The sequence below is a fragment of the Paucibacter sp. PLA-PC-4 genome (assembly GCF_026241155.1).
Lineage (GTDB): Bacteria > Pseudomonadota > Gammaproteobacteria > Burkholderiales > Burkholderiaceae_C > Roseateles_E.
Genome location: NZ_JAPFGP010000021.1, coordinates 1 through 57671, shown reverse-complemented (window position 1 = coordinate 57671; position 57671 = coordinate 1). Strand labels below are relative to the sequence as shown.

44 protein-coding genes and 2 pseudogenes (1 of these 46 running past the window's edge) are annotated in these 57671 nt (G+C 66.5%); 36 read left to right on the top strand and 10 right to left on the bottom strand.

What is annotated here, in order from left to right; translation table 11 throughout:
* Nucleotides 1–1446: the 3' portion of an electron transfer flavoprotein-ubiquinone oxidoreductase gene (locus tag OOZ63_RS24950; RefSeq protein WP_266008364.1), read on the top strand. 240 nt of this gene lie to the left of the window's left edge; only the last 1446 of its 1686 coding nucleotides appear in the window; the start codon falls outside the window, past its left edge; it ends in the stop codon at nucleotides 1444–1446.
* A 74-nt stretch (nucleotides 1447–1520) separates the two neighbouring features.
* On the top strand, nucleotides 1521–3503 hold the full coding sequence (locus OOZ63_RS24945; RefSeq protein ID WP_266008363.1) for an alpha/beta hydrolase family protein: 1983 nt from the start codon (nucleotides 1521–1523) through the stop codon (nucleotides 3501–3503).
* Between the two features lie 5 nt (nucleotides 3504–3508).
* Here the strand turns inward: OOZ63_RS24945 and OOZ63_RS24940 are convergent, their stop codons facing one another.
* Nucleotides 3509–3961, bottom strand: coding sequence for a GNAT family N-acetyltransferase (locus tag OOZ63_RS24940; RefSeq protein ID WP_266008362.1), 453 nt, complete (start codon nucleotides 3959–3961; stop codon nucleotides 3509–3511).
* On the bottom strand, nucleotides 3958–4578 hold the full coding sequence (locus tag OOZ63_RS24935; RefSeq protein ID WP_266008361.1) for an FMN-binding negative transcriptional regulator: 621 nt from the start codon (nucleotides 4576–4578) through the stop codon (nucleotides 3958–3960). Before OOZ63_RS24935 ends, OOZ63_RS24940 begins: the two co-directional genes overlap by 4 nt.
* 57 nt (nucleotides 4579–4635) lie before the next feature.
* On the opposite strand from OOZ63_RS24935, the gene OOZ63_RS24930 reads away from it, so the two are divergent.
* The 8 genes from OOZ63_RS24930 to OOZ63_RS24895 all read left to right on the top strand — a co-directional run bounded on the left by OOZ63_RS24930 (nucleotide 4636) and on the right by OOZ63_RS24895 (nucleotide 18757).
* Nucleotides 4636–6093 carry a PLP-dependent aminotransferase family protein gene (locus OOZ63_RS24930; RefSeq protein WP_266008360.1) on the top strand — a complete coding sequence of 486 codons (1458 nt, stop codon included), beginning with the start codon at nucleotides 4636–4638 and terminating at the stop codon, nucleotides 6091–6093.
* 314 nt (nucleotides 6094–6407) lie between these two features.
* Nucleotides 6408–10265: a beta-galactosidase gene (locus OOZ63_RS24925; protein ID WP_266008359.1), complete on the top strand. Its 3858-nt coding sequence runs from the start codon at nucleotides 6408–6410 to the stop codon at nucleotides 10263–10265.
* A 6-nt stretch (nucleotides 10266–10271) separates the two neighbouring features.
* Nucleotides 10272–11438, top strand: coding sequence for a glycoside hydrolase family 88/105 protein (locus OOZ63_RS24920; RefSeq protein ID WP_266008358.1), 1167 nt, complete (start codon nucleotides 10272–10274; stop codon nucleotides 11436–11438).
* 75 nt (nucleotides 11439–11513) lie between these two features.
* Nucleotides 11514–13169, top strand: a complete 1656-nt coding sequence (locus tag OOZ63_RS24915) for an MFS transporter (protein ID WP_266008357.1) — start codon at nucleotides 11514–11516, stop codon at nucleotides 13167–13169.
* A gap of 6 nt (nucleotides 13170–13175) precedes the next feature.
* On the top strand, nucleotides 13176–15953 hold the full coding sequence (locus OOZ63_RS24910; protein ID WP_266008356.1) for a Tat pathway signal sequence domain protein: 2778 nt from the start codon (nucleotides 13176–13178) through the stop codon (nucleotides 15951–15953).
* Complete coding sequence (locus tag OOZ63_RS24905; protein ID WP_266008355.1) at nucleotides 15950–17224, top strand: rhamnogalacturonan acetylesterase; 1275 nt, start codon at nucleotides 15950–15952, stop codon at nucleotides 17222–17224. The genes OOZ63_RS24910 and OOZ63_RS24905 overlap by 4 nt, the downstream gene beginning before the upstream one ends.
* Nucleotides 17224–18516, top strand: coding sequence for a serine hydrolase domain-containing protein (locus tag OOZ63_RS24900; RefSeq protein ID WP_266008354.1), 1293 nt, complete (start codon nucleotides 17224–17226; stop codon nucleotides 18514–18516). Before OOZ63_RS24905 ends, OOZ63_RS24900 begins: the two co-directional genes overlap by 1 nt.
* Before the next feature lie 40 nt (nucleotides 18517–18556).
* On the top strand, nucleotides 18557–18757 hold the full coding sequence (locus tag OOZ63_RS24895) for an oxidoreductase-like domain-containing protein (protein WP_266008353.1): 201 nt from the start codon (nucleotides 18557–18559) through the stop codon (nucleotides 18755–18757).
* Here the strand turns inward: OOZ63_RS24895 and OOZ63_RS24890 are convergent.
* Both OOZ63_RS24890 and OOZ63_RS24885 read right to left on the bottom strand, forming a co-directional pair.
* Nucleotides 18740–20116, bottom strand: a complete 1377-nt coding sequence (locus OOZ63_RS24890; RefSeq protein ID WP_266008352.1) for an FGGY-family carbohydrate kinase — start codon at nucleotides 20114–20116, stop codon at nucleotides 18740–18742. The genes OOZ63_RS24895 and OOZ63_RS24890 overlap by 18 nt on opposite strands.
* A gap of 104 nt (nucleotides 20117–20220) precedes the next feature.
* Nucleotides 20221–21273 (bottom strand): DeoR/GlpR family DNA-binding transcription regulator, encoded by a 1053-nt coding sequence (locus OOZ63_RS24885; protein ID WP_266008351.1) that lies wholly within the window; start codon nucleotides 21271–21273, stop codon nucleotides 20221–20223.
* Nucleotides 21274–21640: 367 nt separating this feature from the next.
* Here OOZ63_RS24885 and OOZ63_RS24880 point away from each other — a divergent pair, with 367 nt between their 5' ends.
* The 8 genes and pseudogenes from OOZ63_RS24880 (at nucleotide 21641) to OOZ63_RS24845 (ending at nucleotide 29212) form a co-directional block, all read left to right on the top strand.
* Nucleotides 21641–23749, top strand: a complete 2109-nt coding sequence (locus OOZ63_RS24880) for a bifunctional rhamnulose-1-phosphate aldolase/short-chain dehydrogenase (protein ID WP_266008350.1) — start codon at nucleotides 21641–21643, stop codon at nucleotides 23747–23749.
* Between the two features lie 34 nt (nucleotides 23750–23783).
* On the top strand, nucleotides 23784–25079 hold the full coding sequence (rhaI, locus tag OOZ63_RS24875; protein WP_266008349.1) for an L-rhamnose catabolism isomerase: 1296 nt from the start codon (nucleotides 23784–23786) through the stop codon (nucleotides 25077–25079).
* Complete coding sequence (locus OOZ63_RS24870; RefSeq protein WP_266008348.1) at nucleotides 25079–26455, top strand: glycoside hydrolase family 28 protein; 1377 nt, start codon at nucleotides 25079–25081, stop codon at nucleotides 26453–26455. Before rhaI ends, OOZ63_RS24870 begins: the two co-directional genes overlap by 1 nt.
* A gap of 18 nt (nucleotides 26456–26473) precedes the next feature.
* The gene (locus OOZ63_RS24865) at nucleotides 26474–26800 is read left to right on the top strand and encodes an L-rhamnose mutarotase (protein ID WP_266008347.1); all 327 of its coding nucleotides are present in this window, start codon (nucleotides 26474–26476) and stop codon (nucleotides 26798–26800) included.
* A gap of 1 nt (nucleotide 26801) precedes the next feature.
* Nucleotides 26802–27554, top strand: coding sequence for a DUF6250 domain-containing protein (locus OOZ63_RS24860; protein ID WP_266008346.1), 753 nt, complete (start codon nucleotides 26802–26804; stop codon nucleotides 27552–27554).
* Nucleotides 27551–28381 (top strand): alpha/beta hydrolase, encoded by an 831-nt coding sequence (locus tag OOZ63_RS24855; protein WP_266008345.1) that lies wholly within the window; start codon nucleotides 27551–27553, stop codon nucleotides 28379–28381. The genes OOZ63_RS24860 and OOZ63_RS24855 overlap by 4 nt, the downstream gene beginning before the upstream one ends.
* Before the next feature lie 64 nt (nucleotides 28382–28445).
* On the top strand, nucleotides 28446–28718 hold the full coding sequence (locus OOZ63_RS24850; protein ID WP_266008344.1) for a DUF1778 domain-containing protein: 273 nt from the start codon (nucleotides 28446–28448) through the stop codon (nucleotides 28716–28718).
* Nucleotides 28715–29212 (top strand): annotated as a pseudogene (locus OOZ63_RS24845) (GNAT family N-acetyltransferase). The gene OOZ63_RS24850 and the pseudogene OOZ63_RS24845 overlap by 4 nt, the downstream one beginning before the upstream one ends.
* A gap of 36 nt (nucleotides 29213–29248) precedes the next feature.
* On the opposite strand, the gene OOZ63_RS24840 reads toward OOZ63_RS24845, so the two are convergent.
* Complete coding sequence (locus tag OOZ63_RS24840) at nucleotides 29249–31198, bottom strand: rhamnogalacturonan lyase (protein ID WP_266008343.1); 1950 nt, start codon at nucleotides 31196–31198, stop codon at nucleotides 29249–29251.
* A gap of 179 nt (nucleotides 31199–31377) precedes the next feature.
* Nucleotides 31378–34521: a TonB-dependent receptor gene (locus OOZ63_RS24835; protein ID WP_266008342.1), complete on the bottom strand. Its 3144-nt coding sequence runs from the start codon at nucleotides 34519–34521 to the stop codon at nucleotides 31378–31380.
* 18 nt (nucleotides 34522–34539) lie between these two features.
* Between OOZ63_RS24835 and OOZ63_RS24830 the strand changes: the two genes are divergently transcribed.
* On the top strand, nucleotides 34540–34854 hold the full coding sequence (locus OOZ63_RS24830) for a hypothetical protein (protein WP_266008341.1): 315 nt from the start codon (nucleotides 34540–34542) through the stop codon (nucleotides 34852–34854).
* On the opposite strand, the gene OOZ63_RS24825 is transcribed toward OOZ63_RS24830, so the two are convergent.
* Complete coding sequence (locus tag OOZ63_RS24825; RefSeq protein ID WP_266008340.1) at nucleotides 34851–36194, bottom strand: hypothetical protein; 1344 nt, start codon at nucleotides 36192–36194, stop codon at nucleotides 34851–34853. The two genes, OOZ63_RS24830 and OOZ63_RS24825, sit on opposite strands and share 4 nt — an antisense overlap.
* Before the next feature lie 157 nt (nucleotides 36195–36351).
* On the opposite strand from OOZ63_RS24825, the gene OOZ63_RS24820 reads away from it, so the two are divergent.
* The 5 genes from OOZ63_RS24820 (at nucleotide 36352) to OOZ63_RS24800 (ending at nucleotide 42973) form a co-directional block, all read left to right on the top strand.
* Nucleotides 36352–37995 carry a rhamnogalacturonan acetylesterase gene (locus tag OOZ63_RS24820; RefSeq protein ID WP_266008339.1) on the top strand — a complete coding sequence of 548 codons (1644 nt, stop codon included), beginning with the start codon at nucleotides 36352–36354 and terminating at the stop codon, nucleotides 37993–37995.
* A 112-nt stretch (nucleotides 37996–38107) separates the two neighbouring features.
* Nucleotides 38108–39925, top strand: a complete 1818-nt coding sequence (locus OOZ63_RS24815) for a rhamnogalacturonan lyase B N-terminal domain-containing protein (RefSeq protein ID WP_266008338.1) — start codon at nucleotides 38108–38110, stop codon at nucleotides 39923–39925.
* A gap of 34 nt (nucleotides 39926–39959) precedes the next feature.
* Nucleotides 39960–40634 (top strand): PEP-CTERM sorting domain-containing protein, encoded by a 675-nt coding sequence (locus OOZ63_RS24810; protein WP_266008337.1) that lies wholly within the window; start codon nucleotides 39960–39962, stop codon nucleotides 40632–40634.
* Nucleotides 40627–42282: a rhamnogalacturonan lyase B N-terminal domain-containing protein gene (locus OOZ63_RS24805; protein WP_266008336.1), complete on the top strand. Its 1656-nt coding sequence runs from the start codon at nucleotides 40627–40629 to the stop codon at nucleotides 42280–42282. Before OOZ63_RS24810 ends, OOZ63_RS24805 begins: the two co-directional genes overlap by 8 nt.
* A gap of 163 nt (nucleotides 42283–42445) precedes the next feature.
* Entirely contained in the window at nucleotides 42446–42973 is a 528-nt protein-coding gene (locus OOZ63_RS24800) for a hypothetical protein (protein ID WP_266008335.1), read from the top strand.
* Between the two features lie 28 nt (nucleotides 42974–43001).
* Here the strand turns inward: OOZ63_RS24800 and OOZ63_RS24795 are convergent, their stop codons facing one another.
* Nucleotides 43002–43199: a hypothetical protein gene (locus OOZ63_RS24795; protein ID WP_266008334.1), complete on the bottom strand. Its 198-nt coding sequence runs from the start codon at nucleotides 43197–43199 to the stop codon at nucleotides 43002–43004.
* A gap of 72 nt (nucleotides 43200–43271) precedes the next feature.
* Here OOZ63_RS24795 and OOZ63_RS24790 point away from each other — a divergent pair, with 72 nt between their 5' ends.
* Both OOZ63_RS24790 and OOZ63_RS24785 read left to right on the top strand, forming a co-directional pair.
* Nucleotides 43272–44159 (top strand): LysR family transcriptional regulator, encoded by an 888-nt coding sequence (locus OOZ63_RS24790; RefSeq protein ID WP_266008333.1) that lies wholly within the window; start codon nucleotides 43272–43274, stop codon nucleotides 44157–44159.
* Between the two features lie 376 nt (nucleotides 44160–44535).
* Nucleotides 44536–45270 (top strand): hypothetical protein, encoded by a 735-nt coding sequence (locus OOZ63_RS24785; protein ID WP_266008332.1) that lies wholly within the window; start codon nucleotides 44536–44538, stop codon nucleotides 45268–45270.
* A gap of 14 nt (nucleotides 45271–45284) precedes the next feature.
* Here the strand turns inward: OOZ63_RS24785 and OOZ63_RS24780 are convergent, their stop codons facing one another.
* Nucleotides 45285–47510: a TonB-dependent receptor plug domain-containing protein gene (locus OOZ63_RS24780; protein WP_266008331.1), complete on the bottom strand. Its 2226-nt coding sequence runs from the start codon at nucleotides 47508–47510 to the stop codon at nucleotides 45285–45287.
* Between the two features lie 158 nt (nucleotides 47511–47668).
* Here OOZ63_RS24780 and dgoD point away from each other — a divergent pair, with 158 nt between their 5' ends.
* The 9 genes from dgoD (at nucleotide 47669) to OOZ63_RS24735 (ending at nucleotide 56500) form a co-directional block, all read left to right on the top strand.
* Nucleotides 47669–48847 carry a galactonate dehydratase gene (dgoD, locus tag OOZ63_RS24775; RefSeq protein WP_323055786.1) on the top strand — a complete coding sequence of 393 codons (1179 nt, stop codon included), beginning with the start codon at nucleotides 47669–47671 and terminating at the stop codon, nucleotides 48845–48847.
* 11 nt (nucleotides 48848–48858) lie between these two features.
* On the top strand, nucleotides 48859–49800 hold the full coding sequence (locus OOZ63_RS24770; protein WP_266008329.1) for a 2-dehydro-3-deoxygalactonokinase: 942 nt from the start codon (nucleotides 48859–48861) through the stop codon (nucleotides 49798–49800).
* Nucleotides 49801–49818: 18 nt separating this feature from the next.
* The gene (locus OOZ63_RS24765; RefSeq protein WP_266008328.1) at nucleotides 49819–50451 is read left to right on the top strand and encodes a 2-dehydro-3-deoxy-6-phosphogalactonate aldolase; all 633 of its coding nucleotides are present in this window, start codon (nucleotides 49819–49821) and stop codon (nucleotides 50449–50451) included.
* Nucleotides 50452–50460: 9 nt separating this feature from the next.
* Nucleotides 50461–51402 carry an SMP-30/gluconolactonase/LRE family protein gene (locus OOZ63_RS24760; RefSeq protein WP_266008327.1) on the top strand — a complete coding sequence of 314 codons (942 nt, stop codon included), beginning with the start codon at nucleotides 50461–50463 and terminating at the stop codon, nucleotides 51400–51402.
* A gap of 11 nt (nucleotides 51403–51413) precedes the next feature.
* Nucleotides 51414–52391 carry an arabinose ABC transporter substrate-binding protein gene (locus OOZ63_RS24755; protein WP_266008377.1) on the top strand — a complete coding sequence of 326 codons (978 nt, stop codon included), beginning with the start codon at nucleotides 51414–51416 and terminating at the stop codon, nucleotides 52389–52391.
* A gap of 8 nt (nucleotides 52392–52399) precedes the next feature.
* Nucleotides 52400–53905, top strand: coding sequence for an L-arabinose ABC transporter ATP-binding protein AraG (gene araG / locus OOZ63_RS24750; protein WP_266008326.1), 1506 nt, complete (start codon nucleotides 52400–52402; stop codon nucleotides 53903–53905).
* A gap of 30 nt (nucleotides 53906–53935) precedes the next feature.
* Entirely contained in the window at nucleotides 53936–54925 is a 990-nt protein-coding gene (gene araH / locus OOZ63_RS24745; RefSeq protein ID WP_416234782.1) for an L-arabinose ABC transporter permease AraH, read from the top strand.
* Between the two features lie 19 nt (nucleotides 54926–54944).
* Nucleotides 54945–55718 carry an SDR family oxidoreductase gene (locus tag OOZ63_RS24740; RefSeq protein WP_266008325.1) on the top strand — a complete coding sequence of 258 codons (774 nt, stop codon included), beginning with the start codon at nucleotides 54945–54947 and terminating at the stop codon, nucleotides 55716–55718.
* An 80-nt stretch (nucleotides 55719–55798) separates the two neighbouring features.
* The gene (locus tag OOZ63_RS24735) at nucleotides 55799–56500 is read left to right on the top strand and encodes a substrate-binding domain-containing protein (protein WP_266008324.1); all 702 of its coding nucleotides are present in this window, start codon (nucleotides 55799–55801) and stop codon (nucleotides 56498–56500) included.
* 16 nt (nucleotides 56501–56516) lie between these two features.
* On the opposite strand, the gene OOZ63_RS24730 is transcribed toward OOZ63_RS24735, so the two are convergent.
* A complete protein-coding gene (locus OOZ63_RS24730) occupies nucleotides 56517–57407 on the bottom strand; it encodes a LysR family transcriptional regulator (RefSeq protein ID WP_266008323.1) in 891 nt (296 codons plus the stop codon).
* Between the two features lie 122 nt (nucleotides 57408–57529).
* Here OOZ63_RS24730 and OOZ63_RS24725 point away from each other — a divergent pair.
* A pseudogene (locus tag OOZ63_RS24725) lies at nucleotides 57530–57671 on the top strand (amidohydrolase); the annotation flags it as partial.

Genomic DNA, 57671 nt, shown 5'->3' with positions numbered 1-57671 from the left:
CAGGAGCTTGGCGCCCCGCTGAAACAGGCGGTGACCGGCGACGAGGTGCTGTTCCTCAGCGAAGGCGGCGCCACCAGCACACCGCAGTGGCTGATTCCCGAGTGCTTCCACAACCACGGCAATTATGTGATCTCGCTGGGCGCGGTCACCAAATGGTTGGGCGAGCAAGCCGAGGCGCTAGGCGTTGAGATCTTCCCGGGCTTCACCGCCGCCGAGATCATCTACGGCGAGCAGGGCGAGGTTCGCGGCATCGCCACTGGCAATATGGGCGTTGGCAAGGACGGAGAGCCCACCGGCGAGTTCCAGCTGGGCATGGAGCTGCTGGGCAAATACACCATCTTTGCCGAGGGCTCGCGCGGCCATCTAGGCAAGCAGCTGATCGCCAAATACCAGCTCGACGCCGGCCGTGATCCGCAGAGCTACGCGATAGGCATCAAGGAGCTGTGGGAAGTGCCCGCCGACAAGGCCAAGCCCGGCCTGGTCGTGCACACCGCAGGCTGGCCGATGGACAACGAGACCTATGGCGGCGGCTTCCTCTACCACCTGGAGGGCAACAAGATCACGCTGGGCTTTGTCGTCGGCCTCGACTACAAGAATCCCTGGCTCTCGCCCTTCGAGGAAATGCAGCGCTGGAAAACCCATCCCAGTATCCGCGCCCATCTGGAAGGCGGCAAGCGCATCAGCTACGGCGCACGTGCAATTACCGCCGGCGGTCTGCTGAGTTTGCCCAAGACTGTGTTCCCCGGCGGCGCCCTGGTAGGCTGCGACGCCGGCTATCTGAATGCGGCCCGCATCAAGGGCAGCCATGCGGCCATCAAGACGGGCATGCTGGCGGCCGAAGCCGCCTTTGAGGCCCTGGGCGCCGGCCGCTCGCACGATGAGCTGGCGGCCTACCCGGCTGCCTTCGAGCAGAGCTGGTTGCACGCCGAGCTGAGCCAGTCACGCAACTTCAAGCAGTGGTTCAAGAAGGGCAACACGGTCGGTGCGCTGATGACCGGCATCGAGCAGTGGTTCTTGCCCAAGCTGGGCATCAAGAGCCCACCCTGGACCATCCATCGCACCCTGCCGGACCATGTCTATCTGCGCCCAGCCGCCGAATCGAACAAGATTGCCTACCCCAAGCCCGATGGCAAGCTGACCTTCGACCGGCTCTCCTCGGTCTTTGTCTCCAACACCAATCATGCGGAAGACCAGCCGGCGCACCTGACGCTCAAAGACGCCTCGGTGCCGGTGGCCATCAATCTGGCCAAATTCGCGGGCCCTGAGAGCCGCTACTGCCCCGCCGGGGTCTACGAGTTCGTCAAAACCGATGCCTCGGAGGATCGCTTGCAGATCAACGCGCAGAACTGCGTGCACTGCAAGACCTGCGATATCAAGGACCCGACCCAGAATATCGTCTGGGTCACCCCCGAAGGTGGGGGCGGGCCGAACTACGCGGGCATGTAAAGTCCGACGTAGCGCTTAGCCTTCTGCCAAAGCCCGCCCTCACCGGCGGGCTTTCTTGTTTTGATTGCCCGCCCATGCCGCTTCTGACCAGAGCCCTGCTCCTGGCCATCGTCAGCCTCGCCCTGACGGCCGCCCGGGCCCAGCCCTTGAGCCGAGACGAGGTGTTTGGCCAGCCCACTTACGCCGATGCCCAACTCTCGCCCAGCGGCCGCTACCTGGCCGTGCTGGTGCCCGATGAGCAGCGGCGGCGCAATCTGGCCATTCTCGACCTGGACAGCCGCCGCTTCAGCGCCCGTATCGGTGTTCCCGGAGCCGATGTAGGCACGCTCATGTGGCTGGGCGACGAGCGCATGGTGTTCTCGTTGACGCAACTCGGCCAGAGCGCCAAGACCCGCAGCCATGTCGGCGGCCTGTATGTGGTCGGGCGCGATGGCAAGGAGCAGCGCCGCTTGTTCCAGAGCGTGGGCGAGTGGGCCAACAGCGGTGCGCGCCGCATGGTGCAGATGTGGCCGCTGCAGCGGGTCCCCGGTAGCGACGAGGAGCTGATCGTCGCCGGCAACGATATCGACGAGCACAGCATCGACCTCTACCGCCTCAATGTGCTCAGCGGCAAGCGTCGTCTGCTGACTGAGGGGCGTCCGCCACGCATCAACCACTGGTTGCTGGACAGACAGTTGCAGCCGCGTGCGGCGGTGGGCGGCGATACCGATTCACCCGACCAGATCAGCCACTACCGCGACGCCGACGGGCGCTGGCGCGAGCTTTGGCGGACTCGCGGCCCGCGCGACGATGTCAACGTGCCCCTGAGCGTCGAGGCCGACGGCACGCTGCTGGTGGCCAGCAATGTGGGCCGCGACACCACGGCCGTGCGCGAGTACGACCCGCAGCGCCGGCAATGGGGCGAGACCCTGGTCGAGCATCCGCGCCATGATGTGGGCGTCGACGCGCTGGGCGGTCCGATCGGCGTTACCCTGCATGACGAGGCTAGCCACGAACTGCTGGGCTTCGAGGTATCGGCCGAGCGCCCGCTGCGGTTGTGGATGGACGAACGTCGCCGGGCGCTTCAGGCGCTGGTCGATGGGGCCCTACCCGGGCGCAGCAACCGTCTGCAGTTCAGCGCCGGCCCGCGCGTGTTGGTGGCCTCCTCCTCGGACACCGAGGCGACGAGCTGGTATCTGATGGACAGCAGCCAAGGCCGGCTGAGCCTGCTGCTGAACAGCCGCCCCGCGCTGGACCCGGCGCGCGTGCCAGCCACCGAAGTCGTGCAGCCACGCTCCCGGGATGGCCAGGCGCTGCTGGCCTATGTGCTGAAGCCGCCCCGGGCAGCGGCCGATCAGGCCTTGCCCGTCGTGATACTGGTCCATGGCGGCCCCTGGCATCGCGGTGCCGTCTGGGGCGATGAGTACGGCGACATGGCCACGGCCCGCTGGCTGGCCTCGCGGGGGTATCTGGTCGTGCTGCCCAGCTTCCGCGGCAGCTTGGGCTTCGGCAAGCAGTTCCTACGTTCCTCGCGCGGCCAGTTTGGCCTTGCCATGCAGGACGATCTGGACGATGTGCTGGCCGCCGTGCTCAAGCGCGCCGACGCCGACCCGAAGCGCCTGTGCATCATGGGCGCCAGCTACGGCGGCTATGCCAGCCTGATGGCGGCGGCGCGCGCCCCCGAGCGCTACCGCTGCGTCGTGGCCGGTCTACCGCTCAGCGATCTGGCGGCCCTGCTGGACTCGGGCTGGAGTGATATCTCCAGCAACGAGCGGGCGCGCGAGTTCTGGGTCGAGATGGTGGGCGATCCCAAGCAGCAGCGCGCCGCGCTCCAGGCCGTATCACCTGCCCATCTGGCCGACAGAATCAAATCCAAGGTGATGATCTACGCTGGTGTCGATGACCGGCGCACGCCGCTAGAGCAGGCCGAGAGCCTACGCAGCGCATTGCGGCGCGCCGGCAATGAGCCACTCTGGCTGGCCAAGTACGGCGAGGGCCACGGCTACCGACTCGCCGACAACCACAACGAAATGCTGGACCAGCTAGAGCGCTTTCTGGCCGAGCAGTTGCGGCCCTGATCGAGTCAGCCCAGCGGATAGTCGTAGCGCAAGAAGCCGCGATGCAGGGCTACGCGGTCATAGAGCGCGCGGGCCCTGGCGTTGTGGGCCTGGGTCAGCCAGTAGTAGCGTGTTGCACCCTGCGCGGCGGCGCACTTGGCCACCGCCTCAATCAAGGCCGCGGCCACGCCCCGACCGCGCATTTCCGGATCGACGAAAAGATCCTGCAGATAGCAGCTCAAACCGGTCCAGACGCTGGTGTGAAACAGGTAGTGCGCCAGTCCCATTAGCTGGCCGTTCGGATCGACCGCCGCCAGCCCTTGGACCTCCTGCCCGACCAGCAGGCGTTGCCAGGTCCGCTCGTAGGTCGCGGCGTCATGCTCGGTCACGTAGAAGGCCTTGTAAGCGCGTGCCAGCGGCTCCCAGCCGGCACGATCCGAGGCCTGCAGGGGCCGGACTGTCCAGGCCGGCCGGCTCATGCGCCCAGCCCCAGTCGGTGCATCCACTGTGCCAGTTCGCGCTCCTTGGCCGTGCCGGCCTCGCTGTGAGCAATGATGCGCTCGCGCTCGAGCGTCGAGCGGTTCTGGCTCAACTTGGCCTTGGCCTCCCAGCGCTGGACCCGGATGCGAAAGCCAACGATCGCGCCCAGCAGCTTGTGCTGATAGTCCTCGGGCAAGTCGCGCCACTGCTCGGCATAGCCGGGCTCATGGCGGGCGATCAGACGCTTGAGCAGCGCGTCCTTGGCGACGGTCTCATCCAGTGTCTGCAAAGCTCCGCGCACATGCACGGCCAGGTAGTTCCAGGTCGGCACATTGAGGTGAGATTCGTAGTGCGTGGGCGAGATATAACCGTCCGGCCCACTGAATACCGCCAGTACCTGGCTTTGAGCGGCCAACCAGCCCCAGTGCGGGTTGGCGCGCGCCATATGGCCCTCCAGCCACCAGCCATGTTCATCAGCACCCCAGGACAGCGGCAGATGGGTGACGAAACTCTGCCCCTGCACATCGGGGCAGACCAGCATCGCAAAGGGCCGCTCATCGATCAACCGGCGCGCTAGATCCAGATCGCTCAGTGCAAAGTGTTTGGGTGTGTACATGGCGGCCACTCTAGGTCATCGCTTGGTACGATAAAAGATCCAATATCCGGAATTTTCATGGCACCAATTCTGGCGCTCGATCCAGCTGGCATGCGGCTGCAGCCGGGGCAGCCGCTAGCCCGGCAAATCCATGCGCAGTTGAAGACTCGAATTCTGCAAGGTCAGCTACCAGCCGCGCTGCGCCTACCCACCACGCGCGAGCTGGCGGCCGCGCTCGGGGTGTCGCGCAACACCGTGGTGCGGGCCTACGAGCAACTGCTGGCCGAGGGATTTCTGCAGACCCGCGTCGGCGATGGTAGCTATGTGACGGGGCTGCCGGGCGGCGCCATCAAACACCCCCCCGGGTCCGCTGCGCAGCAGGCCGTGCCGAGTACCGCGCTCTGGCAGCATCTGCAGCGCTACAGCCAGCCCCGCGTGATCGAAGGACCGCCGCACGCTTTCCGCTATGGCGTGCCGGCGCTGGACCTGTTTCCGGCCGACATCTGGGCCCGGCTGCAGGCGCGCTTTTGGCGCCGGGCAGGCCAGCAGTCGCTGGGCTACTCGGATCCCGCCGGCCTGCCACGCCTGCGCGAGATGGTGGCCCGCTACCTGAGCCATTCGCGCGGCCTGCGCTGCACGGGCGAGCAGGTGGTGATCACCGCGGGCTCACAGCAGGCCATTGCGCTGGCCGCGCTGGCCCTGCTGAGGCAGGGTGAGCCCGCCGCGATCGAATCGCCTGGCTACCGCGCCGCCGCTGCGGCGCTGGCCCTGCAAGGGGGTCGGGTGTTGCCAGTGCCGGTCGACGCCCACGGCCTGCAGGTCGCCGCGCTGGAGGCGCTGGGACCTTGCAGGCTTGCCTATGTCTCACCCTCGCACCAGTTTCCCAGCGGCTCGGTGATGAGCTTGCAACGGCGTCTGGACCTGCTGGCCTGGGCACAACGCCATGACGCCTACATCCTGGAGGACGACTACGACGGCGAGTACCGCTATGCCGGCGTGCCGCTTGCACCGCTGGCCAGCCTGGATCACAGCGGCCGCACGCTCTATGTAGGTACCTTCTCCAAGCTGCTGTTCCCGGGCCTGCGCCTGGGCTACCTGGTGGCGCCGCCGGCCTGGGCGCCGAATCTGGCCAAGCTGCGCGCGCTGCTGGACAGGCATGCCCCAATCGCGGACCAGAGCGTGATGGCCGACTTCATCGAGCAGGGCCACTTCCTGCGCCATGTGCGCCGGGTGCGGCGCGCTGCCGAGCGCCGGCGCGATGCCCTGCTCGACAGCTGGCTGCAGCACTTCGGCACCGCATTGCCGCTGGCGCCGGTCGATGCAGGCCTGCACGCGCTGCTACCGCTGGACAGCGCGGCACAGGAGCAGCGCCTGCATGCTCTGGCCGAGGCCCGGGGCGTCGAATTGGGCCCGCTGCGCCACGTCGGAGCAGTGCTGCCAGCCAGCGCGCGCGCCGGCCTGCTGCTGGGCTTTGCCGGCGTGACCGAAGCGCAGATCCGGACCGCTGTAGCAACGCTGGCCCACGCATGGCGATAGGACCCGCCGATGGGCTGCACGAGTCAAGCGGTCCAGCCTCCGCACCAGACATCAGCAATGCCTTTCTCGCAAGGACTTGATTTTTTGGGCAAAGAATTGAGGCGACACTGGGGCCGACAGGGGCGTATTCCCGCAACTTCGCCGCCACCCGGGCCACGCGAATTACGCCCCGATCGGATCGGGCCTGATGCTGCTGTACGGGTCATCTGTCGCTTGTGCCTTCAATCGCTTGTCAGTGCTGCCCGCCTATGTCCTCTTTTGCCCGAATAGCAACTTTAGGTATCGCCAGGGTTCATCGGGCGGTCGGCATCGGCATGCTGTCGCTGCTGCAAACCGCTACGCTGGCCCAGGATCTGCCCGGGCAGACCGTCAACCCCGAGGCCGTATCCCGCCCCATCGTGAAGTCGGTCCCCAAGGGTGAACGCACCTTCCTGATGTCGGCCTTCACAGCGACATCGCAGAACACCCTGAGCCTGTTCAGCTCGACCGACGGCATCAGCTTCACCTCGCTGGGCTCTGAGGTCTACACGCCTCCCAAGGGCCTGCTGCGCGACCCCTCCATCATGCGGGCCGCCGACGGGTTCTACTACATCGTCTACACCACCGGTTGGTCGGGCACGAGCTTTGGCGTCTCCAGGTCCGCCGACCTGCGCCGCTGGCAGCATGTGGCCGATATCGGGTTGGCGCTGCCGGGGCTGAGCAATGTCTGGGCGCCCGAGTGGTTTCGCGACAAGGACGGTAGCCTGAAAGTCGTGCTCTCTCTGTCCAAGGGTGGCGCCGCCGGTCCCTTCGCCGCCTACTATCTAGAGCCGCTGAGCGCCGATTTCAGCAAGTTCTCCGCGCCGCAGCTGATGCGCGGCCTGGAAAACAACACCATCGACACCTTCGTTGTCCTGCACCAGGGCCAGTACACCGCCTTCACGAAAAACGAGTCCAGCAAGCTCATCGAGCTGGCCACCGCACCGGCACTGAGCGGTCCCTGGACGCTGCGCAAGACCGGCGACTGGGCAGGTTGGGGCGGCCCGTCCGAGGGGCAGTCGCTGGTGCCGATCACAAGCGCCGACGGCCGTTCGGGCTGGCGCATCTACTTCGACGACTACACCGCCAAACGCTACTGGTACTCGGACAGCTTCGACGGATTCGAAAGCTGGACGCCGAAGCAAGAGCTTGGCGGCGTCTCGGGCGCTGTACGACACTTTACCGTGATCGCCGAGGAGACGGCCGCGCTGGAGCGCGCCGCCGCGCCCAAGGGCAAGCCCAAGACCATCGCCTGGGACCGGTACTCGCTGATCATCGATGGCCGACGCGAGATGATTTTCGGCGGCGAATTTCATCCCTTCCGCCTGCCCTCGCCCAGCTTGTGGCGCGATGTGCTGCAAAAGATCAAGGCGTCGGGGCTCAATACCGTGGCCCTGTACTTCGCCTGGGGCTACCACTCGGCCAAGCCGGGGCACTATGACTTCTCGACGGTGCGAAACATCGAGCGCGCGCTGCAGATGGCGGCCGAAGAAGGGCTTTATGTGATCGTTCGGCCAGGACCTTATGTCAACGCCGAACTCAGCGCCGGCGGCTTCCCGGGCTGGCTGCTGCGCCAACGGGTCGAGGCCCGTACCGATGCCCCCGCCTACCAGGAGGCCGCCGACGAGTGGCTCAGCCAGATCAACGCCATCGTCGCGCGCCATCAGATCACCAATGGCGGCGGCACCGTGATCGCCTACCAGTTGGAGAACGAGCTCTTCTCGGTTCAGCCCAAGAACATCCGCCATATGCAGCATCTGGCGGACAAGGCACGCGCCGACGGCATCACCGTTCCGCTGTTCCACAACGCCGCCTCGCGCCTGCCCGACTGGACGCCAAAAAACTCCAGCGCGCCCTTTGCGAATCCCGGTCCCACCGATATCTACGCCTTCGACGGCTATCCCGGCGGCGTCTGCGGCGTCGATGGCCGGCCAGGACCGCCCTCGGTGGCGCCCGACTGGGGCATCTACGGCACGACCGCGCCGCGCATCGGCTCGCTGGCCTCGCCCAACACCCCCGGCTTCGTCGCCGAGATTGGCGGCGGCTGGTTCGACTACTGGGGCTCCAACGGCACTTATGAGTGCACGGCCCAGCGCCAGGGCCCCGGCTACCAGCGCGTGTTCTATGGCACCAGCCTGATCAACTCGCTGACCATCCACTCGATCTACATGGCTTTCGGTGGCACCAGTTGGGGCTGGCTGGGCGGACCGGTGGTCTACACCTCCTACGACTACGGTGCTGCGATCACCGAGGCCCGCAGCCTGCGCGACAAGGCCAAGGTACTCAAGCAGATGGGCAGCTTCGTCCAAGCAGCCACGCCGGTGCTGGCGCAGATGGACAAGGCCGAGCCGATCACGCCCAGCAACCCCGGCATCAAGCTCTATCACAACATCAACAAGCCGATGGGCACCCACGTACTGTTCGCGGTGCAGAATCCGTCCAGCAAGACCGGCACCGAGGACTTCTCGTTCAGGCTGCAGACCAAGGACGGCAGCTACCAAGTACCGCAGGCCGGCCGCTTGCAGCTCTCGGGCCAGGACGCCAAGATGTGGCTGGCTTCCTATGCGATGGAGCGTCAGCACCTGGTCTACACGACCTCGGAGATCCAGACCCATCTGCAGCAAGGACCACGCGACCTGGTTTTGCTCTACGGCCGCGCCGGCGAGGACGGCGAGACCGTGCTGCGCTTTGCCCGCAAACCCAAAGTCGAGCTAGTGGCTGGTCATGTTGATGTGGTCTTTGATGGCAAGGACCTGCGGCTGAACTATCAGCATCGTGGCCTGATCGAACTGCGAATCAGCGAAGGAGATCGCGCACCACTGACCCTGCTGATCGCCGACGAGCAAACCGGCTGGCAGTTCTGGCGAGATGGTCAGGTGCTGGTGCAGGGCACCTCGATGATTCGCAGCGCCCGCTTGAAAGGGCAAGAGACAGGGCAAGACCTGGCCCTCATCGGCGACACCATGTCCGCGAGCCCGCTGCGTATCTGGGCCCCGGGCACGGTCAAGACCCTTAGCTTCAACGGCGCTGCCCTGACCTTCACGGGGCAAGCCGACAGCCTGCGCAGCCGCCAGCCGCTGCCCGGCCCGTCCGCCGTGCAGCTGCCCGACCTGATGCACCAAACCTGGACACGGCGTTACGACTCGCTGGAGGCCGACCCCAGCTTCGACGACAGTGCCTGGCGCCACGCAGACGCCCCTGTCTCCGCCGCGCATGTCTACAGCGGCGCCGACAAGGGTCAGCCGGTGCTGGCGATGAGCGACTACGGCTTTCACCGCGGCGACGTCTGGTATCGCGGCCGTTTCAAGATCACCGAGCGGGGCCCGCAGCAGCTCGAGCTGTTCTACGGAGCCGGCGGGGCCGGCCTGATCCAGGTCTGGCTGGACGGAAAGTACCTCGGCCAGCAGGAGCTCGACACCGGCCGCCCCTTCCCCGAGACCACGGACAGCTTCAAGCTGCGGCTGGATACGCTGGTGCCGGGCGAGCACCAGATCTCGGTGCTGGTGCGCAACAACTCCCACAATTGGGACCTGTTCGCCGATGACGAGCACAAGGAAGCCCGCGGCCTGATCGCCGCCTCGCTAGCGCCCCGGGGCGGCCAGCGCTTCGCCACGCCTATCAGCTGGAAGATCCAAGGCAACAAGGGCGGCGAGGACATTGCCGACCTGGTGCGCGGCCCCATGAACAACGGCGGCCTGTACGGCGAGCGTATGGGCTGGCATCTGCCTCCAGCACCCGACCGCGACTTCAAGACCGGCTGGGACCGCAGCTCCCCAACCGCCGCACCGCCGGCAGCTGGCAGCTACTGGCTGCGCACCCACTTCACGCTGGACCTGCCTCGGGGCCATGATGTACAGCTGGGCTTGGCCTTCGGCGACACCACGAAGCCGCGCTCTGCGCCTCAGAACCGTGCGCTGATCTTCGTCAACGGTTGGCATATGGGCCAGTTCATCTCGCACATCGGCCCGCAGCGCGTCTTCGTGATCCCCCCCGGCATCCTTAACCCGAACGGCGAGAACACCCTGGCCCTGGTCGTCACCACCGACGGCCAGCCCGAGAACGCGCTGGAGCCCATCAAGCTCGTGCCGATGCATATCGCACGCGGCGGCGTCACACTCGAGCCCGTTCCGCAATCGCCCTATCTACAGCGATAAGAAATCATGAGCAGTCAACAAATCCTCAAGCCCATCGATTCCTCCAAGATCCACCCGCTGCTGGCCCACCACACGGCCAGCCTGGGTGCCGATCGTGAGGACTATCGCGATGCGATCAATCGGTTGATCCACAACCTGGTGAACATCAAGGACGAAGACGGCAAGTTCCTCCTTCGCCTGGCCGACGGCCGCGTCATCGACACCAAGGGCTGGAACGGCTTCGAGTGGACCCACGGAGTGGGTCTGTACGGCATCTACAAGGTCTGGGAGATGAGCGGCGATGCCCAAGCCTGGGACATCATGACGTCCTGGTTCGAGGCGCGCTTCGCCGAGGGCATGCCCTCGCGCAATATCAACACCGTCGCGCCATTTCTGACCCTGGCCCATCTGTTCGAGCGCAACGGCGAGCGCCGCTACCTGCCTTATCTCGAAACCTGGGGCGAATGGGTCTACAGCGGCCTGCCGCGCACCGAGGAAGGCGGCTTCCAGCACATCGTCTACAACAGCGTCAACCACCAGCAACTGTGGGACGACACCTTGATGATGTCGGTGCTGCCGCTGGCCAAGATCGGCCTGCTCTTGAACCGACCGCACTACGTCGAGGAGGCCAAACGCCAGTTCTTGGTCCACATCAAGTACCTGGCCGACCGCAAGACCGGCCTGTGGTTTCACGGCTGGACATTCGAGGGCCGGCACAACTTCGCCAATGCGCTGTGGGCGCGCGGCAACTCCTGGGTCACCATCGTGATCCCCGAGTTCATCGAGCTGCTGAACCTGCCCAAGGACGACGCGCTGCGCCAGTTTCTGATTGACACACTTGAAGCTCAGGTCAAGGCCTTGGCCGCCTGCCAGGCGCCCTCGGGCCTGTGGCGCACACTGCTCGACGACGAGAGCTCCTATGAGGAAGCGGCGGCCTCGGCAGGCTTTGCATACGGCATTCTGAAGGCCGTGCGCAAGGGCTATCTGAGTCGCGACTACGAGGCCGTCGGCGTGCGTGCGGCCAAGGCTGTGCGAGCGCACATCAACGAGGCCGGCGAACTGACCCAGGTCTCCTTCGGCACGCCGGTATTCAACAGCCTGCAGGAGTACAAGAACATCCCCTTGACCTCGATGCCCTTCGGCCAGGCCATGGCACTGCTGGCGATGGGCGAGTTCATGTATCGCTTCATCTGAGCAACACAGACTGGCACGACAAGTCGACTGCGGCCCACCGCAGCGTCCACATCCAAGATTGAGGAAGACAAGACGATGGCTGGCATCAATGCGCTTCGCAAGCCCACCTGGATCAACTACTGGGGTTGGGGCTCCGGCGACATGCTGGGCGCCGGCGCCCAGGCCGTGATCACAGGCTGGCTGTTCTATTTCTTCACCACCTTCTGCGGGCTCACTGCCGTCGAGGCCGGTTTGATACTGGGCTTGCCGCGTCTGCTGGAGGCCATCACCTGTCCGCTGATCGGCTATGTCTCGGACAATCTGCGGCACACCTGGGTGGGGCGAAAAATCGGCCGGCGCAAGCTCTTCCTGATCATCACGATCCCGCTGCTGCCCAGCTTCGCGCTGATATTTCAGACCGGCCACACCTTCACCTACTACCTCGTTACCTTCATCTTCTTCGAGCTGCTCTACACGATGTTCCTAATCCCCTGGGAGACATTGGCCGCCGAGATGACCAAGGACTACAAGGAGAAGGCCAAGTTCGCCGGCGCGCGCATGATCGTCGCGCAGAGCTCGGCCATCCTGGCTTCTTACCTGCCGACACTCTTGATCAACGAGTTCGGTGGCAAAGACTCGCCTGACACCTTCTTCATGATGGCAGCCATCTTTGGCGGCCTTTTCTCGCTGGTCGTGCTGATCGTCGTGCTGACCAGCTGGGAGCGTCCTTACGGGCCCAAGGAGCTGTCGGTGATGTCGCAGACCTATGGCGGTGTCAGCCTCAAGACCGCGCTGAACCTGCCGGTCAAAATGTTCCGTGACCTGTTCTCGACCCTGAAGATCCGCGCCTTCCGCCAGCATCTAAGCCTCTACCTGGGCGGCTATCTGTCGCAGGACATCTTCAACACCGCCTTCCCGATCTTCGTCGCCACCGTGATGATGGGCGCGACGCTGGTGATCTCGCAGCTGATGACGGCAATGTATGTGGCCCAACTGATCTCAGTGATGATCGCGATCCGCATCGTCATCCGCACCGGGCCCACGCTGGCCTACCGGCTGGCCATCAGCTGCTTCTCGGGCGCGCTGCTGCTCTATCTTTTCTTCTTCCTGCTGCGCCCCGAGGGCTTCGATGCCGGCCTGCAGGCATTGGGCGGTAGCATCTTCAGCGCCTTCAATCCGGCCAACGAGAGTTTCGGCGTCGGCCTTGTGTTCTGGCTGTTCGCGCCCATCGTGCTGGCCGGCCTGGGCCGCGGCACCCTGAACTTCGTACCCTGGTCGGTCTACAACTACCTGCCCGATATCGACGAGGCCGTCACCGGCGAGCGCCGCGAAGGCATCTTCGCCGGCGTGATGACCTTGGTGCGCAAGCTAGCGCAGTCGCTGGCCATCATCGCGACCGGCTGGATCATCGATATGGGCGGGTATATCTCGCCGAAGTCTGTCCCCGGCCAAATCGTCACGCAGACGCCCGAGGCCATCAACACTATCGCCTGGCTGATGGTGTTCGGCCCCATCGCGGTGATGCTGTTGGGCCTGATCGCGGCTTGGAACTTTCGCCTCAATGCCCGCACCCATGCAGTGCTGGTGCACGAGGTCGAGCGCCTGCGCGCCGGTGCCACCCAGGCCGAGAGCGAGGAAAACCGCCGCATCGTCGAAGACCTTACCGGCTGGCGCTACGACAGCCTGTGGGGTCGTGGCAAGGTTTCCGCCGGCCGCCGCCCCGGCGCGCCGCGCACCAGCCATATCGGATAAGCACGCATGTCTGACTACACACGTCGCCGCTTCTTCAAGACCGGCGCCGCCGCGCTGCCGCTGGCAGGCATCGCGGCCGCCGCCCTGCCCGGCCAGGCCCAGCCGATGCCGTCGGCGAGCACAGGCAAAAGCGATACCGACAGCACCGTCAAAGGCGCGGTCGACCTGTTGGCCTTGCGCTGGCTGGACGGTCAGGCCCCGGCGCTCGCCATGGGCCAGACCCTGGGCCTGCCCTGGCCGCGCGGCCAGCAGCCACGCGCTCAGCAGTTCCACGCGCTCGACGACCGGGGCCAGCCCTTACCGCTGCAGAGCTGGCCGCTGGCTTTCTGGCCCGACGGCTCGCTGAAGTGGACCGCCCATGCCCTGCCTGCTGGCGCGGCGGCGGGCGCGCAGCCGCGCATCAATCCCGGGGTTGCGGCGAGCGCTGCTGCCGGCCCGCAGATCCAGTTGCAGCAAGACGCAGATTTGGTGACCATAGACACTGGCCTGATCCGCTGCCAGCTGCCGCGCAAGGGCGGGCTGCTGATCAGCAACATCGAGCGGCAGGGCCGCCAGATCCTGCGTAACTGCAGCCTGGTGGCCCAGGCAGACAACAAGCCCGATGCTACGGCCGGCGCCGTGACCCAGACCCAGTTCAACAGCGAGACCCAGTCACTGACAGTCGAGCAGAGCGGCCCGGTGCGCGCGGTCGTCAAGATCGAGGGCAGGCACAAAAGCAAGGCGCGCAGCTGGCTGCCCTTCACGGTGCGCCTGTACTTCTACGCCGGCGCCGAGTCTGTGCGGGTGATGCACACCTTCATCTTCGATGGCGACGAGCACAAGGACTTCCTGCGTGGCATCGGCCTGCGCTTTGAGGTGCCACTGCGCGACGCGCCGCACGACCGCCATGTGCGCTTTGCCGGCGAGGACAGCGGCGAGGGCCGCGGCCTCTGGGCCGAGGGCGTGCGCAATCTCACTGGCCTGCGCCGCGATCCCGGCGCGGCCGTGCGTGCGGCGCAAGTCGCAGGCCGGGCCTGCCCCCCGATAGAGACCTGGGGCGCACCGGTGCGTCAGCATTTGCAGCGCATCCCGGCCTGGGGCGACTACTCGCTAAGCCAGCTCAGCGCCGATGGCTTCCAGATCAGGAAGCGCACCAAGGCCGGCCATGGCTGGATCCCGGCCGCCTTTGGTCGGCGCGCACCGGGCAGCGGCTATATCGGCGGCGCCAGCGGCGGCGTGGTCTTCGGCTTGCGCGATTTCTGGCAGCGCCATCCGACCCAGCTGGACATTCGGCAAGCCCACACCGACGCAGCTGAGGTCAGCGTCTGGATGCATGCGCCCGATGCGCCGGCGATGGACATGCGCTTTTATCACGACGGCCTGGGCATGCAGACCCACGCGCAGGAGCTCGAAGGCCTGGAAATCACCTACGAGGACTACCAGAAAGGCTATGGCTCGCCGCATGGCGTTGCTCGCAGCAGCGAGATCACGCTGTGGGCGCTGGCCGCCACGCCTAGCCGCGAGGCCATGGTGCAGATGGCCGCCGCAGTACAAACGCCGCCGCAGCTGATGGCCGGTCCCGAGCGCCTCTTGGCCAGCGGCGTGTTCGGCGGACTGTGGAGCCTGCCGGACCGCAGTCAGCCAGCCAAGGCTGCGATCGAAGAACGACTGGACTTCCTGTTCAGTTTCTACAAGCAAGAAGTCGAGCAGCGGCGCTGGTACGGTTTCTGGGACTATGGCGATATCCGCCACACCTACGACGCCGACCGCCACGAGTGGCGCTACGACGTCGGCGGCTATGCCTGGGACAACTCCGAGCTCTCGCCCGATCTGTGGCTCTGGTATGCATTTTTGCGCAGCGGCCGGGCCGACATTTTCCGCATGGCCGAGGCCATGGTGCGCCATACCAGCGAGGTCGACATCTACCATCTGGGCCGCTTCCAGGGCCTGGGTACCCGCCACAACGTCCAGCACTGGGGCTGCAGCGCCAAGCAGGTGCGCATCAGCACATCGGCCTACCGGCGCTTCTACTACTACCTTACCGCCGACGAGCGCGTCGGCGACGTGATGCACTCGCTGCTGGACGTGGACCGCAAGCTCGCCGCCGTGGACCCGATCCGCAAGCTAGCCCGCCAACCGGCCAAAGGCCCCTACCCCTCGCGCATCGGCTTCGGCACCGACTGGTGTTCGCTGGTGGCCAACTGGCTCACTGCGTGGGAACGTACCGGCAACACCCGCTGGCGCAACAAGATCCTGCGCGGCATGGAGGGCATAGCCGGCATGCCGCATGGCTTCTTCAGCGCCGGCCCGGCCGGCTACGAGCCCGACGGCGCCAACGAGGGCGCACTACACAACATCAACGGCGAGCGGGTCGGCGCCAGCCACCTCAGCGCGGTGTTCGGAGCGGTCGAGATTCTGGCCGAGCTGATCGAGCTGACCGATCTGCCCGGTTTTGAGCGCGCTTGGTTGCAGTATTGCCGGCTCTACAACGCGCCGCGTGACGAGCAGTCCCGCGAGCTGGGCGCGCCGCATGGCGGCGGCACCGTGCTGTCGGTGGGCCATTCACGCCTGAGCGCCTATGCCGCCTGGAAACTGCGTGATGCTGCGCTGGCCCAGCGTGCCTGGCGCGAGTTCCAGGGCGATGCGCGCTTTGGAGCCAAGACGCTGCAAACCCGGCGCATCAGCGGCCCGGCAGTTCTGAACCCGGTCGACGAAGCGCCCTGGGTCAGCACCAACGACACGGCGCAGTGGGGCCTGGCCGCGATCCAGAACCTGGCGCTGATCGGCGAGCACCTGCCGCGATGAAGCGCCACACGCTTGCATTGGCACTCGGGATGCTGATGACGACCCTGCCGGCCGCTGCAGCCGAGCGCTTGAGCTTCAGTTTCGGCGCGACCGCGACCGCCGGAGACACTGTGGTGACGCCCGAGATGGCCTACAGCCGCCAGCGCGGCTTTGGCTTCGAGGGCGATGCCAAGGCCCAGGTCCGCTACTTTTCGGTGGCGGTGCCCGAGGGAAATTACCGGGTCAGCATCCGCTTTGGCGGCGGTGCCACCGCCTCCGACAACACCGTCAGGTCCGAGCTGCGGCGGCTCTCGCTGGACGGCGTGCGCAGCGCGCCAGGCGAGAGTGTCGAGCACAGCTTCATCGTCAATGTGCGCACCGCCCAGATTCGGCCGGTGGCCGGCATCGCCGCCGGTGCGGTGCAGCTGAAAGCGCCGCGCGAGACGGTCGAAGAGGCCTGGGCCTGGGATGGCCGGCTGAGCCTGGAGCTCAATGGGGGCGCGCCGGTGGTGCAGCGCCTCGTGATCACGCCGGTCACGGTGCCGACCGTGTTCTTGCTGGGCGATTCCACAGTGGCCGACCAATCGCAGGAGCCCTATGCGAGCTGGGGTCAGATCTTGCCCCGCTTCTTCAAGGGTGCGGCCGTGGCCAACCATGCCGAGTCGGGCGAGACCTACCGCGACTCGATCGCACGGCGCCGCCTGGACAAGGTCGCCAGCCAGCTGCGGCCCGGCGACACGGTGCTGCTGCAGTTCGGCCACAACGACCAGAAGCAGCAGAAGGACGGTAGCGGCGATACACAAAGCTATCAGGCAGAGATCCGCACCCATGTGCAGGCAATCCGTGCGCGCGGCGGCCTGCCAGTGATCGTCTCGTCGATGGAGCGCCGCGGCTTCGACGAACAGGGGCGCATCCGTCCCAGCCTGATCGAGTATGCGCAAGCCGCACGCCAGGTGGCCGAGGCGATGAAAGTGCCCTACGTCGACCTGAACAGCCAGAGCAAGCGCTTCTACGAGGCCCTGGGGCCTGAGCGATCCCAGCTGGCTTTTGCCTCGCCCGCGCCTGGCAAGATCGACAACACCCACCACAACAGCTACGGCGCCTACCAGCTGGCCAGGCTGGTGGCCGCCGGCCTGCGCGACTTGAAACTGCCGGTGGCAGCATTGCTGGATGAGGCGGCGCTGGGCCCAGTAAACGCGGCCCGGCCACAGCCGATGCCGGAGGATTTCTACCTAAGGCCCAGTCCCAACTTCAGCCATCAGCGCCCGCTGGGCGATGAAGACAATCCGTGATGATCATGCTGCCCACCCCCACCTTATTGCTGGCGCTGTGCCTGTGTGTCGGCAGCGCGTCAGCCGCCGAACTGCCACCTGCAGCACCAAGCCGCGACGACATCCTGCAGGCCGGCTTCGCGCCCGAGCGTCTGCAGCGCCTGGACGCCGCGATCGAAGCCGAGATCGGCCGCCAGCAGTTGGCCGGCGCGGTGGTGTTGATCGCCCGCGACGGCCGGCCAGTGCACTTCAAGGCCTATGGCCTGGCCGACCGCGAGAACGCCCGACCCATGCAGCGCGACGCGATCTTTCGCATCGCGTCGATGAGCAAGGCCATCACCAGCGTGGCTGCGATGATGTTGTACGAGCAAGGCCTCTTCCTCCTGAAGGATCCGGTGGCCAAGTACCTCCCCGAGTTTGCCAAGGTTCAGGTGGCGCTGCCTGCGCAGGCTGGCTCAGCATTGCCATTCGCGACCGAGAAGCCGCGACGGCCGCTGCTGATCCGCGATCTGCTGCGCCACACGGCCGGGATGACTTACGGCGCCGGCCCGGCCGCAGCCGCCTATCAACAAGGCGGCTTCAGCGACTGGTACATCCTCGGCAACAAGGAAACGCTGGCGCAATGGGTCCAGCGTTTTGCCGCGCTGCCACTGCAGGGCCAGCCCGGCGAGGTCTGGCAATACGGTTATGCAACCGATGTGCTGGGCCGGCTGATCGAGGTGGTGTCGGGCCAGCCGCTGGACCGCTTCATCGCCGAGCGCATCACCGGCCCGCTGGCCATGGTGGACACCAGCTTCTGGCTACCGCCGCAGAAGGCTCATCGACTGGCCAATGTCTATGGCATCGAGGGCGGCCGCCTGGTGCTGAAGGAAACCGCCGCCAGCAGCGACTTCGTCCACGGCCCGCGCCAGCTGCTGTCCGGCGGCGCCGGCCTACTGTCCACCACGACCGACTACGCCCGCTTTCTGCAGATGCTGCTCAACGGTGGAGAGCTCGATGGCCGGCGTCTGCTCTCCCCCAAGACCGTCGAGCTGATGCGCGCCGATCATGTGGGCGCGCTCTACCGCTCCAGCGGCGCCACCGACGCCGACGGCTTCGGCCTGGGATTCTGGGTCACTTCCCGGCTCGGCGGTGCCGCCGGCGAGCTCGGCAGCGAAGGCGCCTACGGCTGGGGCAGCGCCTACTTCCCACAATACGCGGTCGACCCCAAGGAGCGAATGATCATCGTCTTCATGGCCCAGCACCGGCCCGCCGGCGGCTCCAATCTGCATCTGCGGGTCAAGGCACTGGCGTATCAGGCCTTGATCAAGTGAAGGCCTCTCTCTTACTCAGGATGCCGGACAATCGCGTCCAATGACGTCCCTCACCGATCCCGACCCCGATCTCGATCCCATGCCCTGCCCGCCGGTGCCACCCGACCTCGACGCCTGCTGCGGCAACGGCTGTGAGCCGTGCATCTTCGACCTGCATGACCTGGCGATGGATCAGTACCGGCAAGATTTGCGGGCGTGGCGGGCGCGGCATCCTGAAGCCGTCTCAAGCGAGCTGCGCTAGCCACTCGTCTCGGTAGGCTTGCCAGCCCTCGGGCCTGAAGGCCGCCACTGCCAGGGCTGCAGCGGCTAACGTGTGCCGCGTTTGCCAGCCTTGCAACAACCAGGCGCCACAGGTTGTGCCGCTGCTGTCGTCCGACACCATCACCTCGCGCCCCTCACGCAGCCCTGCCAGCAGCGGGCCGAAGAAGGGGTTCGCGGTGAACGCGCCCTCCACCACGACGGGCGCCGCCTCGGCGCCCAGAGCCTGCAGGCAGTAGTCGCTCATCAGCACCACGTAGAGCGTGGCCAGAGCGGCCTGCTCGGCCGGCGACTGCGGCGCCGGGCCTACGATGTGTCCGCTGCGCCCCTTGCCAGCAAACGGGCCGCCGGCCTCGGCAAAGCATGGCAAGGCCCAGGTGCGCTGAGCGATCAGCTGCTGCAGCTCGGCCGCACCAAAGGGGGCGGGTGTTGCCCCGGCGATCACGCCGAACTCGCGCCCGCCCATGAAGCGCATGCAGGGCACCGGGCGACCCAGCACATCAGAGTTGGCCAGCATGTCCTGGGCCTCGATCAGCGCCTTCGTCGCCGCACCGTCCAAGGCAGCAGCGATCACCCAGGTGCCAGTGGACAGCACGGTGCGCGGGCCGCCGGCCTCCAGCAGATGACGCAGCAGCGAGGCATTGCTGTCGTGGACGCCGCAGACGACCTGGCAATCGGCCGGCAGCCCGGTGACTGCGGCAAGCTCGGGCAGGATGGAGCCGAGCCGGGCCCAGGCCTCGCGGCGGGGCGGGAACAGCGCGCGCCAGCCCTGGCGCTCGACCAAGCTGGAATAGTCGCCGGCCGCCGGATTCCATAGATCGGTATGGCAGCCCAGCGAGCTCACCTCGCTGGCGGCCACTCCGCACAGCCGCCAGGCCCAGTATTGCGGGTACAGCAGGATGGAGTGCGTGCGGGCGAACTGGGTCGGGAAACGCCGCGCCAACCAGGACAGCTGTCGACCCAGATTCAGCCCGGCTGGCAGCGCCGGCGAGCAGGTCTCGGCAAAGGGCGGGCGCGGCACGGCGGCCGCCTCGGCCAGCGGGTACTCGTAGTCGAGGATGGGCAGGACCAGCGCACCGGCCTCATCGACCAGCGCGGCCGTGGCGCCATGGGTCACCGGCACGATAGCGCCGATCCGCGCCGCTCGGGCGAACTCGCCCAGCACCTCCAGCATCCACTGCCAGATGCCTTCGCAGTCGTGATGCGGGTAGCCGCCGTCCTGGGGTAGCAGCACCCGGTTCGGCCGGCGCCGCTCAGCCAGAGTCAGGCCTTGCCCATCAATCAGGGTCAGCTTGCAGTTGGTCTTGCCGATGTCAAGAACGAGGGTGGCATCCGTGGTCATGAGGCGCGAAACAGTGGAGGGGTTGCAAGAGAGGGGCTCACGAACGCACGCCGCCCCGGCACGGCCCGTGCCGGGGCGGCGGCATTCATCAGCGCGGGGCGGCTTCAGCCGACTTCGGCGAGCTCGGCGCGCAGCTCCGGCCGACACTCGAAATAGGCGCCCAGATTGAGGGTCGGCTCCATCTCATGGGCGCACAAGCGCTCAGGCTCGACGGTAATGACTTTGACGCCGTACTGCTCCAGCAGTTGCACCGCGCCATCGGACACGCCGGTATCGGTGATCACGGTCGATACGCGGTTCAGGCCGCACAGGACCAGGCCGGCTTTGCGCGCAAACTTGCTGCTGTCCACCAGCACGATCAGCTCCTCGGCCTGGCTGATCAAGCGCTTCTCAGCTTGGATCAGCAGCGGGTCTGCCTCCATCAGCCCGAGGATGGACAAACCGTAGACGCCCATGAACATCTTGGCAGCGTAATGGTGCTGGGCGATATCGTTCTCGAAGGGGCTCAGGATCACGTTCTGCTCCCGATAGACCTTGCCGCCCGGCAGAATGATTTCGTTGTCGCTGGTCAGCAGCAGGCGCTCCGCCATCAGGAATGAATTGGTCAGAATCTTCAGCTGCTTGTCTACCAGAAACTCCACCATGCCAAATGTCGTGGTCCCGCCATTGATGATGATGGTTTCACCGTTTTTGCACATCGAACTCGCATAGCGGGCAATGGCTCGTTTCTCGGCCGCGTGATTCTGGATATTGTTCTGAAAGGTTTCGCTGGAGAGCGTAAACGAGCGTTTCTTTTGCTGCGGCTGGAGTTTTTGTGCACCACCGCGGGTCCGGGTGAGCTGATTCTTGGCGGCCAGCCAGGCAATATCGCGACGCACCGTCGCGGCCGAGGCCGACAGCCAGTCCATCAGTTGCTGAACCGTCGCATGCTCGTGCTCGGAGAGCAGCTTTAGCATGCGCTTGTGACGTTTGTGATTGACCATCTGATCACCTCTTGATCGCAAGCCGCCGATCTGCCGCTGAGCACGTGCGGGGCCTGTTGTCTCTTCTCTTATGGTCCGGGGCTGCCGTGGCACTGGGGCCGGCCGGCCGCTTCCGGAGACGGTACCGCCCCATGGACAAGGCATCTGTGCTGCCTGCCGCCGGGCCGGTGGCACTGTCGCAGCTCTGGTAGTCGGCAGCGATCAGAACCGATCACGCCAGTCGATGAACCAGCGTTTCAAAATCAAGAATACGCCGTCCCGAAGATCAGGTCAATCACGAAACGCTCACGGCCGTGATTGCTTGGGATGAGCGCTGCGGCCGCCAGCCGGAAAACCAATCATCCTTTTGATTTAACGCGCAGGCCCCGAACACGCGCCGGCATTTGCGCAGACACTGGCCGCCGGCTCGCCAACCGGGCCACCGCCGAGCGCCTTCAACACCGCTGGGTCCGCTGAATCCGAGACCGCAACAGCTGGCTCGGACACAGTATGTCGAGAGGGTATTCCGGTGGCGGACAAAGAAATCAACACAGGTGAATCCATGACTGCCAATTCCAATACCTCCGCCCGGGAGCCGATCAATTCGCTGTGGGACGATGCGCTGGCCGCCAAGATGAGCGAGCCTGAGCTGCTGTTGTATCGCTCCAATCTGCTGGGTTCGGATTTGCGCGTGACCAATTTTGGCGGCGGCAATACCTCGGCCAAGGTGCTGATGAAGGATTACCTGAGCGGCGCCGACGTGGAGGTGCTATGGGTCAAGGGCTCGGGCGGCGATCTCGGCAGTATCAAGCTCGACGGCTTCTCCACCCTATATATGGACAAGCTGCGCGCGCTGAAGAGCCGCTATCGCGGCCTCGAACACGAGGACGAGATGGTGGACTACCTGCCGCACTGCACCTTTAATCTGAACCCGCGCGCGGCCAGCATCGACACGCCGCTGCACGCCTACATCAACCAGGCCCATGTCGACCATATGCACCCGGACGCCATCATCGCAATCGCGGCCTGCGCCAACAGCCAGGCCCTGACCCGCGCGGTGTTCGAGGGCGAGCTGGGCTGGCTGCCCTGGCAGCGCCCCGGCTATGACCTGGGCCTGAAGCTGGAGAATCTCTCGACCGAGCAGCCTCAGCTCAAGGGCATCATCCTTGAGGGCCATGGTCTGTTCACTTGGGGTGACACGGCCAAGAGCTGCTATGAGAACACCCTGGCGATGATTCGCCGCGCCGAGGACTGGCTGGCCGAGAACAGCCGACAACCGGCCTTCGGCGGCGCCAAGTCCGTTGCACTGGCGCCAGGCGCGCGCGCAGAGCTGGCCGCCAAACTGATGCCGCTGCTGCGCGGCAAGATCAGCGAGACCGAGTTCAAGCTGGGCCATTTCGACGACAGCGCCACAGTGCTGGAGTTCGTCTGCAGCCAGGACCTGGCAGGGCTGGCGGCGCTGGGCACGTCCTGCCCTGATCACTTCCTGCGCACCAAGATCCGCCCGCTGGTGCTGGACCTGGACCCGGCCGCGCCCGATGTCGAACGCCTGACGGCCAGCCTGGACGACGCACTGGCCGCCTACCGGGCCGACTACATCGCTTACTACGAGCGTTGCAAGCGCCCGAGCAGCCCGACGGTGCGTGACGCCAACCCGATCATCTACCTGATACCCGGCGTCGGCATGCTGTCCTTCGCCAAGGACAAGGCCACCGCCCGCATCGCCGCCGAGTTCTACATCAACGCGATCAATGTGATGCGCGGCGCCAATGGCGTGGACAAGTACGTCGGCCTGGCCGAGCAGGAGGCCTTTGACATTGAGTATTGGCTGCTCGAAGAGGCCAAGCTGCAGCGCATGCCCAAGCCCAAGAGCCTGGCCGGCCGCGTGGCCCTGGTAACAGGCGGCGCAGGCGGTATCGGCCAGGCGGTGGCCCGCCAGCTGCTGGCCGAGGGCGCCTGCGTGATGTTGACGGATATCGATGCCGAGGCCCTGGACGGCGCCAGGCAGAATCTGCTCAAGGGCAGCAGCCGCGACAACATCGATGTGGTGCGCGCCGACATCACCTCGGAGTCCGAGGTCGAGACCATCCTACGCAGCACCGCGCTGCGCTTCGGCGGAATCGACATCCTGGTGTCCAACGCAGGCATCGCCTCCGCCGCGCCGCTGGAAGACACGTCGCTGGAGATTTGGCAGCGCAACCAGAGCATTCTCGTCACCGGCTACTTCCTGGTCAGTCGCGCCGCCTTCCGCCTGATGAAGGCGCAGAAGACCGGCGGGTCCATGGTCTTCGTCGCCAGCAAGAACGGCCTGGTGGCCTCAGCCGGGGCCTCGGCCTACTGCACCGCCAAGGCCGCCGAGATCCATCTGGCACGCTGCGTGGCGCTGGAGGGCGCGGCGCTGGGCATCCGAGTCAACGTCGTCAACCCCGACGCGGTGATACGCGGTTCGCGCATCTGGGACGGCAAGTGGAAGGAAGAGCGCGCCGCCTCGAACAAAATTGGCTCGGACGATATCGAGGAGTTCTACCGCCAGCGCAGCATGCTCAAGCTCAGCGTGCTGCCCGAGGACATCGCCGAGGCCGTGTACTTCCTGGCCAGCGACAAGGCGGGAAAGAGCACCGGCAACATCATCAATGTGGACGCCGGCAATGCCGCCGCGTTCACCCGCTGAGCGCGCCGCAGACTCAGCACAGGAGACAGACAAGATGGACATACTGATCGACGCGGGCCTGGTGGCCCAGCACAACGCCGGCCTGCAGGCCGATCTCGCCGCAGACTACGACGCGCTGGCCGGCGTGCTGGCCCGGCGTGGCCAGGACATCGAGCGGCTGACCGTGCTGGCCCAGGGCTTTGCGGTGGCGGTGCCGAGCTGGGGCGTGGGCACCGGCGGCACCCGCTTCGCGCGTTTTCCGGGTCTTGGCGAGCCCCGCCATGTGATGGAGAAGCTGGAAGACTGCGCAGTCATCCATCAGCTGACCCGCGCCACGCCGGCCGTCTCCCTGCACTTTCCCTGGGACAAGCCCAGCGATGTGGCGGCGCTGCGCGAGCAAGCGCTGCGCTTCGGCCTTGGCTTTGACGCGGTCAACTCCAATACCTTCCAGGACCAGCCCGGACAAGCCCACAGCTACAAGTACGGCAGCCTGACCGCGCAGAGCGCGGCCGCGCGCGAACAAGCCGTCGCGCACAATATCGAGTGCATCGAACTCGGCCGCGCTCTGGGTTCGACCGGCCTGACCGTCTGGGTCGGCGATGGCGCCAACTTCCCCGGCCAGCACAATCTGCGCGGCGCGCTGGAGCGCTATCTGGACAGCATGCGCGGCATCTACGCGGCGCTGCCGGCCGACTGGCTCATGTATATCGAGCACAAGCTCTTCGAGCCGGCCTTCTATGCCTCGACGATCGCCGACTGGGGCACCAGCTTTGCCTGCGCCCAGGCGCTGGGCGACAAAGCCAAGTGCCTGGTGGACTTGGGTCACCACGCGCCAAACACCAACATCGAGATGATCGTCGCGCGCCTGGCCCAGTTCGGCAAGCTAGGCGGCTTCCACTTCAACGATAGCAAGTACGGCGACGACGATCTGGACTCGGGCAGCATCAACCCCTTCCAGCTCTTCTTGGTCTTCAACGAGCTGGCCGATGCCGCTGCCCGTGATGGCGCCGCCTTCAAGCCGGCCTACATGCTGGACCAGTCGCACAACGTCACCGACCCGATCGAGAGTCTGATGAGCAGCGCGGTCGAAGTGCAGCGCGCTTTTGTGCAGGCTGCAATGGTGGACCGCGCCGCCCTGGCCGAACACCAGGCGGCCAATGACGCCTTGCAGTCGGCCCAGGCGCTGAAGAAGGCCTTCCGCACCGATGTCGGCCCGATTCTGGCGATGGCCCGGCTGCGCAGCGGCGGCGCCGCCGACCCGGTGGCCTGCTATCGCGCCAGCGGCTACCGCGCCAACGCCGCGGCGGCCCGTCCACCGAAGGCGGGCGCCAGCGGCAGCGGCATCGTTTGATGAGCAGAACGCTGCAGGCGCACGACTTCGGCGCCCGTGGCGATGGGCTTGGCCTGGAGACCGCCGCGCTGCAGCAGGCCATCGACGCCGCCGCAGCCAGCGGCGCCACTGTGCTGCTGGGCCCAGGCCGCTACCGCAGCGGCGCGCTGTTCCTGAAATCAGGCATGCGGCTGCGGCTGGAGGTCGGGGCCTGCCTGCTGGGCTCGCAAGACCTGGCCGACTACCCGCTGCTGCCCACCCGCGTGGCCGGCATCGAGATGGTCTGGCCGGCCGCGCTGCTCAATGTGATCGGGCAGCAGGATGTGGAGATCGGCGGCGCCGGCACCATCGATGGCGACGGTCAGACCTTCTGGGACAGCTATTGGACCTTGCGCCGCGCCTACGAGCCGCGTGGCCTGCGCTGGGCTGCCGACTATGACGCGCAGCGCCCGCGCCTGATCCAGATCTTCGAGTCGAGCCGGGTGCGTGTGGGCGATGGCCTACTGCTGCGCCGCTCGGGCTTCTGGACCCTGCACATCTGCTATTCACAGCAGGTCACAGTGGACGGCCTCACCATACGTAACAACGACGAGGCACGCGGCCCCTCGACCGACGGCATCGACATCGACTCCTCGCGCCAGGTGCTGATCCAGCATGTCGATATCGCCGTCAACGATGACGCCCTGTGCATCAAGGCCGGCCGCGATGCCGACGGGCTGCGCGTGGCACGCTGCTGCGAGGACGTGCTGATCCAGGACTGCATCGTGCGCGAGGGCGCCGCCGGCATCACCTTTGGCAGCGAAACCTCTGGCGGCTTTCGCGATGTCGAGGTGCGGCGCCTGACCGTTCTGGCGCCGGTGCCGGTGGGCATTCTGTTCAAGTCGGCCCCAAGCCGGGGCGGCGGCGGCCAGGGCCTGCGCCTGCGCGAGATCGGCCTGCTTGATGTGCCGGTGGTGCTGCGCGTGACGATGAATTGGAACCCGGCCTACAGCCTGGCCCGGCTGCCCGAAGCCATCGACGAGCCGCCCGCACACTGGCAGGTGCTGAGCACCCCGGTGCCGCCCGAGCAGGGCATGGCGCGGCTGCGCGAGGTGCACATCGAAGACCTGCGCGCACGCGGGGCACTGACGGCCTTCGAGGTCGATGCCTTCGACGCGGCACCGCTGCAGGACTTTGCCTTCAGCCGGCTCGACATCGAGGCCAGGCGCGGCGGCCATATCCGCGATACGCAGGGCTGGCGCTTCGAGCACTGTCGCCTGCAGTTCGCCGACGCGCCCATCGCCGTCGCCGACTCCGCCAGCCTGCACGGCCTGCCTGCGGGCAGTTGGGCGGCCGCCCCCGCACTGGCTCGGCGCGATGTGTCCGCGCTGGGCTATGACGATCAAGACACTCAATAAGCGACGGAGAGACAGGCCATGCAAGACCAGATCCTTGCCTTCAAGATGCAGCTCAAGCCCGGCCATGTGGCCGAGTACAAGAAGCGCCACGACGAACTCTGGCCCGAGCTCGCCGCCGCGCTGCGCGAGGCCGGCATCCACGACTACTCGATCTTTCTGGACGAGCAGACGCTGAGCCTCTTCGCCGTGCTCAAGCGCCGGCCCGGCGCCGAGGCCAGCTTCGACGCCCTGCCCCAGCAGCCGGTGATGCGGCGCTGGTGGGACCATATGGCCGAGTTGATGGAGGTCGAGCCCGGCAACCAGCCGCGCCAATGGCCGCTGCGGCCAATGTTCCACTTCGCCTGATATGCGCGCTGCCTTGCTGTGGCTGCTCGCGCTGCCGATGACAGCGCTGGCCGGCGACTGGTGCGAGCTGCCAGGGCGGCTGGCGCAGACGGCCGGCGACGAGTTCCGCTCGGGCCTGGCCCACTGGCGGCTCGAAGCCGAGGACGCCCGGGCCCAGGTGCGGGCCAGCGAGGGTTGGCTGGACATTCAGACGCCGGCAGGCCTGAGCCTGTGGTGGCGCGAGCCACTGGCCGGCGACTATGCGATCCGCTTCAGCGCGCTGGCGCTGCCCGCGCCGGCTAGCGCCGGCATGCACGCCGGCCGCCTGTCCGACCTGAATATGTTCTGGAACGCCGCCGAGGCCGACGGGAGCGCACCGCGCCCGCGCAGCGGCGCCTTCGCAGGCTACGACGACCTGGAGCTGGACTATGTCGGATTCGGCGCCAATGCCAACACCAGCACGCGGCTGCGCGCCTATCGCGGCGGCCAGCGCCGGCTGATCGCCGGCTATGCCGACCAGGCCACGGCCGAGCCGGGCGAGCAGGCCATGCGCGAGGGCACGCGGCTGCATCCGGGCCGAGCCGTGCATGTCGAGATCGTCTCGCGCCGGCCGACGATCGACGATCCGGTGCATCTGCGCTGGTCGGTCGACGGTAAGTTGCTCTTCAGCAGTACTGCGGCCCAAGCCCGCCTGCGGGGCTTCTTCGCACTGCGCAGCACCGCCAGCCATTTGCAGATCCGAGAATTCCGCATCCTCCGTTGCCTGCAGCCATGACATCGCAAGCGCCCTACCCGGCCGGCCATGCGCCGGATCGCCTGATCGTGCTCAGCGAGGGGGCCGCCAACCGACTCGACGGCCAATGGCCGGACCGCATCTGCCGGCACCCGACGCGCTGCGAACTCCATGCCTACCTGGCGGCAGCGCCCGCCCGTGGCCGCGCCCTGGTCTATGCCGGCGGTGGCTATCTACAGCTGATGCATGACAAGGAAGGCGTGGAGATCGCGCAGTGGCTCAACAGCCTGGGCCTGGATGCCTATGTGCTGCTGCACCGCCTGCCGGGGCAGGACGGCGGCCAGGGCAAGACCTGGCCCTTCGACATCGCGCTGCAGGACGGCCTGCGGGCGCTGGCGCATCTGGCCTCGCTGCCACCGCTGCCCTTGCTGCATGTGGGGCTCTCCTCCGGCGGCCATCTGGCCGGCGTGATGGCCTGCCAGTCCGAATCGGCCGGCGCCGTCATTGCCTACGCGCCGATCAACGCCAACCACCGAGATCACAAGGCCCCGGCCGGCAAGGCGGACTTCGCGCCGCCCGAGAAGCAGGCCTTCTACGACGCCTGGCCCATCGGCATCGCCAGCGAGCCCCATGGTCTGCCGCCCTGCCCGGTATTCCTGGCTTATGCGCTGCACGACCCCATCGTGCCTATTGAGCATGCGCTGAACCTGATCAAGGCCGCCCAACTGCATGGCCTGGATGTTGACGCCCATGTCTTTGCGCAGGCCGAACATGGCTTTGCCCTGCGGGCGCTGGCGGGCACGCAGGCGCAGTGGCCGGTGCTGGCCGCCCAGTGGATGGAGGCCCGACTCGGCGCCGCAACGTACTGAAAACAGATACACGCCACGCCAAAATCGTGTATCTGTTGTACACCAGCGAGCAAGGGAAAAGGCCATGCGTGACGCCGTCATCAATCTGCGCACCTTGCCCGAGCAGCGGGACTTGATCGACCAGGCCGCCAGCCTGCTGGGCAAGAACCGCTCCGACTTCATGCTGGAGGCCGCTTGCGAGCGGGCACAGGCGGCGGTGCTCAATCAGGTGTTCTTCAGCCTCGATGCGGACAAGCTCCGGCAGTTCACCGCGCTGCTGGACGCCCCTCCCAGCCCCAACCCCGGGCTTGAACGTCTGATGGCCGTCAAGGCGCCGTGGAACGCCGATCCGGCATGAGTCTGTACCTTGGCCCGCCGCAGCCGCTAGCTGCCGCCCATGGGCTGGATGAATTCTCATGCGGTGAGCCGGCGCTCGATGACTGGCTCAAACGCCGCGCCATGGGCAATCACCTCAGCGGTGCGAGTCGCTGCTTTGTTGTGCTTGATGCGCAGCAACGCCTGCTGGCCTATTACGCGCTGGCCGCCGGTGCGGTATCGCACCACACGTCCACCCCCGCCATACGCCGCAATATGCCCGACCCTGTTCCTGCGATGGTGCTGGCCCGCTTGGCCGTCGACCAACGCAGCCAGGGTCTCAAGCTGGGTGCGGCCTTGCTACAGGACGCGGTGCAGCGGGCGCTCAGCGTTTAACAGAACGTCGGTGTGCGTGCCCTGCTGGTTCACGCCTTGCACGAGCGCGCCAGGCAGTTCTACGAGCACTACGGTTTTCAGCAATCGCCGCTGCATCCAATGACCCTGATGCTGCGCCTGAGTGCCGTCAGGGCCGAGTGAGGGGGCGGCGCCAGCCGGCGCTTGCCGGGTTCAGCGCTATCGATCAAGGCCGGCCTTGGGCGGGGTGCGCACGATAATCTTGGGCACCGGCGGCGGCTTCATGCCCTCGCCCAAAAAGAAACTGGGGTGGGGCGGCTGGTTGTAGGCCGTGTTCTGCCAGGCGATGGCAAGGCGGTACTGCGCGTCGTGCATCAGCGTCACTAGGCGCCGCTCGGTGGGGTGAGGCGTCGTGTAGATGCGCAGGAATTTCTCGTCCGGTGTGTGCCAGATGACTTCCTCGCGCCAGTCGCCGAACAGATCAGCCGAGAGAACGGGTACGTTCTTTGTGCCGCTGGTGTGGATCGCGCCGCTGGCCTCCAGCAGGGTGTGAGATTTGCCGGTGCGCCAGTCCCATTTATTGATGCGGCTCTTGTCGAACAGCTCGCGCAGATCGTCGCCGTCCCACCAGACCAGAAAGCTCAGCTCCCTGGGTCGCTGGACACCCTCGATGGCCTTGCCCTGGGCCGTGTAGAGCACATCCCCATTGCTGGCCCAGACCTCCGCGCCCGGGAACCGCGGGTCGATGTCGGCAGCAACACCTCGGCCGGTGTCCTTGTCGGCCGGCGTGCTCCACAAGACCTGGCCGGTGCGCGCATCCAGCATCGCGGAGCCAATGCCGCCGTTGCGGCGCACATCCTCATAGACGCCGAACTTCTCCAGGCCCGCTCGCATGGGGTCGAGGTCGCCAACGGCCATCGCATCACCATGCTTGAGCCCCGAGCTCCACAGGCCTTTGCCGTCATCGTCCAGCGCCATGGCGCCGTAGACGATCTCGTCCTTGCCGTCCTCATCGACGTCGGCCACACTGAGCTGGTGATTGCCCTGCCCGCCGAAAGCCTCGTTTCCGGGCGAGGCACTATCGAACACCCAGCGCTGGCTCAGCTTGCCATCGCGCCAGTCCCAGGCAGCCACAGTGGTCCGCCCGTAGTAGCCGCGGGCCATGATGATGCTGGGGCGCTGGCCGTCGAGATAGGCGGTACCGGCCAGGAAGCGATCGGATCGGTTGCCGTAGCCGTCGCCCCAGACTTCCTTCATCTGCGCCGCCGTCGGCGCGTCCGTGCGGGGATCGCGCACCGGCCAGTAGGGCGCGCTGGCCAGGGCCTTGCCGGTCAAGCCATCGAAAAGGGTCAAGAACTCGGGGCCTTTCAGGATGCGGCCCTGCAATGGCGCGACCATGCGGCCGTCGGATGTCAGGCGACCGCCGGTGCGATCGGTGGACGGCGTCTCGCCACCGGCCTCGCGCCAGTCTGCGTTCGGGTCACCGAGGACATCGCCGGTGCCGTCCACCGTGCCGTCGCTGGTGCGCACCGCCAGCTCCGCACGACCGTCGCCGTCGTAGTCGAAGACCTGGAACTGCGTGTAGTGCGCGCCTGCGCGGATATTGCGCCCCAGGTTGACACGCCACAGGCGCTTGCCTTGCAAGGTGTAGGCGTCGAGATAGACCTCGCCTGTATAGCCATCGAAGGCATTGTCCTTGGCATTGCTCGGATCCCACTTGAGGATGATCTCGTAGCGCCCATCGCCGTCCAGATCGGCCACGCTGGCTTCGTGGGCGGTGTAGGAATAGGCCTGGCCCGTGGGCGTGACGCCGCCGGCAGGCTGATCGATCGGAACGCTCAGATAGCCCTGCGCCCAGACGGTGAACGGGTTGCTGGTCTCGACGTCCTTGCCATTGACCAGAGTCCGGACCACATAGCTCGATCGTGCGCTGCCCTCGGCGTCGAGCAAATTGGTGGCCCCGCTCAAAGGGCGGGTGTTGATCTTCTTGCCGTCTCGGTAGACATCGAACGTGGTGGCCGGCGCATCCGTCGCCAGCAAGCGCCAGCTCAGCAGATTGCCACCCGGCGTGGCTGGCACGGCCACCGCACCTCGGTCCAGCGCCTCCATCCAGCGCGGCGCCGCCTGTGCCCCCATCACCGCCAGCAACGCGAGAGTCGCCGCGCTCATGCACAAGCTGGCGCGCCATCGTGACCTACCTCTGAACATCATCAGTCTTCCCTCGTCTTCGACGCTCGCTTGCGTCATCGCAAACGACATCGAAACAGGCCAGCAAAAAACCGGCCCCAGGACTGGGGCCGGTGGAAAAGCGACGGGGCTTGAACCGCGCTTGAGACTAGCGGTGAGTATCAGTACTTGTAGGACACGCTGGCGAAGTAGCGGCGACCCGAGAACGCCAGCTCGTTGAGGCGAGACAGTTCGCCCGAGTAGGTGGTCTGCGCCTGATCGGTCAGGTTCTTTCCTTCCAGCGAGAGGGTCAGGTTCTTGTTGTACCGGTACTGGATCTTGGCGTCGACAAAACCGGACTTGTCCTGGAAGTTCGGATTGCCGCTGACGTCGTTGCTGCCGGTGTAGAAGGCATCACGGTAGTTGTAGGCGATGCGTGCATTGATCGGTCCCTGGTCATACCAGAGGCTGAGGTTGTAGCTGTTCTTCGACAGGCCCGGGTAAGGCAATATCGAGCCGTCCAGCACGTTGAGCAGTTCGTTGCCGGAACTGTAGGCAAAGGTCATACGGGTGTAGTTGACCTCGCCGCCGAATCCGCTCAGAAAGCCCGGCAGGAAGGTGAAAGCGGTGCGCGCGGTCAGCTCCAAGCCCTTGGTCGTCGCCCCGCGACCGTTCACCGTGGTGGTCACATCGAAGAGGCCGCCGTCGCCGTATACGTTGACATCACGCAACACCCGACCCTTGATGATGTAGGTGTCGATATCGGTCGTGAACACCGCCGCACTGAGCTGGCTGTCGCGCGAGGGGTAGTACTCCAGGCTGAAGTCAGTCTTGGTGGCACGGTACGGCTCCAGATTCGGATTGCCGGCGCTGCAATCGTCACGGCCGTCACCCCCAAACTGGGTGTTCCCACTGTTGGTTGTACAGATGAGGGCGGGCGCCAGCTGATCGATCGCAGGACGGGCCATCACCTTGGCCCAGCCGACGCGGGCAACCAACTTGTTGGGCAGCACCCAGGTCGCGGCATTCAGGCTGGGCAGGAAGTCGGAGTAGCTGTTCTCGAACTTGACCATGGCATTGCTTAGCACCCGGTCGTCGAAGGTGGAACTGCCGGCCGAGCGCTCGACCCGCAGGCGACGGCTGTCCATGCCCACCGACTTCAGATCGGTGCGGGTGTAGCGGCCGCCGATATTGCCGATGACTTCATAGCCCAGCAGCGAGGTTTCGAAGTCGGCGCGCAGATAGGCGGCGCTGACCTTTTCCTCGATGTCGAAAGCCGGGATCTGCGGGTAGAGATTGCCGTCACTGCCCACAGCCTGATAGAGATTGCCGTGGTTGAATTTCGAGGTGTCAAAGCTCGGCACAGCAGCACTGTAGCTCGGTGCCATCCAGCTGCCGGGCAGACCGCTGACCTTGTCATAGCCCTTGAAAAATGTGCCCGGCGAGCGCTCGCGAATCCCGTTGACAAAGGCCTGCATTTGGGTCGCGTTGAGGTAGCGAATGAGATCATTCGTGCCGCCGGTGCTGGGCGCCCGCTGGGCAGTGCCGGTGTAGAGCGGGTCGTAGACCAGAGTCTGGTTGACATTGGCCGTCGGCACATTGATGTCGTCGGCGAGCGAGGCCGGATTGGCGCCGCCGCTGGCGATATAGCCACCGCCGTTGTAGCGACGTGAGCTGGTGTCGCGGAACTGGCCACCGAACCACAGCTGGTCGAACAGCGAGTGGCCGGTCAGGTACTTGAAGTCAAGCTTGGCCTGCTTCTCGGCATTGATTGTGGCAGAGGGCCGGTACTGCAGCTGGGCCTGAACCGTGGAGCGGCTGTCCTCCGGATCGGTGCCGGTCGGGAAGGTGAAGCGCGGCAGGTTCTTGTCGTCCAGGGTGACCTTCAGCCCCGGCGCATTCTGAGTCAGTACGATGTTGTTGCTCTCGCTCTCGTAGCGAGAGCGCGAATCGACGAGCAAGCCCTCGACGCTCAGCGCATCTCGGCGGAAGTTGAAACCGGCTGAGTTGTACTTGGAGTTGATGTCCAGTTGGAAGTCACGCGCGGTGGTCGAGAACGCACCTGCCCCGCCCTGGCCGGCCACGTACTGGCAGCTGCCCACCACGTACTCCTTGACTTGGTGGTTCTCCACCAACATGCCCGCCGGCGTAGCGGTCGTCGTCGCCGGCACGCAGGTGCCGGCCCGCGATGGTACGGCGGTCGCTTGGTTGTACTGCGGCGCAACCCCGGCGTTCGCCAGTCGGGTCACGGCCACGAGATCGGTTCCATAGTTGCGGTCGTTGAGGGTCTGCTTCTGGATATTGGCCTGGTGGCTGGCCCAGACGCTGAAGTCCTGGCTGATGCGGTACTGCGCGGTCAGCTCGGCCGACGAACGCTTGTGGTCGCGGGTCCAGATCCCGTAGCGGGAGTTGCGCGGCGCGTAGTCGAACCATTGTCGGTTGCAATCGGCCCGCAGGTTCGAGGCCAATGCCGAGCAGCCGGCCGGAGAGCTCACCGCCGCGACGGTCGGATCCACGCTAGCCACAGTCTTCTCGGGCGAGAAATCCCAGTCGCGCAGGAAGGTCCATGAGGTGTTGCGCGCATAGTCGTTGCGGGTCAGCACATTGTCATAGACGAGGTTGGCCATCACCCCGAGGCGACCGTCCAGGAACTTGTCGGCCAGCAGCAGGCTGGCACGCGGCTGTACGCCGCCGCGGCTGCTTGCGGACTCGCCGGACAGGGTGGTGGCCAGCGTCGGCTTCGTGAAGTCCAGCGGCTTGCGGGTCGTGATCTTGACGGTGCCGCCGACGCCGCCTTCGGTCATGTCGGCAGTGCTCCCCTTGATTACGTCGATCGAGGCGATCAACTCCGAGGCAAGCTCGCGCAGTTCCGCTCCTCGGCCGCCGCTGTCGCCCGTGCCCAGCACCGACATGCCATTGACCTCGACGCGGTTCAGATCGGGCTCAACGCCACGGATGGAGACCTGCGAGCCCTCACCAAACTCGCGGGTCAGCTGCACCCCGGTGATGCGCGACAGTGCCTCTCCAACGTTCTTGTCCGGAAACTGGTCGATATCCTCGGCGACGATGGAGTCGGACACGGTGCCGGCGCGGCGCTTGCGCTCAATGGCCGAGGCAATGGAGCGCCGCGTGCCGACGATCTGCACGGTGTCCAGGGTGTTGGTATCGGCCTTCTTGGCAGCAGCGGCCTGGCTGGCGGCCGGCTCGGGCGCAGCAGCAGCGGTTTGCTGAGCCAGCGCAAACTCATGGGCCAACAGGGCAGTAACCGCCAGCGCCGTGCTTTTGAGGCGAAACGCCAAATAGGGACGGGTTGTTTTCTTATCCATTTTGTATGTCTCCAAAATATGACCAACAAGGAGCTCGCTCGCGGCTCTTTTCTCTCGTTGGACTCAGTCTATGCGGTGCCAAGCCGATGCAAATCACTCGGCCGAAAGAATCAAATTGCTGATCACTTCGACTCCGAGAAAACCCTGAAAACACAGCAAAAACAGTCATTTACGAGTGAAAACGCTGTGCAGAAGCAGGCCCTCGACGAGGCCGCCAGGCAGGTTTTCAAGGCGAAGCGAAAACTCATGCGTGATGCATATATAGATATTCCTGCTTCACGCAGCCGAGTACCGGCATATATAGACCAGCGCCCGGTTGTAGCGAGTTTCTAGGGCGCGCGACGCAGCCAGGCCTCGGGCACCGGCACGATACAGATATTCAGACTACGGCCGTCCTCGGACAGCATGGCCGACTGGATCTGGATGCGCGTGCCGTCGGGGCTGAAGGTCGGGTGCGGGTGGTCGCGCGCCGTGGTCTTGTGGCCGGTGCTCAAGACCATCATTTCGCGGCTTCTGCGGTCGATCAGGTAGAGGCTGCGGCTGAAATCGTCGCCTACCGCAAAGCGTCCGTCGGGCGAACCGTGCACATGCCAGAGCCCGCTGCCCGAGGGCGTCTGGCCGGCGATCTGGACCTCGCGGGTGCGCAGATTCACGATGGCCAGGCCGGTAGGCTTCTCGCGAGTGCCGCTGTCGCCCCAGGCCGCGTCCTGGCCCGGGTTGGCGCCGCCCACATCGGTGCCGGGGGCGCGATCGCTGGCGCTTGCCGCGGCGGGAATCGGCCGGTGGCCCATGATGGCCAAGGCCACCTCGTCCTTGCTGATCACCGCCTCGTGCGTGACCCACTCGTAGCTGGCTTCCGGATACAGCGGGCGCAGGCCACTGCCATCGCCGCGCACGGTCCAAGTGCGCTGCGGCGACTTGCCGCCGGTCTCCCAGCTGAACACCAGCTCGCCGGGGTTCCAGGTGTTGGCCTGGATATGGCCCACTTGGAAGGGCACCGAGACCACGTGGCGAACCTCACCGCTGGTCACATGGATCTTGGCAATGCCGGTCGGGCCGGCACCCATGCGGCGCGGACCGAAGGCCGGCTCGATCTTGGTGCCATGCGGCAGATGCGCAGCGGCGGCCTGCGCGCCGATGCGGAAGTACAGCCACTGCCCATCGGCGTCCAGCGCCGAATCGCCGACCGCCTGCAGCTCTGGGCCGAGCCGGCCGATGATGCGCTGATAGTGGTCGGCGCCCTGCAGCCGGGCGGCCGCGCTGTCGGCGAACAGCCGCGCCAGATCCACCTCGACCGCCTCCAGCCCCGGCTGCGCCTCGCGCAAGAAGTAGAGCTTCATCTGGCTTTGCGAGAGATTGAGCATGCCGGTGTAGCCACCCTCGGTGACCTGCACGATCTCGCCGCTGGCCTCGTGCACGGCCATGGCCTCGCCCTTGACGCGGGCCGAGCGAAACACCAGCCAGCGTCCGTCGGCGGTCCACTGCGGATGGCTGGGATAGATCTTGGAATCACCCAGCGCCTGCGTGGTCAGAAAGGTCAGCGGCACGCCGGTGACCGGGTCGGGCACGACCTTGCGCTCGGAAGGCAAGCGCTTGCCGATCTGGGCCAAGGCCGGCAGGCACAGGGCCAGCAGCGTGCAGCAGAGCAGCGGCAGCAGGGTACGTCTAAGCATGGGGATGATGCGCTTGTGCAGGGTCCAACGATGAGGCGCGACTCTAGCCCCGCCATCGGCCATCGGCCATGGGCCCAGCCCCAGGGCGCACCAATCGCTCATGATCTTGCGCCTTTGCCGGCTGCCGGCACGGCCCCGCTGCACCTAGGATCACGCCATGAGCCTGCCCATCCGCATCCTGTCCATCCTGCTGCTGCTCAGCTCCGTGCTGGGCCTGCAGGGATGTGCGACCGCCCCCCTGCCCGCCGCCGTCAACACGGACCCCGCCACCCGACCCATCGTGCTGCCCACGCCAGCCCGCGTCGAGCTGCCCTCGATCTTCATGATCGGTGACTCGACCGTGCGCAACGGCTTCGACGACGGCCAGGGCCTGGGCGCCGCCGGCCAATGGGGCTGGGGCACGCCGATCGCTGCCCACTTCGACCCGCAGCGCATCAATGTGGTCAACCGCGCGGTCGGCGGACTCAGCAGCCGCACCTACCTCACCAGCGGCCACTGGGAGCGCACGCGCGCGCTGATCAAGCGCGGCGATGTGGTGCTGATGCAGTTCGGCCACAACGACAGCAGCGCCATCAATGACCAGAGCCGCGCGCGCGGCACGATACGCGGCACCGGCGCCGAGAGCCAGTCCATCGTCAACCAACTGACCGGTAAGGAGGAGACGGTCTACAGCTACGGTGCCTATCTGCGCCGCTATGTGGCTGAGATCCGCGCCGCCGGCGCCACGCCGGTGATCTGCTCGCCGGTGCCGCGCAAGCGCTGGGATGAGGCCGGACGCGTGGCACGAAGTGACAAGGCCAGCTATGCGTCCTGGGCCGCCGAGGTCGCCCGTGAGCAGGGTGTGGCCTTTATCGATCTGAACGAGCAGGTAGCGCTGCGCTACGAGCAGCTCGGCCGCGAGGCGGTGATGCAGATGTTCCCGCGCGTGACGCCCGACGAGACAGTGCACACCAACTGGGCCGGCGCGGCGCTGAATGCCGAGCTGGTGGTCCAGGCCTTGAGCCAGCAGCGGCTGCTGAGCCCCAAGGTCTTCGCCGCCCGGCAGGACGAGCGCCCGGTGGTCGATGCACGCCAGCTCACGCGCGCCGCGCCGCGCGACCCCGCCCTGCCTAGCCTCTTCATCGTCGGCGACTCCACGGTGCGCAGTGCCGGCCAGCACGGCGCCTACGGCTGGGGTGAGTTTTTAGAGCCGCTGATCGATACCCGGCGACTCAATGTCGTCAACCACGCGCTGGGCGGCCGCAGCAGCCGCACCTTTCTGAGCGAGGGCCGCTGGGACGCGGTGCTGGGCCAGCTCAAGCCCGGCGACATCGTGCTGATCCAGTTTGGCCACAACGACGGCGGCCGTATCGGCGACCCGGCAGTGAAGGGCCGCGCCTCCGGTGCTGGCACCGGGCCCGAGGTGGTCGAGGACCTGAAGCCCGACGGCAGCCGCGAGCCGGTTCATACCTTCGGCTGGTATCTCGCCCGCTACATCGCCGACGTGCGCGCTCGCGGCGCGCGCGCGGTGATCCTCTCGCCGATACCGCACAAGGACCGCTGGCAAAGCGGCCGCGATTTCGAGAACTTCGCCGCCTGGGGCGCTGAGGTGGCCGGCGCCGGCGGCGCACAGTTCATCGACCTGACGATGCTGATCACCCAGGCCTATCGGAGGGCCGGCCCGGCGGCGGTGGACGGCTTCTTTTCCGACGCTCGAACCCACACCAACGAGGCCGGCGCGCGCTTCAATGCCCAGCGCGTCGTCGAGGGCCTGCAGGCCCTGCCCGGCAGGCCGCTGGCACCGTTTCTGAAGGATGGCTAAACACTCATCAGCATGAGCGCATAGCGCACACAAGCTCCGTTAGATTGGCGACGCCGGCATATCCAAGAAGAAGCAAGCAGTAGCCGGCGCAACACCCATCCCGGAGACAAACATGAAGCACTTCACAAGGGCAGGCTCGGCCCTGGGCGCAGCCCTGGCCGCCTCGCTGGCGGTGATCAGCCCTGGCGCGCTGGCCGCCGTCAGCATCACGACCAGCCACGACGGCGGCAACCCCGCCCGCCCGATCTACACGATAGACACCGATGCCGGCCTGGTGTTCAAGGTGCGCGGGTATGACAACGGGGTCAGCACCCAGTCGGCCGGCGACATCTCCAGCCTGGTCTACCAGGGCGTGCAGTTCCAGGATCAGTCCCGCGGCAGCCAGCTCAACAGCGGCGCCGACTTCCTCTACAAGGGGGTGTCCGCGGTGGCTGTGAAGGCCGAGCTGGTCGATGCCGAGGGCGTGGCCACACCAGCCTCCATCGAGAACGGCGGCGTGGTCAGGGGCGAGGACTACGTCAAGATCACCTTGATCAGCGACAACCTGGCCGGCGGCGTGCTGACCCACTACTACCTGGTCAAGAAGGGCCAGCCTCACATCCATATGGGCACGCACTTCACGGCCGAGCCCGACACGCTGAACCTGGTGCGCTACATCGTACGCGTGCCGATCGCGGCCCTGCCCAACGGCGGCTCCGCCGGCACGCCCGGCGGCCTCAGCGCCGACGGCTACTGGCCCGGCGATCTGCGCGGCAGCAACGGTGCGATCGAGGCCAGCGATGTCTTCGGCTTCGCTGCCACCGATGCGCGCCACGGCCAGAGTCGATCCAAGCACTACAGCAATATGCGGCTGAAGGACTGGCACTACTTCGGTGGCACCGGCAACAAGGTCGGCCTGTGGATGCTACGCGGCAATAACGAGGGCAATTCCGGCGGTCCCTTCTATCGCAGTCTTCTGACCCAGATCACCGCCAGCAACAACGAGCTGACCTACATCGTCAACTACGGCGAAGCTCAGACTGAGCCCTTTCGCTTCAACATCCTCAACAGCTACACGCTGATGTTCACCGACGGCGCGCCGCCGGTGGTGCCCGACACCGGCTGGTTCGACAAGCTAGACCTGGTCGGCTATGTCGCGCCCCAAGCCCGTGGCGCGGTGACGGTGGCAGGACTTGAAGGCCGCAAGCCCGGCATCGCCTACAGCGTCGGCTTCGCCAACACCCACGCGCAGTACTGGGCCGATGCCGATGGCGAGACCGGCGCATTCAGCAGCGTCGGCATGCTGCCGGGCGACTACACGATGAGCATCTTCAAGAACGAGCTCGCAGTGGCCACCCGCCAAGTCAGCGTCGCGGCCAATGCTGAAAAGAGCCTAGGCCCGATCACGCTGGCCGACGACCCCGACGACACACCGGCGCTGTGGCGCATTGGCAGTTGGGACGGTACGCCGGCCGAATTTCTCAACGGCGACAAGCTGACGACCATGCACCCCTCCGATGTACGCATGGCACCCTGGGTCCTGCCCGACTATCGGATCGGCCAGGCCGACCCCGCCAGCGGCTTTGCCGCCTACCAATGGAAAGACGTCAACGGCGCGATCAGTATCCGCTTCACGCTCAGGCGCGGCCAGACCAGGCCGCTAACCCTGCGCATCGGCACGACGACCGAAATGGGTGGCGCGCGGCCGCAGGTCAAGGTCAATGGCTGGACCTCGGCTGTCCCGCCGGCCACGCCCAAAACCACCCGCAATCTGACCGTCGGCACCTATCGCGGCATCAACCGGCTCTACCGCTACGACATCCCCGCCCGCGAGCTGCTGGTGGGCGAGAACGTCGTGACCATCTCTCCGGTCAGCGGCACTGCGGGGCTGCGATTCCTCAGCCCCGGCATCGCCTATGACGCGCTCGATCTGATCGCCACACCGCAGTGACACGCCCACCCGCCAACACCAAGAAGACACCCCCATGAACGCCAAGAACATCTCCCTGATCGCCGCCCTGCTGCTGAGCACCTCGGCGGGCGCCGCCACCGTGCAGACCCTGGGCGCCGGCTCCGCGCTCAGCGGTACTCGCCGGTTGGTCGCCGACTTTGAGGCCAACACCGCGCTGGCCAGCGACTTCCAGCAAGGCGGCCTGCTGTTCAGCTATACCGGTAGCGACAACAACGCCGGCTGCGGCTTCGCTGGCGCCGACTGCGTCGAGCCCGGAGCCGCCTACAGCGCCGCCTTCGTCGGCAACTACATGGCTACCAGCGGCCAGAACGCATTCATCAGCATCCGCTCGCTGGACGGTAGCCTCAAGGCTATCGAGCTGGCGGTGGACTCCGGCTACGCCAGCATCCACGGCTTCTGGCAGACCTTTCGCGACGGCACGCTGGCCGGATCTGGCAACTTCTCGCTGGGCGAAGGCGGCACGGGCGGTTCACTAGGCCTGGCCGACGCCGAGGGCTTCGACGAGCTGCGCTACTTCGCCTTCTCCAGTGCCGGCCGCAGCAGCGGCTTCAGCGCTCCGGCCATCGATAGCATCTACCTCGCCGCCGTGCCCGAGCCTGCCACGGCAGCGCTGTGCCTGCTGGGCCTCGCAGGTCTGGCGGCGGTGGCCCGGCGCCAGCGCAAGCAGGAGGGGCAGCAGCATGCGTAAACAAGAATTGAGCCTGGTCGCAGCGCTGCTGCTGGCGACGGCCGGTGGCGCGCGGGCCGAGTTCGGCCTCAGCGCCGATGCCCTCCACTATACGGTCGACACCGGCGCCGGCCTGGTCTTCAAGCTGCGCCGAACCGACACGGGCGCCAGCATCCAGTCGATCGGCGATATCGCCAGCCTGCGCTACAAAGGCATCGAGCTGCAGGACGCCAACCGCGGCTCGCACATCGCCAGCGGCTTCGACACTATCTACAGCGGCATTAGCGCTGTCAGTCTGGAGGCCACCCAGCCCGACGCCGACACCATCCAGATCGCGGTACGCAGCGGCGGCCTGACGCACTACTATCTGGCCAGGCGTGGTCTACCAATGATTGCGATGGCCACTCATGTAACGGCCCAGCCCACGGTGGGCGAGCTGCGCTGGATCTCGCGGCTGCGCGCTGATCTGCTGACGGGCGTCCCCCCCGAGTCCGATCTGCGCGGCAGCAGCGGCGCGATCGAGAGCTCGGACGTGTTCGGCTTCGCCAGCGGCGCAAACCAGGGCCAGAGCCGCTCCAAGTACTACGGCAACGAGCGCGCGCTGGACTACGGGCTGCGCGGCGTGACCGGCAATGGCGTCGGCGTCTTCATGGCCTATGGCCAGCGCGAGCGCGCCTCCGGCGGCCCCTTCTTCCGCGACATCCAGAACCAGACAGGCACCAATACCGAGCTGTACAACTACATGAACTCGGGCCACAACCAAACTGAGCCCTTTCGGATGGGCTTGCACGGCCCTTATGCACTGCTATTCACCGACGGCAGCACACCGTCCCTGCCCGACCTGGGATGGGTCGATGGCCTGGGTCTGCTCGGCCATGTGTCGGCGCTCGGGCGCGGCGGCGTCACGGTGGCCGGGCTGAGCGGGCGCGATCCGAACCACGTTTATACCGTCGGCTTCGCCAACAGCGCCGCCCAGTACTGGACGAACGCCCATCCGGTGGACGGCAGTTTCAGCCGCAGCGGCATGCTGCCCGGCGACTACACGATGACGGTCTACAAGAACGAGCTGGCCGTGCACAGCCGAAGCGTCACCGTGGCCGCCAACACCAGCTACGCACTGAACCCGCTGAGCATCACCGGCGACCCCAGCGCCACGCCGGCGCTGTGGCGCATCGGCGACTGGGACGGCACCCCGCGCGAGCTGCTCAACGGCGCGCGCCTGACCGGCATGCACCCCTCCGATGTGCGGATGAGCCCCTGGACCGCCCTGCCCTTTGTCGTCGGCCGCGACGCCAGCGCCGCCTTCCCGGCCTATCAATGGAAGGATGTCAACGGCAGGCTGCAGATCCGCTTCATGCTGCGCCGGGGCCAGGTCATGCCATACCGGCTGCGCATCGGCCTGACCGCTGCCTACAACGGTGCCCGGCCCAAGCTGCAGGTCAACGGCTGGGTGTCCGGCAACCCGGCCTCCTCGACCCAGCCGCGCAGCCGCAGCCTGACCATCGGCACCTACCGCGGCAACAACGCCCTCTACCAGTTCGATATCCCGGCCGCCGAGCTGGTCGTGGGCGAGAACCTCGTCACTATCGAAGCCATCAGCGGCACGGCAGGCAGCGGCTTCACCAGCCCCGGCTATGCCATCGATGCGATTGATCTCGTGAGGCCCTGAGGCGGCGCAGCGTCGGGGCTGCTCCTCTAGACTGGTAAGCGAAGGCGGCCCAAGGCGGGCTGCGGATTCGAGCAACAGCATGGGGAACCACGGCATGCCGGCCTTCAATGTCCTGGCTAGTCGGCTCCGGGCGCAGGGCGCGCCCGAGTCGCACATCAATCGCTTGAGCGGACTACTCGCCCTGGCCGAGAGCGAGCCGCGCTGGCTTGCCATCGCACTGGTCGGCTCCTATGCCAAGGGCTGCGGCGACCGGGTCTCGGATCTGGACCTGGTGGCGATCGCAGCCCCGTGGCAGGCCGATGCCGTGCTCCAGACCGCCCGTCAGCTGCTCGGCCAGTCGGCGGTGTTGAACCAGTTCGGCGGCACCCACGCCAGCGGTGGCGCTTTTTGCAAGCTCGTCTATCTGGACTTCTCCAGCCTCGAGCTCCATGTCTTCGAGCCCGGAACGAGATTTCGCTTGAAGCGTCCATATCTGCCGGTCTGGGATCCGAAAGATCTGCTGAAGACCTATGTCATCGACGACGCGCCGATAGGCCCCGAGGACTTCGCCGCCTACGAGTACGGCGATGAAGGGCTGGTCTGGGAGCTGGTTGATTGCATCAAGTGGCTGTCGCGAGGACGCAGCGCGCTGGCGAAGGACTACATCAAGAAGCTGGCGGCTGAGATCGACAGGCGCCAGCTTGGTCGGTGACTGGCCGCGCCTGCGCCACTCAGTGCACTCAACCGCCGTTGGGCGGCACCCTGAAGTTTTCGGCGACTCGCTGTTCGGCCCGCCGCAAAGCCGATGCGGCCTTGTCGGCCCAGGCCTGCAACAGCAAGACCCATCGCTTCAAGGCCCGCTTGTCCAGGATAGTGAACCGGCGCAACGCCGCCCTCGGAAGCGCATCAGCGGCAGGAGATTCGATGTGTTTGACCATGACGGGCGATGCTCGCGTCTGGTCTACCATCTGTAAAGTTGAATCAAATGACTTTCAGATTCACAATTCCTGATGCGTAACCTGAATCTTGACCAGTTGCAGACGCTGATCACCATCGCGGACCTGGGCACCTTCGCCGCCGCAGCGCAGGCGCTCCATCTCGCACCGCCCACGGTCAGCCTGCACATCAAGGAGCTGGAGTCGCGCCTGGATGCCGTCCTGCTGACGCGCGGCAGAAGACATGCCGAGCTGACCCAGGCCGGCGATGCCCTGGTCAAGGAGGGACGCAAGCTGCTGGCTGCCAGCGACGATCTGATGGAGCTGGTTCGGCGCCGGGCCTCCGGCCGCGAGGGCATCGTCCGGATCGGCGCGTCGGCCGGCGTGAGCACGCGCTTGTTGCCGCTGATGCTGGAGGCCTTGACGCGGCGCAATCCAGGCGTGGAAGTGCGGCTGGAGGCGCTGGGGTCGGCCGAAGCCATGCGCCGCCTGAAGGCCGGCAGCCTCGATATTGGCATCGTCGCAAGCCCCCAGCCGCCCGTCGCCGAGGTCCGCTTGATCGCGTGGAGAAACGATCCCATGGTGGTGCTGTTGCCCGCCTCCTGGCAGGCACCCGAGCTCGTCACGCCGCAATGGTTGGCCGGGCACCGCTGGGCTTCTTTCGCCCCGGCCACGCAGATGCACGGCCTCATCGCGGCCTGGTTTGCGCAGGCGGGTCTCCACCCGCGACCCTTTCTGACCATGAGCTATCCCGGGGCCTTGAAAAGTCTGGCCATTGCCAGCCAGTGCGCGGCCCTTCTGCCTCTGGAAGAGGTGCAAGACCAGCAGCACGCACTGGGCGTGCAAGTGCGCCATCTATCCCCGCAGGTCATGCGGCCGATGGCCGTCGCGCATCGAAGCACCCCGGCGCCGACCATGGCGGTCGCCAGCGTGTTGCAGACGCTCGCCGAGTTTGCCAACTGAACTGCCGCCACGACTGCGCCCGCCTCAATGGGTGATTGCCGGCGCGCCGAGGCAGCCGGGATACTGGCCGACCCAAATGCCCTGCGGACTCTGTTGAGCCGGGTTGGACATCGGAGAGCGCATCCATGCATCAGATCCACGTCGGAAGGCCTGGCCGATGAAGTCACTCACTCTCGCCCAAGCCCTAGTCGTTGCGGCCACGTTGGCCGCAACGCTCGGCGCGGGGTTATGGTCCTTTGGCGATGGCGCTAGCACCCTGCCCTCAGCAACTGCCTCACATAACGCCGAACGGGCAATTGCGATCGCGCCAGCTAGCGCGCGAGCGGCCGAATCGCCCGCGAGCCCAGACGCATTGGCGCAAGGACACTCGCCAGCAGTGGCGCCGAAAAATGAACTGGCGCAACAGTACTTTAGTCGCCACTCCTTCCCGGTGCTCGCGCAGCAAGCGCTGATCTCCAGATCCGCGCGGGACCTGAAGTACGCCAGCCTCTACATGAGGCGCTGCCTGCTCTTGCCCACCTCATTGCCTTCGAATGCAACGGCAAAGGGCAGCACTGCAGCTGTTGCCGCGCACGAGAAGCGACTGGATGCCATGCGAGCTTTTTGCGGACACATGACCGCGCAAACAGCAGACCGAAACCTCATGCATGCGATTGGAAAGGCCGATGAGGCGGTCCGACGCGCACAGCCGCTGATCGATTCACTCGCATCACTGAAATCGTCCCCGGAGCTCAGGGCGGAGATGGACAAGCAGGATGCAGAACTTGTTGCCGAATTCTTGGTCAATCTGCCGCCGCCAGCCAAAAAGGCCTGGCTGCATGACCCAAGTCCCCTGCCTTCGAAGACAGCGCTGGCATCGTGGCAACACCTGGTCATCTTTGATACGGCAGTTCTATCGGCTGTCTGCCTTCGCTGGCGTTGCGACACAGAGTACCGCATGTTGCTGCTGTGCTCGCAGCTCGAGGCCTGTGCCGAGCACACGGTGCAAGAACAATTGCAGAACACGGCAATGCTAGCCCTCCCCAGCCATAGCAAGGCAGAGCGCCTGGCGATCTGGGCGGCCGCGCTGCGCGGGGCCGAGCGGGCGCTCGATGCGCTCAGCATGCCGTAAAGCCCACCAAGCACTCAATACCTCACCACCCAACTCGCACTCACCGCCCGTAGCGTCTCCCGCCGGCTGCTGCTTTCGGCGAAGAAACCGTCCAGGTCTTCGACGCTGCTTGCGCTGCTGCTGTCGGGCGCCAGCAGATTGACGACGCCGATGCGCAGCTGGCTGCTGCGGTCCAGACGCCAGTTAGCGAAGGCGTCCAAGGTGCGCAGGCCGCTGCGGCGGACCTGCTGGCGGTCGGTCTGGCGGGTCGTGTAGCTCGGTTGCAGCACCAAGCTGGCGCCGACGTTCCAGCCGCTGCGGCCGAGACGCGCATCAAAGCCCAGATTGGCCGACCAGGGCGGCTGGGCTTCCAGACGGTTATCGGGGCCCTCGACCTGTTCGACCCGGCTGCGGTAGACGTTCCACGCGCCGCGCAGCTGCACGCCGCTGTCGCGTTCAAACCAGGTCGGCAGCCAGTGCTCGGCCGCACCCTTGATCTCCAGCTCTAGACCACGGCTGAGGGCGCGGCCAAGATTGACCGGCCTTGACACCCAGCGCGGCACGTTGACGACATCGGGGGCCGGCGCATCTTCCAGCGCGATGCGCTGGCGGATCAGCTGGTCGATACGGCGAAAGAACACGCCGACACTCAGCACCCCGCCACCGGCCGGGTAGTGCTCGAAAGCCAGATCCAGCCCGCTCGCCAGCTCAGGGCGCAGGCGCGGATTACCGGCACGGTCGGCCGCTATCGGGGTGTTGCTGACATCGCGCTCGTAGTTGCCGTTGAGCACATAGCGGCCGGCCAGCAGAGCCAGATCGGGTGGCTTGAAACTGCGCGTGAGGCTGGCGCGGATCTGGTCGCGGCCCTTGGGGTCGAAGCGGAAGTTCAGGTGCAGGGTCGGTGCGCTGACTTGCGTGCGGTTGTCAATCTCATGGCTGCCATCGCTGCTGCGGGTGCGCAGCCGCTCCAGCCGCAGGCCTGGCAGCAGCGACCACTGCGGGCCTATCACCCACTCGTCCTGCAGGAACAAGGCGCTGCGCTCGATGTCGGCGGAAAACGGCCGGCCAGTCGCGCTGTCCAGGCGCTCGATGCCGAAGTCCCAGACCCGGCGCAGCTCCTCGCGCCGACGGGTCTCGTGGTCCAAGCCCATCGCCAGGCTGTGCGCCTGGCCGACGGGCAGGTTCAGCCGAGCGCCCAGCGCGCCGCGCGTCTCACCAAAAGCAACCAGGGTCTCGCGCTGTACCCGCTCCCCGCCGTCACGTCCCCGGGCGGTGTAGCGGCCCAGGCCCTCGCGCTCAGTGTCATGCCAGGAGGACTTCAGCTCGATCTTGCCGCCCTCGGCCAGCCGGTGCTGCCACTGGCCGTTCAGCCGCAACACCTCGCTGCGGCTGCGGCCTTGCGAGGCATCGGCCACCGTGGCCCAGGGCGTGCCCAGCAGGCTCGCATAGCTACGCGCACCCTCATTGCGCGACTCAACGCGCTGGACAAAGGCCCCCAGATTGAACGTGTCGAACTCGCCGAGCTTCCACTGCAGGCGCGGCGCGAGCTGGGCGCTGCCGCTGCGGTTCTCGTCGCGGGCGGCCATCGTTTGCGACTGCAGCTCGCCAGAGCGGCTGCGCGAGCTGCGCTCGGTCAAGCTGTCGCTACCCTGGGCCGTGCGCGACAGCGTCAGCGGCAACACATAGGACAGGCCGCCGACGCGATCGCCCCATTGCAGCGCAGTGCTGCCACCAGGCTGGACCGCACGATAGTTGATGCTGCTGCGCCACTCGCGCTGCAAGCTGCGCGGCGGCTCGCGCAGCACCACATTGATGGTTCCGGCCACGCCGCTGAACTCGGCAGTCGCGCCCTTGAGCACCTCGATGCGCTCCACGTCGGCCGGGGCGAGGCTGTCCAGGGAGAAGCCCGGCGGTGCCGGCTCGCCATTGATCAAGACCTGCGTGTAGCCGCCTCCCAGGCCACGCAGGCGCGGTGCGCCGTTGTCCATCGAGACGCCGGGCAGGCGTTTGAGCACATCGGTGACATCGATGTCCCCCTGGCGATCCAGCTCCTCGCGCCCATAAATTGCTTTTGCGATCGATTCATGGCGGCGCGCTCCCTCGCCGTTGTCGGCCGCGCCGCTCAGCTCGACTCTTGGCATCGTACTGACCGCCGCCGCCGAGGCGGCCTTGGCCGGCGCGGCGGGCACCGGCTGAGCCCAGGGCGCGCCGTGCAGCAGCAAGAACAACCAAGCGCCGTGCTTAAACCAGCTTCTCGTCAATGGATACCCTTGATCGCCCACGTCGCCTGCGGGCGCAGTGACGCGCGATCTTAATGGGCTGCGAGCGGCAGCAACAGTCGATCGGATGAGCGTTTGGGCGAGCAGCGAAAAGCGCAGAAACACGATCGTTTGGCGCCGCTCCTGAGCCATAAGCTGCGATCCCACATCACCGCCGAGCAATGCGCCCGATGAAGATCACCAAGCTAACGACCTACCGTCTGCCACCGCGCTGGATGCTGCTGAAGGTCGAGACCGATGCCGGCATCAGCGGCTGGGGCGAACCGGTCATCGAAGGCAAGGCCCGCACCGTCGAGACTGCGGTGCAGGAGTTCGAGCCCTATCTAGTAGGCCAGGATCCTGCACGCATCAACGATCTTTGGCAGGTGATGTATCGAGGCGGCTTCTACCGCGGAGGCGCCATCCTCATGAGTGCGATTGCCGGCATCGACCAGGCGCTGTGGGACATCAAGGGCAAGGCGCTGGGGATGCCCGTCTACCAGCTGCTAGGCGGCCTGGTACGCGACAGGATGAAGGTCTATTCCTGGGTCGGCGGCGACCGCCCGGCCGACGTGATCGCCGACATCCGACGCCTGCGCGAGGGCGGCTTCGACACCTTCAAAATGAACGGCAGCGAGGAGATGGGCCTGATCGCAAACGCCGCGACGGTAGACGCAGCCGTGGCCCGGATCGCTGAGATCCGCGCCGCCTTTGGCATGGAGATCGAGTTCGGCATCGACTTCCACGGTCGCATCGGCGCACCGATGGCCAAGGTCATGCTGCGCGAGCTGGAGCCCTACCGTCCGCTGTTCGTCGAGGAGCCCGTGCTGGCCGAACAGGACGAGTGCTATGCCCGCCTGGCCCAGCACACGGCCATCCCACTAGCCGCCGGTGAGCGCATGTACTCGCGCTTCGAGTTCAAGCGAGTGTTCCAGGCCGGGGGACTGGCCATCGTCCAGCCCGACCTCTCGCATGCCGGCGGCATCAGCGAGTGTCTGAAGATCGCGGGCATGGCCGAGGCCCATGACGTGGCGCTGGCCCCGCACTGCCCACTCGGCCCGGTGGCGCTGGCCGCCTGCCTGGCCCTGGACTTCGTTTCGCACAACGCGGTGCTGCAAGAACAGAGCATGGGCATCCATTACAACAAGGGCGGCGAGCTACTGGACTATGTGGTCAACCGCGAGGATTTCCACATCGAGGGCGGCTACATCCGCCCGCTGCCCAAGCCAGGACTGGGAGTGGTGATCGACGAGGCCCGCGTGATCGAAGCCAGCCGCAACGCGCCCGACTGGCGTAACCCGCTGTGGAGGCATGCCGATGGCAGCCTGGCGGAGTGGTGAGGATCCAGACCATGAGCGAGACAGCGCGCCTGATCGGACTGGACTGGGGTAGCTCCAGCCTGCGGGCGACGCTGATCAGCGCACAGGGTCATGTCTTGAGCAGCCGGCAGTCGGCTCAGGGCGCATCGACGCTGGCCGGCGGACCGGCGGCTTTCTGCGCCGCGCTCGACGCCCTGATCGCTGACTGGATGACCGCCCACCCAGCACTGCCAATGCTGGCCTGCGGCATGGTGGGCAGCCAGCATGGCTGGCGCGAGGCACCCTATGTACCCTGCCCTTGCGACCCAGCGGCGCTGGCCGCGCAGATGGTCGCGGTGGAGATCGGATCGGGTCGGCGGCTGCTGATCGTGCCCGGTCTGGTGTACCAGCCCGAGGGCCTGCCACCCGATGTGATGCGCGGCGAGGAGACCCAGCTGATCGGCGCGCTGGACCCTGATCTGGCTGAGGCCTGCATGATCCTGCCCGGCACCCATGCGAAGTGGGTGGCGCTGCGCGAGTCGGGGGTACACGGCTTTGCGACCCAGATGAGCGGCGAGCTGTTCGCGCTGCTGCGCCAACACTCGGTGCTGGGCCGGCTGATGCCGACCGAGGCGGGCCTGCCTGACCGAGCCGGCTTTGCCGAAGGCGTCCGGGCCGCGCGCGATCACGGCGAGCTGGGCCTGGCCCACCAGCTGTTTGCGGTGCGCACGCTGGGCCTGCTGCAGCGCCTGCCAGCCAGCGGCCTGGCCGACTATCTATCGGGCCTGCTGATCGGCCATGAGCTGCGCGCCGGCCTGGCTTGGCGCGCGAGGGCCGGCCTGGCCGCCGCGCCGCTTGTCCTGGTCGGCGAGCCGGCGCTATGCCAGCGCTACGAATGGGCGCTGCAGGACTTCGATCAAGCGCTTGATGCGGCGCTGGGCAACACCGCAGCGGCCGGGCTGTGGCGTCTGGCCCTGGCCGCCGGCCTGGTCTGAGCACGACAAGGGAGAGCTATGAGCAGCACCACGGATTTCGACCGCGCATTCGCCACCCTGCCCCTGGTGGCCATCCTGCGCGGGGTGCGCCCCGAGGAGGTCGAGGGCATTGCACTGGGGCTCTACGAGCAGGGCTTTCGCCTGATCGAGGTGCCGCTGAACTCGCCGCAGGCGCTGGACTCGATCGGCCGCCTGGCCCGCTGCCTGCCCGCCGATGCGCTGCTTGGCGCGGGCACCGTGCTGGGAGCGGCGGCGGCGCTGCGCGTCGGCGAGGCCGGCGGCCGACTGATCGTGATGCCACATGCCGACACTTCGGTGATCGCGGCCGCCAAGGCCGCCGGCCTGTTTTGCGTGCCCGGCGCGGCCACACCGACCGAAGCCCTGGCGTGCGCGGCCGCCGGTGCCGATGCGCTGAAGCTGTTCCCGGCCGAACTGGTGACGCCAACAGTACTCAAGGCCATGCGCGCCGTGCTGCGACCTGAGCTGCGATTGCTGCCAGTCGGTGGCGTCACGCCGGTGGCCATGTTGGCCTACCGGCGCGCCGGTGCTGCCGGCTTCGGCTTGGGCTCGGCCCTGTATGCGCCAGGCATGACGGCGGCAGCGGTCGCCGCGCGGGCCGGCGAGTTCGTCAAGGCCTGGCGCAGCCTCTAAGGCCCCGCGATGGACAGTATTCAGCCCTCCGCCAGCCTGGCCCTGGCTCAGCAGGCCGTGCTCGGAGAGTGCCTGCAATGGCATGGGCCTTCGCAGCGCTGGTGGTGGACCGATATCGAGGCGGCGCGCCTGCATGCCTGGACCCCGGGCAGCGAGGCCACGCTGAGCTGCGCGCTGCCAGATCGCATGGGCTGCTTTGCCCATACTCGCTCAGGCGGCCTTATCGCGGGCTTGGCCCAGGGGCTGAGCTTGGGCCGGCTCGACGATTTGCAGGCAGTTGGCGCGGCGGACATCGCGCTGCAGCCGCTGGTGACGGTCGAGGCCGACGAGCCGCGCACCCGCATCAACGACGGCCGCTGCGACCGGCGCGGCCAACTGGTATTCGGCACCATGCACGAAGGACCACAGCGCGAAGCCATCGGCAGCTTCTACCAATACTCGCTGCGCCACGGTCTACGCCGGCTGGCACTGCCGACCGTGGCGATCGCCAACAGCATCTGCTTCAGCCCGGACGGCGGCACGCTGTACTTCTGCGACACGCGGAGCCAACTGATCCAGCATTGCGACTACGACGCCGACAGCGCCTCGGTCTCCCAAATCCGGCCCTTCGCACGCATGGTCGATCCCGGCGGCTGGCCCGACGGCTCAGTGATAGACGTCGAGGGCTGCCTATGGAACGCGCAATGGGGCGTCGGTCGGATTGCCCGCTACGCACCCGACGGCCGCTTGCTGCAAAGCGTCAGCGTGCCGGTGGCCCATACCAGCTGCCCGGCACTAGGCGGCGAGTGCGGCGATCAGCTGATGGTGACGACCGCGCGCCAGGAACTGAGCCCCGCACAGCTGGCAGCGATGCCGCTGTCCGGCAGCCTGTTCGGCCTGCGGCTGGCACAAGACCTGGCCCTGGCCGATGAACTATTCGACGACAGACCACAAGAGGAGACACCAAAATGAAGAACACGATGATGCCGCGGCGCGGCGCGCTGGCCCTGCTGATCGCACTCTCCGGCCTGGCCCAGGCGCAGAGCGCCGAGCCGGTCAAGATCGGGTTTCTGGTGAAGCAGGCCGAATCGCCATGGTTCCAGGACGAGTGGCGTCACGCAGAGCAGGCGGCCAAGGAGAAGGGGTTCACGCTGATCAAGATCGGCATCCCCAACGGCGAGAAGATGATGGCCGCAATCGACAATCTGGCGGCCCAGAAGGCGCAGGGCTTCATCATCTGCGCGCCCGATGTGAAGCTGGGCACGGCGGTTGAGCGGGCCGCGCGCCGTCATCAGCTCAAGGTGATGTCCGTGGACGACCAGCTGGTGGACGGCAAAGGCCAGCCCATCGCCAGCATCCCGCATATGGGCATCTCGGCGTACGAGATCGGCAAGCAGGTCGGCCAGGGCCTGGTCGACGAGGCCAGGGCGCGCGGCTGGAAGCTGACCGAGCTCGGCGCGCTGCGCATGGCCTTCGACCAGTTGCCCACCGCACGTGAGCGCACCCGGGGCGCGCTCGATGTGCTCAAGGCCGCCGGCCTGCCGGCCGTCAATGTGGTCGATGCTCCGCAGGCCAAGAGCGACACAGAGAGCGCCTTCAACGCCGCCAATATCGCGTTCACCAAGCACGGCCAGTTCAAACGCTGGCTAGCCTTCGGCATGAATGACGATGCGGTTTTGGGCGCCGTGCGCGCCGGCGAGGGCCGCGGATTTCGGCAGGACACGATGCTGGCCATCGGCATCGACGGCAGCCAAACAGCGCTCAACGAGTTTGCCAAGCCTGCAGCCACCGCCTTTCACGGCACCGTGCTGATCAGCCCCAAGCGCCATGGCTACGAAACCGCGCTGAATATGCATGCCTGGATCAGCACCGCGAAGGCGCCGGCGATGGTCACGCTGACCAGCGGCATGCTGATGACGCGTGCCAACCAGGCCGAGGTCCGCGCCCAGATGGGCTTGTGAGCCCGGGGATGACGGTCACGCCCTCGCTGCAGTTCGAGCAGCTCAGCAAACGCTTTCCCGGCGTCACCGCGCTGGGCGGCGTCAGTTTCACGGCCCATGCCGGCCAGGTCCACGGCCTGCTCGGCGAAAACGGCGCCGGCAAGTCCACCTTGCTGAAGATTCTCGGCGGCCAACACCGGCCGGACGGCGGCCGCCTGCTCCTGAACGGCCGCGAGTGCCGCTTCGGCTCGGCCGCCGACGCCATCGCCAGCGGTATCGCGGTGATCCACCAGGAGCTGCAATACGTGCCGGAGCTGACCGTCACCGAGAACATGCTGCTGGGCCGGCTGCCCAAGCGCCTAGGTCTGTTCGTCGACCGCCGAAGTGCCCGTGCGCTGGTAGCCGCCCGACTGGCCGAGATCGGTGCCGACCTGGACCCCGACGCAAGGCTCGCGGACCTCTCGATCGCGCAGCGCCAGATGGCCGAGATCTGCAAGGCCGTGCTGCAGGACGCCCAGGTGCTGGCCTTCGACGAGCCAACCAGCAGCCTCTCTCACCGCGAGAGCGAAGTTTTGTTCCGCCTGGTGCGCCGGCTGCGCGCGGCAGGCAAGACCTTGATCTATATCTCTCACCGGCTGGAGGAGCTATATGCGCTGTGCGATGCCTGCACTATCTTGCGCGACGGCCGCAAGGTGGCCACCCACCCGGTGATGGCCGAGGTGCCGCGCGACGCCTTGATCAGCGATATGGTCGGCCGCGAGCTCAGCGACATCTACGACTACCGGGCGCGCCCGCTGGGTCCGCCACGGCTGCAGGTGCGCGGCCTGCGGGGCAGGAATCTGGCCGAGCCGCTGGACTTCGAGATGTGTGGCGGCGAGGTTCTGGGCTTCTTCGGCCTGGTCGGCGCCGGTCGCAGCGAGCTGATGCGGCTGATCTATGGTGCCGATGCTCGCGCAGGGGGTCAGGTCTTGCTCGACGGCCTGCCGGTACCTGGCAGCGGGCCGGCGGCTGCGATACGCGCCGGCATCGTGCTGTGCCCGGAAGACCGCAAGGAGCAGGGCATCCTGGCCCAATCCTCGGTGGCCGAGAACATCAATATCAGCTGCCGCCGCCACAACCTGCGCGGCGGCCTCTTTCTGCGCCATCGCCAGGAGGCCGAACGGGCCGATGCCTTCATCGCACGGCTGCGCATCAAGACGCCGAGCCGCCAGCAGGAGATCCGTCTGCTTTCGGGAGGCAATCAGCAGAAGGTGATCCTGGCGCGCTGGCTGGCCGAGCCGGGGCTCAAGCTGCTGATCCTCGACGAGCCCACGCGAGGCATCGATGTCGGCGCCAAGAACGAGATCTACCGCCTGATCCACGAAGTGGCCGAGAGCGGCTGCTGCGTCATCGTAGTGTCCAGCGAGCTGCCCGAGGTGCTGGGCGTCGCCGACCGGCTGATCGTGATGCGCGAAGGCCGTATCAGCGGCGAGCTTTCGCGCGCCCAGGCCAGCGAGACCGCCGTGCTGCGCCTGGCCCTGCCCGACCTGGGCTGAACCGATAGCGAGACAAGAAAGACAAGATCGATGAACACATCTACGGTCACCTCCCCCGCGCTGGACAGCGCCAGCCGGCCCAGACGGCGCAGCCGAGCGCTGCTGAGCGAGCACAGCATGACGCTTGGGTATCTTCTGCTGTTCGCAGTGCTGGCCTTGAGCGTCGAGAACTTCTTCTCAGCTGCCAACATCGTCGGCCTGATGCTCTCGGTTGCACAGATCGGCATGGTGGCCTGCACGATGATGCTGTGCTTGGCCTCGCGCGATTTCGACCTGTCGGTCGGTTCGACCATCGCCTTCGCCGGCGTGCTGGGCGCCATCATCCTGGAGCACAGCGGCAGTGCCCTGCTGGCGGTAGTCGGCAGCCTGCTGGCCGGCGCGCTGATCGGCGCCGGCAACGGCGTACTGATCGCCTACCTGCGCGTCAACGCGCTGATCGCAACGCTGGCGACCATGCTGATGGTGCGCGGCTTGGCCTTCATAGTCTCGCAAGGCCAGGCGGTGGGCATTGCCAATGAGGGCTTCATCGCCTTCGGCGACAGCCGCGTCTTCGGCCTGCCGCTGCCGGTGCTGGTGACGGCCGGCTGCTTCCTGGTCTTCGGTCTGCTGCTCAACCACACGGTGTTCGGCCGCAACACGCTGGCCATCGGCGGCAACCCCGAGGCGGCGCGCCTGGCCGGTGTCGGCGTCGAGCGCCTGCGCGTATGGATCTTCATGTTGCAGGGCCTGGTGACGGCGATGGCCGGCCTAATCCTGGCCTCACGCATCACCAGCGGCCAACCGAACGCGGCGCAGGGCTTCGAGCTCGATGTGATCTCAGCCTGCGTGCTGGGCGGCGTCTCGCTGGCCGGTGGGCGAGCGCGCATCTTCGGCGTGCTGATCGGTGTGCTGATCATGGGCACGGTCGAGAACGTAATGAACCTGCTGAATGTCGACGCCTTCTACCAGTATCTGGTGCGCGGCCTGATCCTGCTGGCCGCCGTGCTGCTGGACCAGTTGAAGTCGCGCAGCAGCCAGTAAGTGCAACAACGGAGCCCCCATGAGCAAGAGACTGCAGGACAAGGTCGCCATCGTCACCGGCTCGACGTTGGGCATTGGCCGGGCCATCGCGAGGCTGTTCCTCGCCGAAGGCGCGCGCGTAGTCATCAACAGCCATCGCGACGATGCGGCGGCCGCCGCTATTCGGGAGGAGCTGGCCGGCGAGCATTGCCTCTTCGTCCATGCCGATGTCGCTGATGCGGCGGCGGTCGACGCGATGGTCGCGAAGACCTTGGCGCGCTTCGGCCGGCTCGATATCCTGATCAACAACGCTGGCATGAATGTGTTCGCCGATCCACTGGCAATGACACGCGAGCAATGGCAGCACTGCTTCGCGGTCGATCTAGACGGCGCCTGGCACTGCGCCCGCGCCTCGCTGCCGGCCATGCTTGCCCAAGGCAGCGGCAGCATCGTCAACGTCGCCTCGGTGCACGGCCACCAGATCATCCCCGGCTGCTTCCCCTACCCAGTGGCCAAGCATGCGCTGCTAGGCCTGAGCAAAGCGCTGGGCATCGAGTACGCCGGGCGCGGCGTGCGCGTCAACTCAATATCGCCGGGCTTCATCATGACCGAGTCCAATGAGGCCTGGCTGTCCAGCTTTCCCGACCCCGCGGCAGAACGCCAGCGCCAGGCCGCGCTGCTGCCAGTCAAGCGCCTGGGCGAGCCTGAGGAGGTGGCCTACACCGCTTTGTTCCTGGCCAGCGACGAGGCCCGCTTCATCACCGCGGCCGACATCGTGATCGACGGAGGGCGCAGCCAGCTCTATCACGAGTAAGTTCCCGCCATGCCGGATACGCATAGCAGCTAGCAATGCCGAAGGCTTGCTTGCGGCCGGGGCCTGGGGAGAATGCGCCCATGACTTCTCCATCCTTGCGTGGCATCTCCTCGATGGCCACCCGGCAATTGCTGGCCGATCTCGGGCAGCTCTACACCCGGGTCAGTGGACTGCGGCTCGATTGGCTCTCGGTGGGTGGCGTCGATGCTGCACGACAGGTGCACGCTGGTGAGTACTTTGACGTCGTCGTGCTGGCCGCCGAAGCCATCGACGCGCTGATCGCGTCAGGACATTTGCGTGCCGACAGCCGGCGTGCGCTGGCGGATTCCAGCGTGGCCATCGCGGTGGCGGCCGGCGCCACCCGGCCCGACATTGACTCGGAGGCGGCGCTGCAGCACGTGCTACTGTCCTCCCAGCGCATTGGCTACTCCACCGGCCCCAGCGGCAGCGCGCTGCTGCGCCTGTTCGAGCGCTGGCAGCTGTCAGCAAGCCTAGGCCCCCGGCTGGTCCAGGCTCGGCCCGGCGTACCGGTAGGCCGGCTGATCGCGGACGGCCAGGTGGATATCGGTTTTCAGCAACTCAGCGAGCTGTCGGGGCTAGACGGCGTTGCCGTGCTGGGCGGTCTGCCACCCGGGCTGGAGATCCGCACCACCTTTGTCGGCGCCGTCACCGTCAAGGCCAAGCAGGCCGAAGCAGCCGGCGGGCTGCTCGACTTCATTGCTGCACCCGAGCAGGCCGCGTTGAAACAGCGACACGGCATGGAGCCCCCCGCGAGGGCCTGACGCTTACCTCGGCGGCTCAGGTCTCGCCGGCTTGGCAGAGCTGCTTGAGCATGGCCGCCGCGCGGAGATGTAGCGCGTCGCGCCGGCGCTGCGCGCTCCAGGCCATGCACAAGATGCTGCTGATGCTGGGCTCGACTATGGTGGCCAAGGTCAACTCCCCAGGACTGGTTCCCGCAGCCACCGCGCTGCCGGTCAGCGCGGCATGGCCGTGGCCGCGGCGCACCATATCCAGAATCGTCGGTACGCTGGACACCTCCCAGGCGATGTGCAGCTTCAGGCCGGCCAGCATGGCCTGGGTCTCCATCAGGCGGCGGAAGCTGTGGCCCCATTGCGGCATCACCAGCGGGAGGCCGGCAACCTCGGCCAGGCTCACCTCGGCCCGGTGGACAAGGTCCGGTGGTCCGACCAGGCAGAGCTTCTCTTCCAGCACCGGTTCCTGCTCCAGATTCGGATGCGGCTCGGGGTTGTAAACCAGGCCCAAATCGACCCGCCCGGCACTCAGCCACTCGCCGATGTGCGAGGAAAATCCCTCAACGACGGCCAGCTTGGCGCGTGGCATCTCACGCTGGAAGCGTTCGATCAGCTGCACCGTGATGCGACGGGCCAGGCTGGGCGGCAGGCCGATGACGATCTGGCCGACCGGCTCGCCGCGCAAGGCGCCCAACTCCTGGCGCGCTTCCTGCATCAATTTAAGGATCTCGCGGCCACGCGCCAACAACTGGCGCCCCGGCTCGGTCAACGCGACACCGCGGCCATTGCGCAACAGCAGGGTCTCCCTGAGCTCCACCTCCAGTGCCCGCACCTGACGGCTCAGCGCCGGCTGGGTCATGCCCAGCAGATCGGCCGCACGGCTGAAGCTGCCGGTATTGGCGACTTGCACGAAGTACTCAATTTGCTTGATGTCCACACACCGATTCTGCCCCAGCCCCGTCGAGCCATTACGAACAGGCATAGCAGCTAGCCACCAAGCGCCCTAGGACAAGAGCGGACCAGTTCCCAGAATGCGACCCAGCAGACAAAGGACCATTGATGATCATCGACGTACACGGCCACTACACCACGGCGCCGGCCGCACTCGGCGCCTGGCGCGATCTGCAGATCGCCGGCCTGATGGCGCCGGGCAAGGCGCCCAAGGCCAGCGATCTCAAGATCAGCGACGACGAACTGCGCG

Coding starts and splice junctions, on each gene's coding strand:
- OOZ63_RS24945 (WP_266008363.1), top strand. CDS start 1,521: ATGCCGCTTCTGACCAGAGCCCTGCTCCTGGCCATCGTCAGCCTCGCC.
- OOZ63_RS24940 (WP_266008362.1), bottom strand. CDS start 3,961: ATGAGCCGGCCGGCCTGGACAGTCCGGCCCCTGCAGGCCTCGGATCGT.
- OOZ63_RS24935 (WP_266008361.1), bottom strand. CDS start 4,578: ATGTACACACCCAAACACTTTGCACTGAGCGATCTGGATCTAGCGCGC.
- OOZ63_RS24930 (WP_266008360.1), top strand. CDS start 4,636: ATGGCACCAATTCTGGCGCTCGATCCAGCTGGCATGCGGCTGCAGCCG.
- OOZ63_RS24925 (WP_266008359.1), top strand. CDS start 6,408: ATGCTGTCGCTGCTGCAAACCGCTACGCTGGCCCAGGATCTGCCCGGG.
- OOZ63_RS24920 (WP_266008358.1), top strand. CDS start 10,272: ATGAGCAGTCAACAAATCCTCAAGCCCATCGATTCCTCCAAGATCCAC.
- OOZ63_RS24915 (WP_266008357.1), top strand. CDS start 11,514: ATGGCTGGCATCAATGCGCTTCGCAAGCCCACCTGGATCAACTACTGG.
- OOZ63_RS24910 (WP_266008356.1), top strand. CDS start 13,176: ATGTCTGACTACACACGTCGCCGCTTCTTCAAGACCGGCGCCGCCGCG.
- OOZ63_RS24905 (WP_266008355.1), top strand. CDS start 15,950: ATGAAGCGCCACACGCTTGCATTGGCACTCGGGATGCTGATGACGACC.
- OOZ63_RS24900 (WP_266008354.1), top strand. CDS start 17,224: ATGATCATGCTGCCCACCCCCACCTTATTGCTGGCGCTGTGCCTGTGT.
- OOZ63_RS24895 (WP_266008353.1), top strand. CDS start 18,557: ATGACGTCCCTCACCGATCCCGACCCCGATCTCGATCCCATGCCCTGC.
- OOZ63_RS24890 (WP_266008352.1), bottom strand. CDS start 20,116: ATGACCACGGATGCCACCCTCGTTCTTGACATCGGCAAGACCAACTGC.
- OOZ63_RS24880 (WP_266008350.1), top strand. CDS start 21,641: ATGACTGCCAATTCCAATACCTCCGCCCGGGAGCCGATCAATTCGCTG.
- rhaI (WP_266008349.1), top strand. CDS start 23,784: ATGGACATACTGATCGACGCGGGCCTGGTGGCCCAGCACAACGCCGGC.
- OOZ63_RS24870 (WP_266008348.1), top strand. CDS start 25,079: ATGAGCAGAACGCTGCAGGCGCACGACTTCGGCGCCCGTGGCGATGGG.
- OOZ63_RS24865 (WP_266008347.1), top strand. CDS start 26,474: ATGCAAGACCAGATCCTTGCCTTCAAGATGCAGCTCAAGCCCGGCCAT.
- OOZ63_RS24860 (WP_266008346.1), top strand. CDS start 26,802: ATGCGCGCTGCCTTGCTGTGGCTGCTCGCGCTGCCGATGACAGCGCTG.
- OOZ63_RS24855 (WP_266008345.1), top strand. CDS start 27,551: ATGACATCGCAAGCGCCCTACCCGGCCGGCCATGCGCCGGATCGCCTG.
- OOZ63_RS24850 (WP_266008344.1), top strand. CDS start 28,446: ATGCGTGACGCCGTCATCAATCTGCGCACCTTGCCCGAGCAGCGGGAC.
- OOZ63_RS24840 (WP_266008343.1), bottom strand. CDS start 31,198: ATGAGCGCGGCGACTCTCGCGTTGCTGGCGGTGATGGGGGCACAGGCG.
- OOZ63_RS24835 (WP_266008342.1), bottom strand. CDS start 34,521: ATGGATAAGAAAACAACCCGTCCCTATTTGGCGTTTCGCCTCAAAAGC.
- OOZ63_RS24830 (WP_266008341.1), top strand. CDS start 34,540: ATGACCAACAAGGAGCTCGCTCGCGGCTCTTTTCTCTCGTTGGACTCA.
- OOZ63_RS24825 (WP_266008340.1), bottom strand. CDS start 36,194: ATGCTTAGACGTACCCTGCTGCCGCTGCTCTGCTGCACGCTGCTGGCC.
- OOZ63_RS24820 (WP_266008339.1), top strand. CDS start 36,352: ATGAGCCTGCCCATCCGCATCCTGTCCATCCTGCTGCTGCTCAGCTCC.
- OOZ63_RS24815 (WP_266008338.1), top strand. CDS start 38,108: ATGAAGCACTTCACAAGGGCAGGCTCGGCCCTGGGCGCAGCCCTGGCC.
- OOZ63_RS24810 (WP_266008337.1), top strand. CDS start 39,960: ATGAACGCCAAGAACATCTCCCTGATCGCCGCCCTGCTGCTGAGCACC.
- OOZ63_RS24805 (WP_266008336.1), top strand. CDS start 40,627: ATGCGTAAACAAGAATTGAGCCTGGTCGCAGCGCTGCTGCTGGCGACG.
- OOZ63_RS24795 (WP_266008334.1), bottom strand. CDS start 43,199: ATGGTCAAACACATCGAATCTCCTGCCGCTGATGCGCTTCCGAGGGCG.
- OOZ63_RS24790 (WP_266008333.1), top strand. CDS start 43,272: ATGCGTAACCTGAATCTTGACCAGTTGCAGACGCTGATCACCATCGCG.
- OOZ63_RS24770 (WP_266008329.1), top strand. CDS start 48,859: ATGAGCGAGACAGCGCGCCTGATCGGACTGGACTGGGGTAGCTCCAGC.
- OOZ63_RS24765 (WP_266008328.1), top strand. CDS start 49,819: ATGAGCAGCACCACGGATTTCGACCGCGCATTCGCCACCCTGCCCCTG.
- OOZ63_RS24760 (WP_266008327.1), top strand. CDS start 50,461: ATGGACAGTATTCAGCCCTCCGCCAGCCTGGCCCTGGCTCAGCAGGCC.
- OOZ63_RS24755 (WP_266008377.1), top strand. CDS start 51,414: ATGCCGCGGCGCGGCGCGCTGGCCCTGCTGATCGCACTCTCCGGCCTG.
- araG (WP_266008326.1), top strand. CDS start 52,400: ATGACGGTCACGCCCTCGCTGCAGTTCGAGCAGCTCAGCAAACGCTTT.
- araH (WP_416234782.1), top strand. CDS start 53,936: ATGAACACATCTACGGTCACCTCCCCCGCGCTGGACAGCGCCAGCCGG.
- OOZ63_RS24740 (WP_266008325.1), top strand. CDS start 54,945: ATGAGCAAGAGACTGCAGGACAAGGTCGCCATCGTCACCGGCTCGACG.
- OOZ63_RS24735 (WP_266008324.1), top strand. CDS start 55,799: ATGACTTCTCCATCCTTGCGTGGCATCTCCTCGATGGCCACCCGGCAA.